Raw genomic sequence first — 57671 nt, forward strand, 5'->3', positions numbered from 1 at the left:
TCGATACTCCGACTTGTAATCTCGATACTCCGACTTGTAATCTCGATACTCCGACCTGTAATCTGGATACTCCGACTTGTAATCTAACCCATGCCGCCGCCCATGCCGCCCATCATACCGCCGCCCATGCCGCCGCCCATGCCGCCGCCCATGCCGCCCATGCCGCCTTGTCCGAGACGGGATAGGCTCATTGGCTCAGGGCTGCCGCCATAGTTTTGACCGCTCTGACCGATCAACATCGCCATCAACATCGGATCCATAGACCGAATGTAGATCTTTCGCGTAATTTTTGGAGCAGGTGGAGTAACACCTGGCCCTTCCACATCGACTGGCTGCCCATTGGTCTCTGGTGGGCGTGGAACGATCACGAAAACACCCGCCTCGTAGCGGAATGTTGCGTTAACCTGGTTCAGCAGATTCTGAAGGACTAGCTCAAAACGAGCATTCTTCATGTTTATCGTAACTGTTCCCTGGACCTCAGGAAGGATGCTGTAGTTGGCGTCCACCTGTCGGAAAAGGGCTTTCAGTGCCTCTCGGATGTCTGCCTGCTGGTACTCAGCAGACGAGATCACCTTGTCAAGGATGTTGTCTTGCGCGTGAGCACTCGACACACCGCCGATCGTCAGTGCTGCCAAGGCAGCGATCATCATCATGTTCCTCATTCGGGTTTTCATGTTTTCCTCAGTTATTGGACGTATCTGTTCTTGTTTCGTAATTCTTTTTTATCTTTCCCTTTTACAGGGCGTCGCCACCAAGAGGCCCGGATGACGATTTACCACCGCCCGGCGCTCCGCCAGCAGGGGCTCCGGACGACATTCCAGGTGGGGCCACTTCGAGCCTGACAGTGACTTCGTTGGGGAGTACATTACCAGATCGCCTAAGGGTTACCCCATCGCGATTAATTGACACGACAAACCAGTTAGTGTCAGGGATTTGCATTCCTGGTCGGATAATCGTAGATCGCCCGTCTTGCTCCAAAATTGCATAGACTGCATCGCCAATAACGATTCCAGAAATTCTCCTATAAGGCTGTGCCTCTTGGGTAACCACCTCTTCAGCTTTATCCTCTGGCAGTTCGAAAGAGTTCGGAAAGTGCCCTGCATCCGAAAGAAATTTTTCACTCGCTTGAAACTCATCAAATCTCAGCTCATCAGCCGAAAGTTCGAACGGATTTGACCGCGAGCCGAACCTTGAGGTTGCCGCGATGAGACCCTTCAGGCGATCAGGATTCATTGACTTACTGACATCTTTGTCGATACCAGCTTGCGCAGTCGGCTTGATCGCATCGATCTTCTTGATACTCGAAGCAGTCGGTTCCGTTAAGTCTTTTGTTGGATCAGCACAACCCACCACTAGGACCATGCACGCCAGAACCAAGAAGTTCCCGCCAAAACCAGATTTCTTCAACATCTCCCTCACTTCCCTCCTCCAGATGGAGGAGTCGGCGCACCCGCGCCACTTGGCCTACCACCTCTTTGCGAGCCGGCAAAGGCTCCTCCACCAGCTCCCGCGGGAGCAGCTCCCCCTGCAGCCGCTGCGCCACCACTGTCCGGAACAGGACCGTGGACGCCATCATATCTAATGTATCCGACCAGCGAAAGATCGTACGTTCCAGTCAACCTCGGCGCGGTTCCTGAAAGTGCAAGGTTGTGAGCCACCGCCAGGTACTGGGGCATTGATGACCAAGCCCGCACATTCTCCAAGATTTGCTCATAAGTTCCCTGCACCGTAACTTGACCAAGATCATAGATAACGACCGGGAAAGGAGCCGACGGATAATTGTAGTAGCTCGCCAAGATAGAGTTTGGAGCATCTTGATCAGTAATACCGCTGATTCGAGGGCCAACCATGACTTTCACTCCACCCTTCTTTAGCTGGGTATTCAGTGCCGTCTGTACGCTATCACGAAAAATCTTGGTATCCAGCAACAGCTGATAAGGGTTGACGTTTACATTGATTCCGCCATCGCGAACATTCTGCGGCGGCGTCTTTGTTGCCACATACGGCAACCATGCCGCCTCTGCTGCCTTGATCGCCTCCACAGCAGCTTTCTTCTTCTTAACTGCAGCGCTAGCCTTATTCACTTCCAAGACATAAGCATTGTAAACTGATACCTTGTTACTTGTGGTTTCCTGCTGAGGCTGCCAAAACTTAAAAAAGCCAGCAGCGAGCACGATTAATGAAAACGAAATAAATATCAGCCAAATTGTTCGCGCGTAGAGTGATTTCAGCATGTCAGTCTTGCCCTCCTGGGGCCACTGGCGCTTGACCAGCAGCGGGCACCTTCGCACCTGCCGCGGTGGCAGAAGTAGCCGCACCACCGAGAGATTGAATCGTCCCCCTAGGATTTGGAACTCTCAAGTCCTTTGGAACCGTGACCACGACACTAATCAAGGACTCACCTGGACGCACTGTCTTTACAGTCCCGGGCTCAGTCACGCCAAAGTTCCCCGAGTTCAAATACCCCGCAGGCACAGATTGAGCAGTGAAGTATTGCAAGCGGTCGAAAGCATCGTCTGGAATCGGCGCCTCTGACTCCTTTCGTCGCTTTCCTACCTGGTCAATCTCAGTCAAAGCCGGAACAACAACATCCTCAGCCTGAAATCCTGCTCGAGTCACCGAAGTTGCACCAGGTATTCGGAGCAGCCCAAGCATCAAGTCTGCGTATTCCTGAGCATTCTTAACGGTTCCAGTCAATCTAAGACTCGACGACTTATCATCGATGGGTGTCGCAGACATTTGCGTTATTCTGAAAAACGCAGGGATATAGCTTTTCACCCCATCATAAAAGTCTGGATAGAGTCGGCTTGAAGCCAACATTGACTTCGCTAGACCCGTGTTAACAACGGCCTGCTTAACCTGCGGAGCCGCCATCATAGTGTCCGCTTCCGTCGCAACCTTTACGACCGCTTCGTACTTTGGTTTGATTTCGTTTAGCTTTTCGGTCGCATAAGCGAGCCGATCACCTGAAATTTTTGCCATCGCAAACGACGCAAGGAGTGAACCGACGAACACGAGCACTCCACCAACCAGAGCGAACTTCGCCCTGCCGGAAGTATCAACTGTCTTTGGTAAAAGATTAAGCTTCACTGATTCCCCTCAATACGCGATATACAGTCCATTGCCGATAGCGACGGCGAAGTCCTGGCGGTACTCGTTGACGTAATCCATCCCAACCTTCTTCGCGGCGAAGCCGAGACCGTTGAATGCGTCGTACAATTCCACCGAAGTGTTGAGCGATCTGCTCAAGTAGCCAGACAATCCTCGCAACTTGGAACCCCCACCGCACAACACGACTCGGGATACATTACCCCCACGGCCGGCGTAATAGTCGATAGATCGCTGAAGTTCTCCCACTAAATCTTCAAGAATTCCTTGAACAGCGCCGAAATCTTCATCCGAGGAGTGAGCCACAGCGGGAATCATCAGGTTATCTGCAGCAAAAGCTGACTCAGGAGCAGGAGAGGATGAGAACGGATCGTTTGCGTAGGTAGGAGCCGCCGCCTCAAACGTCTGCTCAATCGGAAGCCCCGTGATCGGATCAATCGCCAGCTCATCGAGCGGACTCATTGCAGCCGTTGCATTGGAAACCGGATCAACCGGAGCATACGCATCCACCGCAAATCCAGAGTCAAACGCTTGAGTCGCTCCACCGAACGGGTTCGCAAACCCCTGATTCGCCGCCATCTCCTCTGAGATCGAGAATCGATTGACTTTGTAATCTTCGGCTTCTTGAACACCGATCTGCTTTGCATCGGCAAGTGCCCGGGTGACCATTTCGCCGCCACCAGGAACTGGACGCGGCAGAACCAAGTTGCCCTGGTCGTAAATATTGATTGAAGTAGTCGAGTGGCCGATGTCAACGATGCAGACACCATTTTCGCCCGCCCATTGAGGAAAGCTACTCTTCAGAGATCGACCGAGACCAATGGGCTCAACGTCAATTGCGTAAGGCTTCTTACCGGCCTTTTTGATACAGTCGACAATGGTGTCGATTGCTGACTGTGGAGCCATGGCCATTACGACTTCCATCTCCGCCGAGTTAGGGTCGCCGCCTTCAATGACTTTGTAATCAGACTGAATCGTGGTCTCCGCGAACGGAATGTTCTTGCTGATCTCCCACTCCATGTGCGACTGAAGCTCTTTCTCGACATCCATGCGAGGGACCGGGAGCACACGTACCAAAACCGATTGTTGCCCGGCGATAGTTACGACAGCAGAGCTGCTTGATGCACCAGAAGCCTTTAGTGCCTCTGCAAGGGCTTTACCGACCTCGTCGCTGTTGTAGACGCCGCTATAGTCGACGGCTCCTTCTGGGGTCGGTACGACGCCGATTGCGGTCACGGTTGCACTGTTGCCCGAAGTCTTCACTTCGGCGACCTTGATGCTGTGACTTCCGATGTCGATTCCAAGCACGCTACTGAGCTTTTTTGCCATAAACTAGCACCTACCACTACGGGGGCGGTTCATCTTATCACTCTGGTGCCAGAGTTGTCAACGAACAATTCACCGTTCTTCATTTGATTGTACATGGGTGGGGCCTGGTTACTGCAAAACGCCCCCAGAATTCGTGAAATCTGGGGGCGTTTTGTGTTGGGCAAATGCCGGTTAGGGCACGTGGGGCGTAATCTTGCGGGCCATGGTCTGGAAGAAGAGGCTAGGAGCACCCTTTCGCATGCTTGACCAGATCATCCAGATGAGTTCACGTCGGTTCGTTGTGCTTCCCATTGGATCAAGGAACAGAGACATGTTTGCCTCATTGAGTCCGCCTTCCATAGGGACGAACTCCTCCGCTGTTTCACCGACCAAGGAGACTGGTCGCGTGATGTCGATGGCATTGGGTCCAGATCCGATTTGGATTCGAACGATACGGTTGTCATCGAGCCGCGTGAAGTAGATTCGGCCGGCCGCTCCATCAATTTGATAGGAACCACTGTTGCCAGTTACCGTCACCGTTTCCCCGAGGGATCCATTGCTGTTCACGAGAATCGCACGACCGACCCGGACACCGTAGCGGAAGCTCGTCATGATCGGTCGTGAGGTTTGTCCTCCTGACGCCGCACCGCGAATCGCTGTGAGGATGAATCGATCGGCTAGCGTGTTGACGCTTCCCACTGGCTCCACGGCACCGCTCGGCGTGAACCAGAGACCAGGTGTGATCGGGGTGTTTCCAGGGCCGAGACGTCCGTCGAAGAGCATTGACGGGGCACCATAGCCCGATGTGCTCACTCCGCTTAGTCTCATCTGCGTTGGAACGTAGCTAAGAACCATTTGGGTTGACTTGGGCAGCTGGGAGCTGGTGAACCTGATCAGACCAAGTGCGGGGTCAATCGTAACCCGACCACCGAAGATGGTTGGGTAGCTTAACGTGCCAGTTTCTCGGTCAAGGGTCTCCACGGGAGTATCTGTCGGGTTTCCGGTTGCATCAGCGAACACTGACACTCCAGCGGCACTTCGCAAGGTGAAGGTGCCAGACCAGTTCGTTCCGCGAGAGCGGAAGATGTTGAGCTTGTTGTCAAACGTGATCATCTCTACAAGCGCTCCACCTGCCGTGTTCGGCTGACCGAAATAGGTTGGGACGTTTGTCTGCACAGCCAGAGTCACCGGATCCAGTTGGTACTTCGTTGTAAATACCTCTGTCGAAGGGATACCACGCAGTCTGCCCGAGAAGGTGAGAACGAGGTCGGTTTCGCCGGTCGATCGTCGCTGCAGAACGGCCGATGGATCGGAGACGGACTCGAAACCCTTGCCAAATCGCAGCTGAGTAGGAACTGTGAATCCACCACCCAGCGTGTAGGTTGTTTGATAGATACTCGAAGTTCCGTTGCTCGTTCCTGCATAGAAAATAGCGGCGGCGTTGCCGTTTTGAACTACCGAGGGTCGACCCTTAGCCATCATTGGATCTGCATCGAGAACGACTGGTGCCGACGGCGTGCCGTCGAGCGCGACCTCGGAGACCATCAGGCGGCTATCCGTCACAGGCCCAGAGGCGGTTTGTCGCTTGGTTTCGCCGACCATCGCAAGCGCAAGTCGCCGCATTGCCGTTCCGGTGAGAGTCTTGTCTCCACCCGACGGGAACGTTGGGTACGAGATTCGATTCTCGGATGGGACGATTGTTCCACCAATCGAAGCTCCGCCCGTAGGCACACCGTTGGTGAGCGTGGCGGGGAAGGTTGCATTGGTGATGAACGACGCCGGGATATCTCCGGTGAAGTCGGTCCAGCGTCGGTTTGCAGGGTCCGCCGGGGTGAACTTGTTCAGGTCACGTAGCCACGAATCCTCTCCTCTTGCATCAGGGGCTCCCAGATCGGCACCAGAAAGGCGCGATAGGAAGACTCCGAAGTTCTTAGAGTTCGGGTTCGGGTTGCCAGTTGCCGGGTAGTAGGATGGTCGGTTGGAAGCGAACGCCATCATCAAGGTTCCGTTGGTTCGTCGAACACCGCTTGGCTGAATGTCTGACCATTGAGCTGGCGAGATTGCATCAACGTTGTTCGCGCCACTAACCATGCTGTCGCTGAACTTGCTAACTCCTCCGGTGAGCTGAGTTTCCTTGATCGTGAAGCTCAACTGGAAGGTTGGATCGCTGTAAGCCTCGAACATGTTCAAACTTCCTGCAGTGGTGTAACCAAACGAGATGCTCTCGTCATTGAATCCACCGATACCAAGTTGACCGAGGTCTTCAGTCAAACGCATTGTCTGCGAGTACCGACCAACCGGGGTTCCGATTGGAGGCGTGACGGCGATTCTTGCGTCGCGCTTCAGCGTTGGGAATGCCGGCTGGAGGAGTCCGCCAGCAGCCGGAAGATTGGGGTTGAGGCGCGAGCTTGGGTTGACCTCAAGCTGACGTCCGCGCTTGTCTCCAACTCGTGGCTTCTGGACAACAACGTAGTTGAGTCCTGTGCCGCCAAGGTCGGGTGCGAAGCGGGTGTCGAGGTCAGTATGGACGTCGGTCGCCGAGTCGAGCCAGATTTGGTCGTTGTTACTAAGAGAGAGGACCTGCCATGGCCAGTAGCGGGTGATTGATCCTCCTGCCACTTCCGCAGTTCCTTTAGCCAATCGGACGTTCAATAAGTTCACGTTTCCTTCGTTGTAGGCAACGAACGGCTTAAACATGTCGGCGTACTCAGGAGCTGAAGGGTTGAAGACCGATGCGATATCGAGTGTTCGGTACGGCGCGGTTGGCGAGTAACTCAATCGGGTGTCGTAACCAGCGCCAGCCGACAACGATCCTAGTTCAACACTCGGGGTTCCGATGGATATTCTGGTATCTGGAGCCACCGCCGCTGCAAGGTTGAACGAGCGGTTAGCTTCTCGTGACGAACCAGTGAACTGGTTATTGTTGTCACTGTCGATAAAGACAGTGAATCGTCCCGCGTAGCCAGCGAACCAGCTCGTGCTTCCAGTCTGATCCGGGATAGAACTTGCACCGACGTTTGAAGGCTGATACTTCGGAACTTCGACTTGGAATTCAAAGGTGGTTGGTCTGATCACTCGGTTCGGAGCCGTTACTTCGTCGATCAGAGCACCTGCAGATGTACGAGGACCTTGGAGGGATACGCCGTTGAACACTGGGTTTTCGACGTTTCCGTTTGGATCCTTTCGAACGCGGACGTTCTCTCGACGTACGTCTGGGTAATCCAGGCTCACGTTCGGGAACCGATTTGGCAAGTCTTCGAAGTTGGTGAAAAGGCCGGAGATTGAAGCTGGGAGTGAGCCGAACGGCTTGACAATCTGAGACGTTCCGCCCTGCCATCGCAGGTCGCGCCTGTCGACACGAACTCCGTCGATACCGCGACCTTCGCCGCGTTGCAGGGTGACAAGACTTCGATCGAGAATCTCGATGTTGAGCCGCTTGCTCGTTCCATGCGACGCCACGCCCACAGATGAGCCGAAGCGCGAGCCGTTAATGGTCGTCGCCGGAGTTGTGAGGGTTACGTCAGGTGAACCGTTTGCCAGGGCGTCTTCGCGGGTTGTAATCGGTGTATCACCAAGCTGGTTGGTGATGCCAGTAGCCACGCGGATACCGAGCGGGTTTGCTACTTGATAAGCGATGTTTGTCACAGCCGGGTTGAGGCTGATCGCCTGCATCGTTCCGTTTCGATTAGTCGCACTCGTTTTAAGCTGAACTCGGATTGATCCTGGTCCCGGTACTTGCGAGGTGTTTCCTCCCGCCGTCAGAGGAATCTGATAGATTGCATACCCACCGTCTCCGTCCACTTCCGTCTTGTCGGCAAATAGTCTTGCCTCGGCGGCAATTGGACGACCAGGTCGGCCCTCGGAAGTGACGATCGCTTCCACAATCGGTGGTGGAACATCGTTTCCTTGGGTATCAGTGGTTCGGACTGGGAAGTTGTAGACGACCAGGTAGATCGTTTCTCCCCACTCGAATGCCGCACCATGAGTGCTCCGGAACGGAACCCGGACCTTGCCGAACGGCGAAGTGTACGCCGCTGCGTTATCAATAACTGTATTGTAAGCCTCCAGCCCCTTCGCTCCCCCCGGGAGCGATTTCCGGAGTCGGATGTAGCCTTCTCGGCTCAGGAACGCACATTCGGCGTTTCGATAATCTTCGTAAAGCGGATCGCGGTTGTTGTCCGGAATATTGTCGTAGCCCGGAGGAACGATTCCATCCCCAATGACGCCCCCCGCATTCACATAGTCTGACCAAGCAAACAAGAATCCGTTTGCCGAAGCCCCAAAGAGCCAGTTATTGGACACTGTCATCGACGAGTGAACGGCATCGTTCATCGAGTAACCCCAAGCGATTCGGTTGCCGAAACGGGTTTCCTCGCCGAGTCGGCAGAAGAGGGCCGCGAAACGACCACCTGCGGTTGGCACAAAGATGACGGGGAAGTCGGTAAGGGCACCTGTTGAGGCATCTTGAGTTCGGATGTTCGAATAGATAATCGAACCCACTCCGCCGGATTGGAGTTCGTTTGTTCTCCACTCGACTGCACCGTTGGCGGCATTAAACCCATAGACGTTGCCGTTCTCGTTCATTGCGAAGAGCATGCTCGGAGTGGTCAGCGCGGTTGCCGATCCAGGGAGGCTCGTGAGCTCGGTTTGGGAGACGTAAGCCATACCTGAACTCCAGTCGAGAAATTTGGGAGCTGGATTTGCGAACGTTCCTGATGTATCCCCGTTTCGAATCCACAGCGGAAGGCCGGTATCAACATTAATCGACATCAGCTTGCCCGGCTCATCGTCCAGCATTTCCGAACCGAAGAAAAGGCGGTTGTTTGTGGCGTCGTAAACCGGTGCCCCAGAAATGGCACCAAGAGTCTCGGCGTTTTCGGCTGGATACTGCCAGAGAACCGATGTCTTCAGATCGTTGGCGCCAGAGTAGTTGAAGTCGCCAGCGGCATCGAGACAGTACATTCGACCTTGCTCGGTTCCGACAAACAACACCGGACGGGAAACTCCGCCAACTGTCGCGGTTGACTGCACGACCGAAGTAATGGCTCCGAGCCGAGATTGTTGTTCCGGGGTTGTCGGGAAAGTGTCTGGATAGGTCCAGTTTCGGAACGTAGTTCCATGGACGTTTGTGGCATTGTTGAAATCGCCTCGTCCTTCCATCGCAATACTGAAAACTCGACCATTGGTGCTACCAATCACTAGGAAGTCGCGTTGGACGACCGTTGGAGTTGGTGTCGTGGGTTGAGTGATATTCAACCGGTGAACGACCGCCGTGCTGAGGTCAAAGTTCGCAGGCATGGCTGCGCTAAGAGTGTCATTTTCACCGTCGAACTTTTGGAACGTGCCCAGAATATTCGGGTCGTTGGCGTCCTGACCTTGCTGAAGGTTAGGGTCAAGGGTTGCCGAACGCTCGCTCGGGTATGTCCAGTAGCACGTCGTGGTACCATCGCCGTTTCCTGCGGCGTCGAGACAGTGAATTCTTCCCTGCTCGTCCGCTGCGATGACGACGTTTGTTTCCACCGGAGCTGCGCCTGGTGTGAGGCGAATGAATGCTCGGGCGTGAACCGGCGTGGACTTGAATTCTGATGCAGCAGAACCGATGAAGCGGAACTGGTCAACATAGACGAGCTTTCCAGCGTCGGTTCCAAGCAAGGACCTGTTCTCCATCACGACCGTGATTGGGAGCGTGCTTGAGTGCGGGTACCTCTTGTCGCCGATACGAACATATCCGGCGGGCCCGGCAAGGTTGATCGTGAATCGCCCTTGCGACTGACCACCAACAAAGACCTCATACTCAGCTTGCTGGGCGTAAGAGATTGGCGGAGTTGTGAGATTGCCACCAACATACATCTGAATCTCGTACGATCCGTCGGGAATGTCTGTAGCAGGAGAAACTGTAACTGCTTCGGTAGCCCCCGGCAAAGGTGGCGGTCCAGGTGGAGGTACGAATGCGGTTGTCGAAAGATAGCTACCACCTCGGGCATTGGGGTTATCCGTAAGGGTTGAGTAGCCTCCCGTGGCGACGAAGTTAGTGGAAGTGTTTTCAAACGCAATTGTGCGCGAGCTCGTTTCCAGAGGACTGTACTTCCATCGGACGGTTCCGAAGTTGTAGTCGTAGCTCGTCAGAACTCCCTTCGCGACTGTGAACGGTTTCGTTTTATAGTTGCCCACGGCAGGAATCGTCGTAGGATCAACCAGTCTCTCGTTGAGGGCACCGGTTACACGTATATCGGCAGTTCCAAAACCAGCCGAGGTTGGCGTAGCCATGTAGCCATTGGTTTCAGTTGAGAACTGAGCTGCGTCCGCAAGGACCGCAAAGCGATTATCTGGCTTCGCCAGCGTCACTTCTTCCATCAGCTTGTCGGTGTCATCGCGAGGAATGGTGTTGTAAAGCGTGATTCGGAGATCGTTGTAAACCGCCGGGAATAGCGGGTTCCTCCCCAAGTACGGAAAAACCTGGTTCGTTGGGTTGCCGCCATTGCCGAGTCGGACCCAACCTGCACCGGATCGCCAGGTGTCGACCACGTCGACGTACTTCTGCCCGAAGCCGTAAGTGATTTCATACACCTGATAGCGAGCTTGGTAAACGTTGACATTGACACCGTTCTTGACGGGACCTTGCGGAATCCACACGTAGAGCGCGTAATCCTTTGGCACAAAGTCATCTGCCGTAACAAAGTTAGTCCCGACGAGCGTGCTGGTCATCGGACGGAACGTCCAGCTCCAGGTTCTGAGGTTTCCGGGAACTGCCGCAATGCGCGGATCTCCACCGACTCCGGCAGCCGACGACGTGGTGCTCTGCCATACATGCGAAGGAAATCGCTGGGTGTAGTTTCTTGCCTGGAAGGCTGGAGGGTTAGCCAGATTTCGGTTACGTCGGACATATAGGTCCTGTGTAAACTGCGCCTCTTGATCTGAATTCGGAGTGTTCCAAAGTCCAGTTGAGGTGACGAAGCCGTTTGGAAGAGGATCATACGGCCCAATACTCGTCCCGTTTTCATCCAGATTTGCTGCTGCAGGCAGACCGGCACCGACGGCGTCGGTGTTATCCACACGGGTTCTGAACGGGTTGATTTCGTTGAGGCGAAGCGAATCAACTTCTCGTGCGGACTGGAGAGGCGTAAACCAGCGAAGAGCCGATGGCAAGCGGTTCCCGGAGGTATCCACACCTTCTGGGCGAAGATATCCAGGGCTAGAACCGGCCACGTTGCCGTTCGTTCCTGTTCGGGCGTTTCCGCCTTTCAAGTTCGGGTGGTCCGTGGTGGATTGCCCAAAACTGCCCACCGCGAGGGTGAGTCCGATTACGCTTAGTAGTCCTTTCATTGTTTGCATGCTTTGCCTCAAGCTGCTGGTCCTTTATCGTCGATCTGCAAAAACAGGGAGTGAGAGTCCTCGGGTTCCTTCAACTGGTCCGAACAAGAGCTTTATACTCTTGAAGTTGAAGCCAAGGTTGTGTGCGAAGAGGGAGAATCCCGGGCTGTCGATATCACCAGCGGCACCCGTGCCGAAGGATCCATCCACCTGTACGACTTCTCCATCGAACGGTGCGTTCCCTAATGTGATTCCGTTGTAGCCGTTGACGATCATGACGTTGTCGTCATCGATGCGACGGGCATATGTTGGGAAAAACTTGATGGGATTGTTAGCGGCTACGACGCCCGCTGCGGAGGCCGACCGTCGCATGCTGGTGTACGCCCACGAAGGGAGCATCCAACGCGCGTTAAGTGCGGTGGGGTTAGCTGTGTCGGCCAGAACCTCGTAGACTCCAGTCGAGTCCGCGATCATGATCGTGTAAACAGGTGCGCCGACTCCTTGAATGAGCGACGCGGTCACCGACTGGAGATTCGACATCACGCGCTCTCTGGCGACGATGTCTGCTGCCGTGTTGGTTGACCATGTGCCGGTCGTGAAGTCCCATTGCATCGTATGATCCACCGCGGGAGTGTTGAACGTGCTGAACACACGATAACCGCCCGCAAAGGTTGTATCAAAGATCACCACGCCGCCGTTTCCGACCTGTGATGTTCGGCTGTTTGTTGGGGAGAGATCACCGACCCCACCTCCGGCTTCGCCTGAGTCTCGTCGGGTCGGAGCCTTTCCGCCAACTCCGGCGACGACCGCGAATCGATTGCCGACCTGAATTCGGGTGAAGCTGTTGTAGCCCCAACCTTGGCCGCTGACTTCTGCTGGCGAGTGCCAGAGAAGTGTGCCTTCGCTGAGTCGGCTCGTGATACGCCCAGTTGCCGCGTCTTGAGCGTAGCGATCCACCACCTCAACCATACGACCGTTGCCTTGATCGGCGACGAGATAGTGAACCCAATATTCAAGAGCTTGTGGATTGGAGAAGCGGTTGTTTCCTCCGCTTCCGGTCGGGGTCTCTTGGGACACCCATGTCCATGCGTCACGAGGGTTCGAGAAGTCCAACGGCTCGTTTGCCTTGTAGCCGCTGGGTACAAAAGTTGTGTCAAGGGCAATCCCCTCAAGCACTCGTCCGACAACGCCTGAGGGACTCATTCGGAAAATGTGGCCCTTATCACTATCCACCACGAGCACGTCGCTAGAGCCTGCTATCGGGTAGACCCGTGTTGGGCGTCCAAGTTGTCGCAGGCTGACTGCGGCGGTGTTTCCACCGGTAGCTCCGGATACGATTGCTTTGCTCGAATCGAACAGTGGGTTTCCGCTTGGGTCAAGCAGAGCGATTCGTCCTTCGTCTGCAACCCAAGTGTTGGCTCGCTTGAATCCGTAGATCCGTTCGTTGTTCCAGGCAGCGAGTACGCCGTCTCCTGCGACGACCCCGAAGCTGTTAGGAGCAAATGTTCCTGAGACTGCGCCAGAAGTCTTGAGGACGCACTGGTTGACGCGGACGACGAAGTCCTCAAACGAGATTTGCCCGGCGCTGGTCGAGCTCCGTGGTGTCTGTGGCCACACGAAGACTTGGCTTGGCCGAATGCTGGTGAGCGAAGCCTCTGTGGCGTTGAAGGCGTTTGAGGCTCGCACATAGTCCATCGAGATGACTTGTCGCAGGTAGGGTCGAGCCTGATCAGCGATGATCTCTTGGGGCTGGAAGTTAGCTGCGACGGTTGTGAACGTACCGGTGTCGTTTGGCCGCTTAGCGAGACCTGGATCGATGTCCGTCTTCAGAGCAAAAACGACTGCTTCCTCGCGGAACTTCGGATCGCCAGGGAAGATGCCGTTGAGAATCGTCGGCAGGTAAGATTTTCCACTCACGAAAACGGTATTTCCGGTTCCGAGAGCGGTGCTGGTCAGCTGCGTGCCATGCATGATCGTGTACCACTTAAGCGGATTCCATCGATCTCCTTGTTGGGAAGGATCAACAATCAGGTCTTGCTGGCCGTCTTGGCGAATGATGATCGGTTGGCTAACACTGATCGAATCTGTGATCTGACCTCGTTGGGCAGTGAAGAGGTTGTCGAGTCGGATAATGCCACCGACTTGCCCCTCTTCTTTCTCAACCCGAACTCGTTCCGGAGGTAGAGAGGAAAAGGTCGTCGGATTATTTGGATTGGTAGATCGAGCCATATCCGGTTGGACAACGATGGCGTTTTGACCAAGCCTACGTCCAACACGTATTTCGCGGGTGGATGCATCATCGCTAAAGCAAAGCAAGGCACCAGCGGGCACGTTAAATGGGCCCACTGATCTCTTGTAACCGCTCACCGCAACATAAACTTCCCCGTTTCGAATCACCGGAGCTCCTTGGAATGTAGCCAGTCGATAGCCTCCACCGAGAACGAAGTTCAGGTTAATCGTGGTAGGTCCGGCCGGAACCGTCAGATTTTGGACAGGGTCGTTGTCGGCAAGAACCGCCTGAACCGTGGTCGAAGTCCCTGCGTTGCTAAAGCTGTGCTGTGGATATAGATCCCACTTCCAGGCGCAACGGAACTGACCACGGCCTTCTTCGCGGATTGCGAAGAGCGAACCGTTGTAGTCATTCACGGAAAACGATGTTGGTGCCGAGTTCTGCGTGCTAACCGTGGCGTAAATGGTCCCAGTTGGCGAGAGCGAGATGCCTCCAACGACGGACCGTTGAATGCCAGTTGGAGATGGGAAGTTGAGCCGACCGCGCTCGATTCCCGCCGTAAGGCTTGGGAACGCGGCTCCCCAGTCGATGGAGTAATCCACACGCACGCCGTTGTCCGGGTCAACTCCAACCGGTGGCCAGGTGACCATCGGGTTGAGCGTGAGTGAAACTGTACCGTTGCTTTGGGTCACAGCTCCGGTGAACAAAGCCGCCATTTGAGCGGCGGTCAAAACGGTGCCGTCGGTTCGGACGACTGAGAGTCGGAAACCAAGTGGATCGCCGGCAGCTGCGCTAAGGTAGATCGGCAATCCACCTTGAGTTGCGGCTCTGGTTGTGATGGCAACAACGCCACCTGATTCAGAAACCGAGGAAGGGCGCTCGCCTTTGGCTCCAGCCCAGACCGAAATGAACCCAGCGTTAGCCTGAGGTGTCGTCTGCTCCTTGAGTGGAGCGTAGACGACCTTATCGAGACCACCTGAATTGTCCATGATCGGGATGTAACCGACGGTTGGAGAACCAGAAATTCTTTGGATCGCAGCTGCTGTTCCTCCAAAGATGAAGTTGTTGGAAGTGATTGGACTCTGAACTGGAGTCAACGTTCTCAGATCAACCTGCCAGATACGCCCTACGTCTTGTCCAGACGAGTTGACCGTGTCTGCCACATAGGCAACTCCCTCGTGCACGGTTGGCGCGACGGGCCACTCACCCGCGACGAGTGATGGCGAACCGCCAATCCCCGGGGTTAAGAGTGCGTCGGGGGCAATTGCGGTTCCCGCTCGCAGTCGGCGGTTATTGTCGAACAGCGAGAAGACCGCGAGTTGGCCATTCTCAGTTGTGACGAGAACTAGGTCACGACGGGCAAGAGTTGCGGCCGAAGGGACTTCGGCGCACACCGCGCTTGAAATCTTTCCTGGGAAAACGCTGCTGGCCCAAACCAGATCCCTATCTTCGCCGAGACTGAGGTCGGCGAGACCATCATCAGGATTTCCGTCGCCGTCCGCATCGCTCTTTGGATCTGCGTCGAAGACGACAACTCGGTTGTCTGCGACGGCGACGGTGAGACCCTTATAGATGACCGGCGGACGGTTATTGGTCGTATCTGCCGTGTAGGTCGAGCCTGTGCCGTACATGGCGTTCCAGGTTTGAAGTAGTGGTGCACCAACGTCGATAAAGGAACCAAAGTTGCGGCGACTTCCGCCACCGTTCTGGGAAGAGTCCGCGGCGAGGGAAATAACGTTCACTGCGAACTTGATGGCCGCCGAAGCCTCGAGAGTGGCAGCGCCGGTTCGACCAAGCTGGCCGCTTGGATCGGCGGCAAAGAAGCGTCGGTTTGTGGACGTACTGGTCCTGCTCGCCATTTCGGTAGCACCGCGCGAAGTCACCACGACGTAGCCATCACCGATGCGTCCGAGCATCGCAGTTGGAGTTCCAGCCGCCGCGGTAACGGGTTTAAGGTGGCTGTATCCCCCAGTCACACCGACAAGGCTGTTCAGAAGGGGACTGACCGAAGCGGCACCCTCAACGGAGAGGTCAACCGGATCAATGTTCCCTCGAAAGATTGGTTCGGTTCCGTAGGTCGGACCGGTCGCCAATGTCTGAATCTCGTTGTTTGTCAGCGTGTTCGGATACCGTAGCAATGGACTCTGGAGGTCCCACTGCGGGTTAGCGTTAGGCGACCCAGGATAGTTGATCCGGAACGGGAAAACACTACCATTCGCTTGATCGAACGAACCGAAAGCGAGGTCGATCCATAGTACACCACCCTTATCGACGAATCGGCGAAGCCGCTCTCGATCGCCGGGGGTGACTTGGAGGTTCGGAGTCGTGACTTGGAGCAAGCCAACGTCTAGCTGACCCATTTCCTCGTCGGTCAGACCAGCAACGTCGAGCCACCAGTAGCCCGCCATGCGCTTGGTGAGCTCCAATCCGCCACCAACTGGAATTGCCGGTGTATCTGCGTAGATTGCAGAGAAGAAGATCGAGGACTGGTTCGTTAACATTCCAGCCGCAAGTGGGTTGTAGATGTTCCAACCGGCTGGCTTGAGCGCGGTATTTGAATCGACGTTAAACCAAACGTGGGGGGCGGTCGCCGAGTAACCCAGGCCCGTGGGAAGGTGATCCCCGTTCAGGTGGAAGTAGGCGGCACGGATATCCGTTTTCCGCAATGCGTAGCTCTGCTGAGCCACGGAAGCCCCAGCGATTGCTAGGGCACCAAGGGCGAGGATGATTCGCTTGATCACTTTACTTCTCCAAAGAATGCAAGGGTTGGGCTGACGGGGAGGCGCGGCATCGGCGGTAGCTGATGGGTGACTCCGTTCAGAGTAGTTGTTCTTATCGCCGGATTGACCGGATCATTGAGCGGCGTGTTGGTCGAGAATCCGTCGGCACGGCCGGTTGCCAGCATCGGATCGTAGCTGATAATCAGGTTCTCGGTGAACGGTCTCGTGGTTGGGTCTGCCTTAGTCCACTCGCTCACGTGAGAGAAGGGGATGAACCGACTCGCACCTGTCGCACTATTGAAGACGCCAGCTTGCTTGGTAGGAATCCATCCCCACTTCTTCTGCCATTCGGCTTGCTGAGCGATTGGCGGAGCCATGTTCTCGGCAATCGAGCCAACAATATTGATCTTGATGTCAGCCGGTTCAGCATAGAACGGCGCATAAGGAGTGGTTCCGAAGGCTTCGAGTCGCTCTTGAGCAGCTTGATTTCTAGCGGCGGCCGTTCCGCCAAGGGTGGCTACTCGCTGCTCGAAGGCATCTCGTCGATCGTTGGGATTCGTGTTAAACCAGTCGCCAGGGATGACGAAGAAGGAGCCTTCTTCGGCAAAGATCGACGCTTCGATTCGTACATCCATGGGTACCGCGGCCGAGCGAGCGAGCATGTAGTTGCCGCTAGCCTGGGTACCGAACTGGGTCAGCCCAAGTTCTAGGTAGTTGGTGTTCTGCATCAGCAGCTCGTAGGTGTTTCCGTTGAAAGTATTTGAGAACCGATTGTTAACCAGATCAGGTGTCGACGCGCCTGGGTTGATCAATGGAATTTGAACCGTCTCGAACTTGGGCGACTGCTGCCAGGCTTCGTTACCCAGGCCGTAAATCGGGGCGAATGCCGGAGCTGGAGCTGGGTTGTTGATCGAAGCCCAGATGATTTGCGCGGTATTCGATTGCGATCCGAGGGTGACGAACTGGTAGGGCGACGCACCCGCAATCTGGTTCCCCGAGTTAATCGCGAGGTTGAAGAAGGCATTTGACGGTCCAGGACTCGTGTACTCCAGCGCGTGGGTCAGAAGCAAGTTTGTGTTCTCTCGCGCACCTGTTCCGGTTGCGTTGGCCGGCGAAGCCGGGTTCCACTCGAAGTAACCGAGCGGTGCCGCAAGTCGATTTTCGTAGGGAAGCACGGTTGCGCCATCGGCGGGGTCAAGCGGCGAGAGAGGGAGATCAAGCTGAAGTGTGGTCGCGCCATCTGGAGCACCGAGCTTAACCGGGCTATAACCGCCAACTCCGCTCGAGGCCAGAGCGACGCTTGCGTTGCGCTCGCTGGAAGGGCCAGTGAACATCGTTGGGTTCAGGGCAACGTAGTCCTTAGCCATCAGCATCAGAGCCGACTTAGAGGCCCGGTTGAGGCGCCCATTGGTCAGGACGGCCGGAGTCGCCGAAGTCACGTCGTTTGCCTGGACACCCTTGAGGAGGCTTCCTTCGATATAGATTGTTCGACCAGAGACTAAGCTGATTTGAACGTCAGTCGGGATAACGCCTCGAACGCGCACATTGCCTTCGAAGTACATCACGCCGTTAAACACTGATCCGTTCATGTACTGCGCAGGAGTAAGAACACCGTTGATCGCAACCCCAATACCTGGAGTTGCTTGATTGACGATATGAATCTGCCCGTCAGTGCCATAGCCAACGCGGTATCTGATTGCGGTTAGACCGGTGTCGGAACCATCTGGATTGCGCCATGTGCGCTCGTTAACGTTTTGATCAGGGAATGCGTTGCGGCTGACGATGAATCCATCCTTATCGAAGTGGACCATTGCACCAACCGGAATATAGAAAGGACCGTGCCATCCGGATCGGAATGTCACGCCATCCCCGTAAGGATTCAGCCAGTCTTGAACGAGCGATGCCGATCCGCCCGCAGTGCGGCGTCCTTCTTCATCAACCGGAGTTTGGTAGTCGGAGAAGTTGTCGACATAAACGCCTTCGCCATGTCCAAACTGCCCGCTGAAGGTTGCTCCGCCTTGAATGCGACCGGAATCTCGGGTCATCTTCACATAGCGGCTGATTGCCGAAGCATCCCCACCTTCGCCAGAACCAAGAATCGATGGTGACGTTAGGTAGCCGACGTTTCGGGCATCCTGGTTAGCATCCGTTCCGGTTTGGCCGTCTCGAATGATCCCGCCAAGCGTGGTGAAGAGGCTGCTATAGCTGTCCATCACCGGAACTGGCGTGGTATTGAGCCACGAGCTTGTTCCGACATTCCACTCCGACTTGCGAATCGATACCTGCGCTCCATTCTCCGTAAAGACGGCTCCAGAGGCGAAGATTCCTTCGCCGAGTGATTTATTGAGGCTGAACTCGGTGTTTCCAACGAACTTGATATCTGTGTTCGCTCGAAGAGAGCCACCAAAATTCACCGCTGACACCGTTGCCGTTGGACCTCCAAGACCGAAGTCTGGGACGTTGGCGACGCCGCCGTGACCCATGGGCGCGTTGACGGCTTGACCTTCGGGAATGCCCGCAATGTTTTCGCGGTAACGTGCGCCGGAGTCGATCGACATTCCAAGTTCCAGCGGCTGGGCGATGCGGTGCTTATTGGTGATGAATCGAGCGTAGTCGATGATTCCGATCTGGGCAAAGGCGATGAGCTTTCGACCGGTGATCTCCTTAGCGTCGTACTCTCTCATCCGAGCGATTTCGGTGACCATCACAGCTTGCGAGGCAAACCCGGCGTACTGGACCGCGCCACGATTCCCGGCGAGTGAAGGATCGTTTGGATTGACATCGCCTTGGCGACCGACGGATTCGATGACCAGGAAGTTGTGCGCCATGCCCGGAGTCTTAAGATAACCTTCGGCTTGGGCGCTGAAGTTACTTTCATCGCCTGCAGCGTATCGCACCCGGATGAGCGCGCGTCCGCCTCTATAGAGGACTCGGAAGTAAGGACCCAGACCATCTGGGCCACCCTTGTCCGCTCGGTTGGTATTCGGCGTCAAGAATGCTGGTGAAGCCGGGCGGAGGTAGTAGATGTCTGGATCGCGAGTGAAGTTCACTGCGCTTTCCACGATCACTTCCGGTTGGCCACGCCAGTCGGCACCGAGTTCACTGTTCACGAGCTGTGAGTGCGCGTAGCGCACACCCGACTCGGCAAAATCGTTGCTTTGACCACGAGTTTTGCTCAGCTGAGTTCCCTTGATGGTTCGGCTCAAGATTCCCGCGAAAACCGCGCCGAGAATCAGAAGCACACCAAGGATGAGCAACGCGATGATGAGCGTTTGCCCTTGTTGTGATCGTCGATTTCTTTGCATCAGTTTCATGGCGGTCTTTATCGGATAAAGTTCTTGACGTTGGCGGTGGCCTTCATCGTAACGGTTTGTGGGTTTGGCACGTTCGACTGCGGATAGTTACGGATCGTGACCAAAATCTGCATCAGTTGCCTCGTATCGTAGTCGACTCGGACGGTATCGGTTGCATTTGTGAATTGGAATCGATACGCCACACGGATTCGACCCGGTACAACGAAACTTGTTCCCGCAGTTGCGCCGCGAATGCGCATCTGACCCGGAATCGGGACTTCTGGATTAGAGCAGAGTTGGAGGTAACCAGCTTTGAATCGCGGTTGGAAGATCGCGCTGACGAAACTGCTTGCGGTATAGCTTGCGGGCGGCACTGGCAGGCCAAGTGCTGCATAACCAGCCGCAGACGGCTCCGGCACATTTGTGTAGTTGATTCGATACTCGTTCGGCCCGGGGTCCTTGTTCACCCGGCGATACCGGACTTCAAAGCTGGCGTTTGCTCCTGGAGCTTGGTCTGGCCCCCAGACTTCTTCTGAGCTCGGCACGATTGAAGCGTTGGGATAGAGCGCGAGTGGACTTGGTGTCCTGTCGCCTTGCGGCACGAGCCGAAGGTCGATGAAGCGATGCGCTCCGCCCACTTCGCCAAACTGAGCGGGGATGCCATTGCGGCCTTCTTTTGCGTCTTGCCAAACCTTATTGAACACTCGGTTGATGTTAAATCGATTCATCGCCGAATCGAAATAGGGTGCCACATCGAATGTGCCGGCAACGGCCGGGTCCGTGGTTGGCGTCAAAAAGCTTGGATTCGCTGGATTAACTGGAGGGACCCAACCCGGCTCCATCGCTGCGATTTGCGGGAGATTATTGGGGTTCACATCATTGGGATCGAAGATGTTCCCAGCTGCGTTCGGATTTTGGGCAATATCTCCGTGGTCGCTAATCGCGAAGCTCGCGTTAATTCTTCCCTTCTCCTGGTTCACGCTGAAAGGTTTGAAGACCTGAGCAGCGGGATTAGTGCTCGCGGCAGCCGTCGTCGATAGGGTGAAAGGATAACGCGCTAAGGGATCGTTCAGCGTGTACTTTCGCTTAGAGAAATCCGCATACGCAGCAACGCTGAAAAGTTCAGTGCCAGATCCAGTTGTTGTGTCTGGAACTCCCGAAGCCGGGTCGAAGTAAAAAATCTTCAAAAGACCGGCATCCGTTCGTGCGATTTGGTAAGGCTGCGGCGGCGCGTAGGTTCCCGGATAAGAGCGCACGGTGAGGCTGCTCCAAGCTCCGTACTTACCAATATAGGTCTCGGAGCCTAGATTAGCGGCACCTTCGGTTTCGGTTCCCAGTGGCATCGTCATCGCAGCATCTGAGCTGTCGCCTTCCACGTGCGATGGGCGGAACTGAATGAGTGGTGTGATTCGCGGCGAGTAGGTGCCACCGTTGTCGTTCAACTTGACAAGTCGGCTTGTCTTATCAATCACGGGCTGAATCATGTCATAACGACTCAATTCAGTGACGATCTGGGCTCGATTGAGCCAGTTGCGAACTCGAGTAGCCTTTGCGTCGTTGTTGACCGGCGCTCCGGTTGACGCTCCGGTCGCGAGGAAGAAATCAGGATCGTTGTAATTTGGCGTTCGACCTGTTCCGTCCGTCGGGTCCACATCAAAGAATGCTGCATTGACGGTCGGAACTCCGGCCACACTAACCACCGGCTCAACTTCGGCCATGTAAAGAACATACAGATTATCACGACCACCAGATCGGGCGGTGAGAATACCGTCGTAAGGATTGAGGTAGTTCGTGAACGGATCGCGGAGTCCGACCCAGTAGCGTCGGATCGTGGTTCCCGGAGCGAGTGGAAGTTGGACTTGTCCTTTCGGAGCGCGAAGCGTGGGGTCTTCCTTTCCGGTGTTCGGGTCAATGAACCCGCCGCCAACGCCTCGGTTCCCTACTTTCGCGGGCAGAACGATATCCAGCTTGGCATAGTTCATTCCCACCGTCACCCACGAGCTACCGGTCGGGCTTATGACGGTTCCGTTTTCGAGCACGCCTCGGGCGGGAGTTTGGAGAACGATGCTGACTCTTCCCCCAACACCCTCGACATCTTTCACTCCGACGGATTCGCTGATTTCTCTGGTAAGTCGCTCCGTAAGAAGCCTTGCTTTGTCTTGAGCATCCGCAAAAGCCTGTGCCGTTCGAGTCGCCTGGAAACTCTCGAACATCGGCACAACGATGATTCCGAGCAAGATTGTCGAGATCGCCATGACGGTGATCAACTCGATCAGGGTAAAGCCTTGGTTACGTCGGATTGGTCTCATCGTGCGGATTCTCCTTGATGTAGGTAGGTTTCTTTCGTGGTGATGTTCCATTGCTGGGACCATTGGTTAAAGCCGGTCGTCAGGTTGGTTGTAGCGTTCGGAGTCAAGTTGAACTTCGCGTTATTGAAGAACACTCGGACGAGCACTGACACACCTTGGACGTTGCTCACAGAGTAAGGAAGCGAGGTTGGCCCTTGGTCGGCGACGATTCCCGTCGCCCCAGGAATCAAGTCCCGGATGTCAATGGACGGCATCGGAGTTGAAATGGTATCTGCGCCGGGTCGTTGCAAGACAGAGAACTCAGCTCCTTCCAGAATCGCCGATTGCCCACCGATGATGTAGCGGATTCTACCGACTGAAACCTTTCGGTTAGTGTCCATTCGAGGGAAGTAAATCCGGGTTGGAAGACCATTCAACACGGCATCGGATCCACCGACATAGAACTGACCAGCACCTGGGGCACCCAAAGTGGAGGTGTAGTTCGATGGGTTACGAGTGACCTGAACTGCCCACTCATCCTTACCCATGAAGTAGCAGCGGATGACTCGTCCGGTGATGTTAGTAGGAACAACTGTTCCATCCAGCATCACGATGTTCTGGGTGAGACCGTTAGCATCGTTTCCATCGATGTCGAAGAACGTCACTGTGCCGGAAGACTTGTCAACCTTGAGCGCGGGTCCGCTCGGAGCATTTTCCATGATCTGTCCGCCAGTCGCAACATCAATGGCAAGGAAGTTATCGGCGACGGCAGTGTTGGCATTAGCCACACTTCCATTGTCAGCGACGAACACATCCTCCATGCTGTCGTTTGGCACGTCGCTGCCAGCAATTACGGCCGCATGACTTAGCTCAGCTCTACCGTCGGCGCCAGCGACCGAATTAGTCTTGAGCGAAGAAATTGGAAGTCGAACAGTCTTGGCCAGACCGGCTGGGCTGCTCTGAGTGATTCGGAAATCTTCGTGAAGGATTCGCCAGTCTCGAACATCGTAGTCAACTCGAGCGACGTAGGGACGGCGAGCCTGTCCCGCTCTTTCTTCATATCGACCAGCAAGGACGGGATTGAGCAGGAGCATCCCGATCCGATCGTTCAACAGCTTATAGGTGAACGGCGCATTCACTGAAAACGCGGTTGCATTAGGGATCCGCACAAATCGGCGCGCAACCCGAATGGAAGTCAACTCGACGCTAACCAGCGTTTCGCCACCACCAAGGACTCCTGGAATCGACCCGACTGGTACGGTGACGTAGCCCGGCACTGGCGTGGCTGCGATCGGAACAGTGTTGCGGAAAATCTGACGACGAACGATGTTGCCAGCGTTGTTCACCATTGCGGTGAGAGAAACCCGATATTCACCAGCAGTGGCCGCTGGGAAAGATATTTCCGCGGTAGGTGAGGTCGGATTGTTTACCAAGAACTCATACTCACGGAGGCCAGTGAAGTCACTTGCTTCGCGAACAAGCCGGTACGACATATCTCGACCGTAAACGTGAACTGTGTCGGTAGGAACACCGATGTCGCGAGCGATTGGTCCGCGCTCGACAAGGAGCAGCGATCCAAATGGAGCTGTGCCTGAAGTCGGGTCCGTAGTGAGCGATCGAGGGGACGAAATGACGTGAGTCTCCCCAATGATGCGGCGGAAGGAATTGGGACCCGAAACGAGTTGCCAATCTCGTCCTGCTTCAGGGACTTGGCCAGCCGCCGAAATTCCTGTTCCCGAAGGCGCGTACTCACTGATGAGCTTGTTTGCGTCCGTCTGCGGATCGAAGAATCCCGCGTTCACGTAGGTGATCGGCAAAACTGCTTCCGGAACCAAACCAGGGTTCGCCTTCAGCGATTCGATTTCAGCACGAGCAAGTGCCTGCGCCATCGACATGTTTCGCGTGCGAGCGAGAATCTTGATGCCACCCGGAAAAATCTGGGCAATGGCAAGGATTCCGATCAAAAATACCACGATGACGACGAGCACTTCGACGAGCGTTGTGCCACGGCGAAACCGACGAAAAGCAGGAGGGTTATGCATCAAAAGCCTCAAATCGAAATTAGAATGTGAATCGCCAGGATCGCTCAGACATCAGCTTGGAGTCCACTGGACGAGCTGCGCCGCCGAGCTGGAGAACCATGTCTTTACTGCCGCCATTGGTAAGGGCGCCGTTGCTGTAGTCACGGAAGAACGAGTTCCACGTGACAACGGTTGTCTCTGGGGGCTCGGTGTATCCAAGCTGCCGAGGGTCGTCGTTGACGCTGCCCGTAGTGGTCCCAAGAAGGGTCCAGAACGGCGTGTAGTGAACTTCGTAAAAGGTCTGACCACCTATTCGGACTTGCGACACATCGTAGCCGCTAACCGCATAGAACCGCCCGACATCCGTCGTTGCATTCCCCGAGTTTGCTCCGATCGAAGGGGTCATCGTTCGATCTTGATAGTAGTACTGAACAGTAGCTGCACTGTAGCTTGAGCCAAATGCTTGCCGTGCGTTAGGAATGTCGTCAAGGTTGTTGACTACGCCGTCCCCGTTAGTGTCGACGATTGGGGCCGAGCCGGTTGGACGATTGTCGACCTGCGGCCAGATTCCTGGCACCATAAGGTTCCGAGCAACCCGATTGAGGGACGGACGAAGGGTTTCGAGCGAGTCAATTCGCTTGGGATAGAGCGCTCCGCGAACTTGATCAGCAGGAACGACAGTAACACCAGCAGAGTATTCGTAAGGTGAGATGTAACCGAGAAGTGCTGGTGGATATCCGCCTTGGTCATCGCGATAGAGTTGCAGTGCGTTGCGAATCGAGTTCATCGCAGACATATCGCCACTCTTGTAAGCGTTTAGTTTGACTCGAGCAAAGACCGGGAAGATGATTCCCGCCAGGATCGCGATGATTGCGATGACCACCAATAGCTCAATGAGTGTGAATGCGCGTTTTCGATTCATAGCACTACTTCCAATTTCCCCTGCCAATTCGACTGCCCTATCGCCCCACGTGTTCCCCGGTTTCGGGGAACTTGATTCGATGGGGCAATAGTCCCAAACAGATGCCTCCTGATTATGGCTTGTCCGAACACCATTTATGGCAAGAAAGCGGGCCCTTGCATTGTTCGTAGGTATTCCGTCCATTTGTCAAGAAGATCAGTCTTGAATAGGATACAGACTAGCGCACCAATTGCCAAGTAGGGACCAAACGGAATTGTGCTGAAACTCGGCTCCCAGTCGTCGTCCTCAACGCTGAAATCCTCGACGGGGTAGCCGAACTTGGTGTACACCTGGGGGAACCAGATTGCAATGACGTCGACGCAAAACAGGTAGCTGAGGCCCAAGATCAGTAAATCCTTGATCGACTCCGGCTTGTATTCGTCCTCTTCCGTTGTGCCGGTTGCTTCATCAACGTCACTTTGCTCTGCTCTTCCCTTTCTGGCCGCTAGTGCCATGAATAGGAGTCCGAAAACAAGCCCCGCAACAACGGCAATTCCTACGCTGAATACGGTCAGCACACCACCGATCAGGGCACCGACTCCACGCATCATTTTGATGTCGCCGTGTCCCATCGCGTCCTTGCCAAACGCGACTCTGCCAAGGAAAGCGATTCCAAAAATGATTCCCCACCCGACCAGATACCCGATCATGCAATCGCGCATCGTGCCTTGGATCAGATGAAAAACCACGCCGACGAGGAGCAAAAAGGCGTTGATCTCGTCTGGAATGATGTAGTACTCGCCATCGATGAAGATGATGGACACCAAAGCCGCTGCTCCGATGGCGTAAGCGCAGCCGTACTTCCACGCTTCGTTACCACCTTCATAGCAGAAGTAGCGATACCAGATTGCAGCCCAGAGTAAGCCCGTGACAAGCTCAACCCAAAAATACCGGCTCGGAACCGCGATGCCGCAGTGACGACACTTCCCCTTCGACGTTAGCCAGCTAAACAGCGGAATGAGGTCAGGGCCGCCGAGTTGGGTTTTGCAGTTCGGGCAGAAGCTATTGCGCGGATTCCCGAGCGACATTCGCCGCGGGAGGCGATAGATAACCACATTGAGAAACGAACCGATAGTGGCACCCACCATCAGCCCGACAATCCATGTCCATTCAGGAAAAATCCCGGCACCCATAAGAGTTGCCGGGATAGTACCTGGTTCGACGAGTGCTCTACTTGTCGTCGTCACCGCCACCCGAAGATAGCTGAGAAATAACCTTAACAAGTGGAAGGAACATGGAGATAACGATGAATCCAACCATAAATCCGAGACCAACGATCATGATGGGTTCGAGAGCAGCCGTGAGAGAAGCCAAAGCCGCCTCCACCTCGTCCTCATAGAAGTCCGCGATCTTCTGGAGCATGAAGTCGAGCGAGCCGGACTCCTCACCAATTCCGATCATATGAACGACCATTGGAGGGAACAGCTTGGATTCTTCAAGCGGATCTCCGATTCGGTCTCCTTCACGGATTCTTGCCCGAGCTTCAAGAAGCGCATCAGACATGATAGTGTTGCCGACTGTGCCGGCAACAGTTTCCATTGCCTGGAGAATAGGAACACCTGAAGTGAGAAGGGTTCCCATCGTTCGGCTAAATCGGGCCATACAGATCTTGTGGTGCAGCTTCCCGAATACGGGAACTTTGAGCCTCACACGATCCATGACTCGTCGTCCGAACCGGGTGCTTGTAAACAGCTTGTTCGCAAAGAAGAGGATTACCAACGAAATCGCAACGATGTAGCCCTTATTGACTAAGATGTCCGAGACATCGATGAGGAATTTCGTAGGCGCCGGAAGGTCATCCGCCTTTAATCCAAGGTCAACCAGAATCGCAGCCCACTGAGGAACGAACCAATAAACAAGGAAGCCGGTAATACCGAGCGACATGACAAGAACAAGAACTGGGTAAGTCAAAGCAGACTTGACCTTTCTGCGTAGTTCCACGTCCTTCTCAAGGAAGTGGCTCAGTCTCTGTAGGGATTCCTCCAAGACACCACCGACTTCACCAGCTTTGATCAAACCGATAAAGAGTGAGCTGAACGCCTTTGGGTGACGTTGCATAGCACGGCTAAGGGATTCGCCACCTTCAACACGAGTTCCAAGGTCAGCAATGATTTTTTGCAGTCGCTTGTTCTGCGTCTGGCGACCCAAGACGTCCAAGCAACGAACAAGTGAGACACCAGCATCGACCATAGTTGAGAACTGGCGGCACCAGACCGAAAGGTCGGTGAGTTTGACCTTACCAGGCGACTTAGACTTCGGGCTTTTCGCCTTGATCATGGTCAACTCGGTAATCACGAACCCTTGTTCGGAGAACCTCGCCCTTAGTAGCTCCTCGCTTTCAGCATCGGCCGTCCCTTTCTGGATCGAGCCCATGGCGTCTTTGAATGTGTAGCTGAAGATTGGCATTTTCGCTCCCTTGTCTTTTATCTTTCTATTATCGTCGAATCTGTTGAGTTGTTGGACTTGTTCCTGGACCTTGTGCAGTAGCGAGCATCTTCTTGAGCTCCTCCACGTTACTACAACGTGCCATCACGTCTTCCAGCTTGACCCAACCTTTCATGTACAAATCACGTAGGCACTGATCCATCGTGAACATACCCATCTGAGCGCTGGTCTGGATCATCGAAGTGATCTGGTGAGACTTCGCTTCGCGGATAAGGTTGCGAATAGCTGACGAAGCGATCATGACTTCGTTGGCCGGAACTCGCCCCTTGCCGCTTGCGTGGGGAAGAAGCTGCTGCGAAATGATCGCGATCAGGTTGTTCGACAACTGAACACGGATCTGCTCTTGCTGCCCCGGAGGAAAAACGTCAACCATTCGGTCAACGGATTCCGCTGCAGAGTTGGTGTGTAGAGTGGCAAAGACCAAGTGACCCGTTTCCGCAGCGGTAACTGCAAGCGAAATCGTCTCGACGTCTCGCATTTCACCGACGAGCAGGATGTCCGGATCTTCACGAAGACTTGCACGGAGAGCATTGTTAAAGCTCTTCGTATCCATTCCCAACTCGCGCTGGTTGATGACGCAAAGCTTGTGCTCATGCAAATATTCGATCGGGTCTTCAATCGTGATAATGTGGTGAGCATGGTTCATGTTGATGTGGTTGATCATCGCCGCAAGCGACGTTGATTTCCCTGAACCAGTAGGACCCGTAACGAGGATAAGACCGCGAGGCTTCTCGACTAGCGTTTTCAAAATGATCGGGAGGCGAAGTTCCTCAACCGTCGGGATCTTCGAAGCGATCAGTCGGAACGCTGCCGCAACCGAGCCACGATCCTTGTACATGTTGACTCGGAACCGTGCCCGCGCCGTCGGGCCATCCGGAACTCGCTGACTGAACGGAATCGGCAACGAATAGGAGAAGTCGAGTTCATGAATCGTCTCGAACTTCTGAATGTTGTCGTCGGAGATGATTTCATAAAGCATCCTCTGGATGACTTCAGGGCTAAATTTGTCGTAATTCAGCCGCTTTAAACCACCATCATGCCGGACAACGGGGGGACTTGAGGCGCAGATGTGTAGATCCGACGAGTTTAGGTCAACGACGATGTTCAGTAGTTCGTCGATGTGAAGATCTTCGACTCCCTGTCGTGGTCCAAGCGGCTTGTCGTCACCCAATATCCCAGAAATTGTCTGGACGCGTTCGCGCCAGGCTTCTGGGTCCTGTTGATTCATGTTCCCCTGAGCCATCGGATTCATCCGAGGCGGCTGACCGTTTGCCTGCGGCGGCTGGCCCGGCTGATTCTGTCGAGTAGGATCGTTCTGCATTTTCTCTCTTACGTTTAGGGTTAAGTCTTAGTAGCCAGCGGTGAAGACGACGCGCATGACTTCTTCGGGAGTTGTGATGCCTCCGAGAACCTTGACGAGACCATCCTCGCGAAGTTCCTTCATTCCGTTAGCTTTTGCGGCTTCTTTCAGGTCGTTTAGGGGAGCACGTCTGACAACGAGCTCAGCAAGCTCTGCGTTCATCGTCATCAACTCGTGAAATCCGGTTCGTCCCTTGTAACCAGTCATGCGGTTATTCTCAGCTGGGATGCCTCGATACAAGGTCACCAGCGCTTCGGGATCCGTGACGTTGAAACCAAACCGGCGCAGGTCCATCTGAGTCACGTCGTATGGCTCCTTGTTCGCCGAGTCAATTCTTCGACCAAGTCGCTGAGCAAGAACACCAACAATCGTCGCCGCGATCAAGTAAGGCTCTACACCCATGTCGATCATACGAAGGGTGGCAGAAGGCGCGTCGTTCGTGTGAAGCGTGGAAAGCACCATGTGACCCGTTAGCGACGACTCAATGGCGATTTCTGCGGTTTCAAGGTCTCGCATCTCACCAACCATGATGATGTCAGGGTCTTGCCGAAGGTAGGCGCGAAGAGCAGTCGCAAAGGTCAGACCCGCTTTTCGGTTCATCTGAACCTGGGCAATACCGTTTAGCTGGTATTCAATCGGGTCTTCAGCGGTGATGATGTTGACGCCGACGGTGTTGAGGATGTTAAGAACCGAATACTGTGTGGTGGTCTTTCCTGATCCCGTAGGACCAGTGCAGAGAAACATTCCGTTGGGCTGACTTACGAGCTCTTCGATCTTGAGCTGATTCTCTTCAGTAAAGCCGATGCTGTCAAGACCGAGCAAGACGCTGGTCTTATCCAGAATACGCATAACGATCTTTTCGCCGAATGGCGTAGGGATCGAGCTAACACGAAGGTCAATTTCTTTCTGCCCGTGACGAACCTCGATACGACCGTCCTGAGGAATACGTCGCTCAGCGATGTTCATGTCCGCCATGATCTTGTAGCGGCTGATCAGCGGGGCCATGAGGTTCTTAGGAACCGTCATCGCTTCCATGAGAACGCCGTCAATGCGATATCGAACCCGAATGGCTCGTGCACCTGGCTCAACGTGGATGTCCGAGGCCCGGTCAGTAATCGCCTGTTGGATGATGGCACTGGCAAGCTTGATGATTGGAGCAGCGTCGGCAGCAGCTTCATCTTCTCGCGTCCCGATCTCCTCGAAATCCGATCCTTGCTTGACGCCAGCGTCGGCCATGATCTTTGCAAAGTTTGTGTTCGCCGGAGCAGCTGCGGCTGGCGTGTTATCAACCGGAGCCGCATTAGAAGCCGAGTAATACTTCTTGATAGCATCTTCGATCGCACCTGGTACCGCAAGGACTGGCACGACTCGGCAACCAGAGGCAAGTCGCAAATCGTCAATCGCCGCAATGTTGCTCGCATTCTTCATCGCAACGTACAGCGTCTGACCGTCCTTACGAACCGGAATAGCGGTGTGGTTCTTAACGATCCGCTCCGGCACAACGTTAAGCGCGCTTGAGTCAATCGTCATGCGGTCGAGGTCCGCAAAGCCAAGCCCCATCTCCTGGGCCTTACCTTGCAAAACTTCACGCTCACCCGCAAAGCCCAACTGCACGATGACCTTGTCAATCGGCGAGTTGGTTTGCTGCGACATCTTTGTCGCCTCGTTAGCCTGATCCGCGGACATAAAGCCCTTCGAAATCAACCACTGAATCATCGGAACGCGTTGCGCAGCCATATTTGAACTCTCAAGCAGACTCACACTCTCCCAGAGTGAGTCAGGGGATTGTAACCCAGATCAGCCCCTTACCGATAGAGGTTTCATCGTTCCTTTGCATTATTTGACGACAATTTATCCACCGGACGGGAACTTTGAACCAAGTGCGTAGCCGAGAGCGCAAACCGCAACTCCACCCAACACTTGAAAGCTTATGTTAAGGAGTGCGGCGACTGGCTGGTTAGCGCGCAGTTGCTCAAGCAGTTCCAACGAAAATGTCGAGAAGGTCGTGAAGCCTCCCAGGACTCCGATTCCCAACAAGAGGCGCATGGGATGATCCTTCGCCCAGATCGCCGCAACCACCCCCAAAAGGAAGCTACCCGTCAAGTTGATGAGCACAGTTGCCCAAGGAAACTCACTTCGGGAGAACAGCTTCGCAAGACCGTAGCGGCTGATGCCGCCCACAGCCGCTCCCAACCCAACGAGCAGATAGTTCATGAAGACCATTTTACGGAACCCAGCTCTACTCATTCGTGTTTTGGTTGGAGTGCTTGCGACTCTTTTGTTCACTTCACACGCAATGAAACTCGTCGCCTCAGCCCGGGACCAACTCACCTGGGGGACCGTTTACGACGCCCGATACATGCCCCTAAACTATCCCGGCGGAGACGTGGCACGGGATCGCGGAGTGTGTACCGACGTGGTGATTCGAGCCTACCGAACTGTAGGACTCGATCTGCAGAAGCTCATTCACGAGGACAAGCAAAAAGCACCGTCGGGGTACCCATCAGGTCGATTAGATCCGAACATCGACCATCGCCGGGTGCCGAACATGGTCGCCTTCTTCCGGCGCAAGGGCGCTTCGCTTCCCGTTGGAAAGGACTGGCGAACTGGGGACGTGGTTTGGTGGAAGCTCGAAAGCGGCCTGAATCATGTCGGCTTGGTCACCGACCGCAGAGGCTCCTCCGGAAACTTAATGGTCATCCACAACCTCAGCAAGCCCAAAGAAGAGGACTGCCTACTGAGTTGGAAGGTTTGCGGTCACTATCGGTGGTGACCCAGAACTGGTGGCGAGTAGACGGAGCTGCTTTCATCTCCCGAAAGACTTGACGACGCACCTGCCGAGCTCAAAAAAACACTGAACTCCTGTCTAAACTTTGCGTTTCGACGGGTTAGCGGAGTTTTTTGAAATGAAAATTGCTCGACACCTACTCGTTTTTTCTCTCGTTGTTGTCACCTCGTTGGCACTCGCCCAAGGCGGAGGCGGCCAAGGCCGTGGCCAGGGACGCGGCGGCTTCGGCCAGGGCCGAGGCGGACAGATGTCCCAGCTCTCGCTCTTGATGATGCCCGCCGTCCGCAAGGACCTCGACCTCTCAGAAGAGCAAATTACCAAGGTTGAAGCTCTCCAGCCTAAGCGCGGGCAGGGCGGCGCGGGCGGCGGTCAACGCGGCCAAGGCGGAGCGGGGCAGGGACAAGGTGGCGGACAGCGACAGGGTGGAGGCGGTCAGGGCGGACAGCTCACCGATGAGCAACGCGCGGCCATGCAAGAAGCAGCGAAGAAGAGAGCCGAAGAGCAGAAAGCTGCCATAGCGGCAATCCTGAGCCCAGCCCAGGTCACCCGACTCAGCGAGATCGGCTACCAAATCCAAGGCAACATGGCAATCCTCTCAGCCGATACTCAAAAGGCACTTGGACTTGACGAAAAGCAAATCGCGTCGATCAAAGAGTTGCAAACAAAACAACAAGAAGCGATGCAGGCTTTGATGGAGAAAGCCCGCAACCAGGAGCTGACCATGGAAGAGCTTCAGGAAAAGCGGACCAAAAATACCGACATCATGAAGGCTGAACTTGGCAAGATTCTCAAAGCCGACCAAGCCGCTAAGCTGAAGGCCATGGGCGGCACCAAGCCGTTCGTCGCTGATCCAGCCTAAGCGAGGTCAACAAAAGAAAGGAGCTGGAGATTCAAGTTCTCCAGCTCCTTTCTCTTTCCGGGTCGCACCTGCTAAACGTTGAAAAGGAATTCCATCACGTCGCCTTCCTGAACGACGTAAGCCTTCCCTTCCGCCCGTAGCACGCCCTTGTCTCGGGCGACTGACTTCGAACCACACTCGACCATGTCGCCGTAAGCAATCGTCTCGGCCCTGATGAACCCTCGCTCAAAATCAGAGTGGATCACACCCGCCGCTTGAGGAGCAGTCATGCCTTTGGTGATCGTCCAAGCCCGAGTTTCCTTCGGGCCGCAGGTGAAGTAGGTTTGAAGACCAAGCAGATCGTAGGTGGTGCGAATCAAGCTCTGAAGTCCGCCTTCCTTAACTCCAAGGCTCTCCAAGAATTCTTGGCGATCCTCCTCGGGAAGCTCGATGAGCTCCGACTCAACCTGAGCTGAGATCACGATGACTTCGGCACCTTCCTTCTTCGCGATCTCGCGAACGGAGGTGACGTAGGAGTTGCCCGCTGCAAGGTCGTCCTCATTAACGTTTGCCGCGAAGATGATCGGCTTGCGAGAAAGCAGTCCAAGTGGCTTGATAGAGGCGGCTTCGTCTTCCGTCAAAGCAACACTTCGAGCAGGCTGGCCGTCCTGAAGCGCCGGCACAATCTTCTCCAAGGCATCGACCTCGATCTGAGCTTCTTTCTTGGTTCGGACGTCCTTACGAGCGCGCTCCAGCCTGCGCTCGGCTTGAGCCATGTCGGCCAGAATCAGCTCCATATTGATAATCTCGATATCTCTCACCGGGTCGATTGAGCCTGCGACATGGATGATGTCGTCGTTATCAAAACACCTAACAACGTGGATGATCGCATCGACTTCGCGGATGTTGGCCAGGAACTGGTTCCCCAGCCCTTCGCCTTGGGACGCGCCCTTTACGAGCCCCGCAATGTCAACAATTTCCAGCCGCGCCGGAATTACGTTTTCCGATCCCGCAAGTTTAGCGAGAACCTCCAGCCGAGCATCGGGAACGCTCACCAATCCGGTATTGGGTTCTATCGTGCAGAACGGAAAGTTCGCGGCTTGCGCCTTACTGTTGGCAACAACCGCATTAAAAAGCGTCGACTTTCCGACGTTTGGCAACCCTACATTTCCGGCTCTGAGCATATTGGACACACGGCAAGACCTGAAGAGAGATCAAGCGAACCTACAGTTTACCGCCCGATAACCCATGAAAGAAGATCACCGCGTTTTGCCAGAGTTTCGGCACTTGCACCCTACCCAGCGAACGGAAACCCGCCACAATGGAGTACAGGTAATTGCGATGGGAATTCCTTACGTCATCGAACAAACAGCACGCGGCGAGCGAAGTTACGACATCTGGTCGAGGCTTCTCAAAGACCGAATCATCTTCTTGGGAACCGAGGTTGACGACTACATCGCCAATCTCCTGGTCGCCCAGCTCCTATTTCTTGAAAAGGAAGATCCGGACAAGGATATTGATTTCTACATCAACTCACCAGGCGGATCGGTAACTGCCGGTCTTGCAATATACGACTGCATGCAGCACATCAAATGCGATGTAGCAACGATTTGTGTCGGCTCCGCAGCTTCAATGGGAGCAGTTTTGCTCGCAGGTGGCGCGGCTGGCAAGCGTTATGCATTGAAGCATTCACGCATCATGATCCACCAGGTTTCGGCGGGCTTCCGAGGAACTGCAGCAGACATCAATGTCCAAGCAGCGGAAATCAACCGGATGATGGACTCCCTCATGGGAATCCTGAGCCACCATACTGGTAAATCTGAGGAAGAGGTGCGGAAGGATTGTGACCGAGACTACTTTATGTCGAGTCCTGCGGCCGTTGAATACGGTCTCATCGACAAGGTCTTGGAACGCGCTCCATAAACCGATATAGTTAAAGTAGGCACCTGAATGGCGAAGATTCCCGAACGAAGAGATCAATGTTGCCTCTGCGGCAAGCAGAAAGAGCAAGTACGAAAACTAATCGTCGGACTGCATGGCGCAGTCTGCATCGATTGTATTGACCTTTGCAACGACATCCTTCATACGGATACTGAACCTCGCGCTTCTGGTGCCAGAGCCGCCGCCGCGGCTGCAGCTGCTCCGGTGGCTCAGCCAATGGCCCCCGTCCGCTCGCATTCGGGCGTACCCAAGCCCCGCGAAATCGTTAACTACTTGGACTCCTATGTCGTCGGCCAAAGTCACGCCAAAAGAGCACTGTCCGTTGCGGTCTATAACCACTTTAAGCGCGTGAGCGAAAAGGGCAAGGGGAACAGCGATGTCGAGCTCCAGAAGAGCAACATCCTCATGGTCGGTCCTACCGGCTCAGGCAAGACTCTACTGGCTCAGACTTTGGCAAAAATGCTCAACGTCCCGTTTGCAATCGCAGACGCAACGGCTCTAACCGAAGCTGGCTATGTCGGCGAGGACGTTGAGAATATTCTTCTTAAGCTCTGGCAAGCCGCAGATGCAATGGATCCTAACAACACGAAGGAGCTTTGTGAGCGGGGCATCATTTACGTCGATGAAATCGATAAGATCGGGCGCAAGAGCGATAACCCGTCGATCACACGTGACGTCTCCGGCGAAGGCGTTCAGCAAGCACTCCTGAAAATCCTTGAAGGCACGACTGCAAATGTCCCCCCCGGAGGAGGCCGAAAGCACCCTCAGCAGGAGTACATGCAGATCGATACGTCGAACATCCTGTTCATCTGCGCCGGAGCTTTTGAAGGCATTGAAGACCTGATTCGTCGCCGAATGAAGGACAACACGATGGGCTTCCGCTCGAACCCGAGCGGTAAGAAGGAAGAAGTTGTCGACGTTTTGCAGGGACTGCTGCCAGAGGACTTGCTCAAGTTCGGCTTGATTCCAGAGTTCATCGGTCGACTCCCGGTCATCGCAACGCTCGACGTTCTGGACGAAGATGCCCTCATCAAGATTCTCAGCGAACCTCGCAATGCGATTCTCAAGCAGTACACCCGCTTCTTTGAACTCGATGGAGTCGATCTCGTGGTCGAGCCAGCCGCTCTTCGCGAAGTCGCCCGAGAGGCGATGAAGCGAAAGACGGGTGCCCGTGCGCTAAGAGCGATCATTGAAGGCGTCATGATGGACGTGATGTACGAAGTCCCTTCGAACGAGGACATCAAGCGAGTCATCCTCCCCGCTGGAATCATTGATCACAACGCTCACCCAATCCTGCTCAGTGAGTCAGATCTACTAAAGGCAAGCTAGGAGGATACGTCTGAGCTCGGAAGGACTAGCCACCACCGAAAGACCGGGTAGATCAACGAAGTTCTGCCCACAGCTAACGTCAGCTCGGTTCTTTGCCGCAGCTGTCGTTGTGCTTTATCACTACCACAAAGAGCTTTCGCCTCTGATGCCAGATGGTTCAGCGACGGTGTTCCGGAACCTTATTGATCGTGGCTTTGTGGGAGTCACGTTTTTCTTTGTACTGAGTGGCTACATTCTTTCGCTCAACTACCTCGATAAGTTCAAGTCCAAAGCTGTCAGCCTGTCGTCATTTTTCGTTGCGCGTTTTGCTAGGATCTATCCGCTGTACATCGCTTCGGTCATCTTCTGCATCCCATACGTTTTCACAAATCCCGCCCTTTCCCCTCACGGGCAGGATATTATCAACCTCCGTGCACACCCGTTTTCTGCTTCCCTGATGTATTTATTGGGAGCTGAGTCTCACTGGCCCGCCGAGGTCGGACGATTAACAGTTCTTCCATCGTGGTCAATCAGCACCGAGTTTTTTTTCTATCTACTCTTCCCTGCTTTTGCTTGGCTTGTGGCCCGGTTAACGCGTCGTCACGCTCAGGTTGGCCTTGTCCTCGTCGCTCTTTGGTCTCTGGCGATAGCTGTCGTTTTTCAGTTCGCTGCGCTTTCAAAAGTTCTCTTCTTCATCCCTCCCGAACGGGTCGCGGTGATCAACGATTTTGTGTTCCAAAAAATGTCCTCGGGAATCCATTCCAACTGGCCTCTATTTGCGATTGGGATGCTGACTTACAAAGGCTTTGAAGGGGAGCTGTCTCCTGTAATGCGAAAGTGGTTGCCCCGACTTCTACTTTTCTTCTGGATCACGACGCCGGTTTGGTACGCCTTACAGCCAAGGTTTATCTTCAGCGATATGTTCTTTATGACAAAGCTGTTTGATTCACTTCCTCTCTGCGTGCTCACGATCATGTGGTTGCATAAAGGTAGCGGAAGTTTGCACTCTTGGCTCGGGAACAAGACCCTCGTCCTGCTGGGAGAAATCAGTTTTGCCCTGTACTTAGTTCATTCGCCGGTACGGCTTGCGGGGAGGTTTTTCGTAGCCCAACGACTGGGGATTCAGGAGGCCTCTCCATTGTTTTACGTTCCCATGTGGGCCATCTCACTTCTGCTATCTTGGGTCGCCTGGAAGTACATCGAAGTACCTGCCCGCAGCGCGATCCTCGGGGCGTGGAAGCGAAAGCAAGCCGAGAGACAGCCCTCGACGGTATAATCGTAGTCTGCGTTGCCCATTCGTCTAATGGCAGGACGACGGTTTCTGGTACCGTTAATCGTGGTTCGAATCCACGATGGGCAGCCACTCTTTTTAGTTAGCAGATCGCATTTGTGAACAACCTGCTACGAAGTTCAGAACCAGTTATTCTTCCCATCGCCGCCCAACCCCTGAACCACGTTGAGCTGACCGTTGTGATAGTTGGTGTGGATCGCTACAAACTGGGCGACCCAATATGCTGGCTTCGGGCCAAAGAATGATTCTCGTGTCGAGAGCATGTCTTCCTCCGACATTCCTTCGACAACACTGCGAACTTCGGAGACGGATGACTTAAAGGCTTCCAAGGCATCGGCGTGAGTGAGCGACGCTGGTGCGACGATAAACTTGTTCTCGTCGTGATCCTGCGCACCAAAAAGCGCATTTGGGTCCTCGCCGCGAAGCTGACAAGCAATTCCTCGGTTCACAATCGTCACCTCGTGAACATAGTCAATCGGACGTCGAGCAGCTCCGCCCGGAGAGGTCATCACCTGCTGCTCCGAAAGCAATTCCAAATCCCGGGCGAAAAAGCCACCCATGGAGTCGAGAAGGTCTAAAGTGCACTGTTTGATCGATGCGGACATGCTGGGAAGGGTATCACATTCGTAGAGTCAATCAATGAAGATTAAGAAGCTGCTTGTCGCTAACCGGGGAGAAATCGCAGTTCGAGTGTTTCGAACTGCAAAAGCGATGGGAATTCCAACCGTCGCGGTGTACTCCGATGCCGACAAAGACGGCATTCATGTCAGCCTCGCCGACGAAGCCATCCACATCGGTGGCTCAGCACCTTCCGAAAGCTATCTTCGGATCGACGCGATTCTTGACGCATGTGCTCAAACCGGCGCCGACGCAGTTCACCCTGGCTACGGATTCCTCTCTGAGCGTGACGAATTCAGCGAGGCCTGCGAACGAGCCGGGATCAAGTTCTTAGGACCACCCGCCGAGGCAATGCGGCGGTTAGGCGGGAAAATCGAAGCAAAAACTCTTGCCGTCGAAAGTGAAGTGCCAATCACTCCCGGTTTCTTCGAACCAGGTGCAACCGACACCGCCCTACAAGCCGCCGCAGACAAGATTGGCTACCCCGTTATGCTAAAGGCGTCGGCCGGTGGCGGAGGGCGTGGGATGCGAATCGTTCGGACTCCCGCTGAGTTCTCAGACGCGCTCGCTCTTGCCAAAGACGAAGCCGCCAAAGGCTTCGGCGACGATGCGATGATGGTCGAAAAACTCGTCGTCGATCCTCGGCATATCGAAGTTCAGTTCGTGGCCGATTCCCACGGTCAAGTAGCCTGCTTGTTCGAGCGAGAATGCTCGATCCAACGGCGGCACCAAAAGCTTGTCGAAGAGGCCCCCTCGGCACTTCCGCTCAATCCGCCGAAGAGTTTCGACTGGGATGCGATGCAGCAATCTGTACGGCGGCTGGCTCTCGCGGCTGGGTACGTTGGAGCGGGAACCGCGGAATTCATGGTGGACCGAGAGACCGGCGAGTTCTACTTCCTTGAAGTCAATGCCCGCCTCCAAGTCGAGCACCCAGTTACCGAAGCCATCACCGGTCTGGATCTCGTTGAACTTCAAATCAGAGTCGCACAAGGCGAGAAGCTGGATATCGATCCGCGACTTATCAACGGTGACCGAGCCGCATTGAATGGACACTCGATCGAAGTCCGCATCGTCGCCGAGGACCCCGCGGCTGGATTCATGCCGTCCATCGGCAAAATTATCGGCTGGGCTGAGCCGCGCCACCCAGGGATTCGGTTCGACACTGGCTTTGCCGCTGGAAAGGAAGTCTCTCGATTCTATGACTCGATGATCGCAAAGGTGATCGCCCACGGTCCAACCCGCGAAGCCGCTCGAAAGCGACTCATTGCCGCATTGCACGATTTCCATGTCCTCGGAGTCAAAACCAACGTCGGCTACCTCATCGACGTGCTGGAGCATCCGGGATTTTTAGCCGGCACAATCGACACCGGTTTCCTTGCCCGCGAGTTCGCTGACTGGACTCCCCCTGCCCCACCCTCCGAACTCGCCCTCATCGCCGAGAAAGCCACTGGGCAGGCTCAAACGAAAATTGAAGGAAATAGCGCCAAAGGCGCATGGGCTCAGGCGGACGGTTGGCGAGTTTTCGCGCTAAAGTAGAAGGATGCGGGTCATTGGTTGGGGACTTGGATGTGCTGTTCTGAGTGCCGGGCTGTGTCTTCCTCTGAGTGCTCAGACCACTAATCAAAAGCCATCTTCAAATTACACGGTTGACGTAGCTCCCATTATGAAGGCGAACTGCCTAAGCTGCCACACCGGAAAAGACTCGAGCGCGAACCTCGATCTCTCAAAGCCAGAGGTGGTGAAGGCCAAAGTCAATGTTATTCTTCAGCGCATGCGCGGTGAAGGCGGCAAGCCGCTAATGCCCTTGGGTTTCAAGGCAGTACCGAAGGAGAAAATCGCCAAAATAGAAGAGTGGGCCAATTTCGGCGCACCAATCGGAGGACCGAAGAAGCTGCATTGGGCATACGTACAACCGGTTCGCCCCACCTCCAAACTCAAGTCAAATTGGATCGCAAACCCGATTGACGCATTCGTTCTCGAACAGCTTAACGTTGCGAAGTTAACGCCTTCCAAGCCAGCTCCCAAGGAAACCCTTCTCCGGCGGGTCTACCTCGACCTAATTGGGATTCCGCCAACCGTAAAGCAGCTCGACGCTTTCCTCGGCGATACCCGCCCCGACGCTTACGAGCGAGTGGTAGATCAACTGCTGAAAAGCCCTCACTACGGCGAACGACAAGCCCGATTCTGGCTCGATTACGCCCGGTACGCCGACTCAAATGGTTATGAGAAGGACCTAACACGTCAAGCATTCCCGTTCCGAGATTGGGTGATCAATGCGTACAACCAAAATATGCCGTTCGATCAGTTCACCATCGAACAACTGGCGGGAGACATGCTCCCCAATCCCACCTTGCAGGAACGCATCGCAACAGGCTTTCATCGAAATTCGATGTTTAACGAAGAAGGTGGCGTCGACCCTGCCGAGTCACAATTCAACACAATCATTGACCGGGTTTCAACTACTGGCACCGTATGGCTGGGAACCACAATTGGGTGCGCGCGATGCCACGACCACAAGTACGATCCATTTAGCCAACGTGACTTCTACAAGTCGTATGCCATATTCGGAAACACGGATTACCGTGTAGAAGGCGATTATAAGAAGACCTTCTCCGAGCTTTGGCGAGAGCCAAACATCAAAGTCGTCACCCCGGAGGTGGAGAGTCAAAGGGCGAAACTTGAGGCGAACGTTCGATCTGCGGAGGCTGACCTGAAAGCTGCGATCAACGCCAATTCCACTCAGTTTGATCGGTGGAAAAAGGAGCTGGCAACTCCAAGCCTTGCCGAATTCCCACTTCAACGCTCGGTCACCGCTGCAAACGGCACCACTCTAAATGGACTCCCAAATGGCTTTGTCGTCGCTTCCGGCACAAACCCAAATCAGGAGAAATATGTTCTAGACTTTGGTGAGGTCCCAGCTGGCACGACCGCAATCCAGCTCGAGGTTGCTCCGATAAATGGGAAGGGAGTCGGTCGCTCCGGTAGCGACAACTTTGTTCTCACGGGAATTGAAGCTGAAGTGAGCGGATTAAAACAGAATTTTGACACTGCTCGCGCCGACTTCGTACAAGAGGGGCACAGCGCAGAAAGCACTGTCAACGGCAAAGGCTCGCCCGGATGGGCTGTCTATCCTCAGGGGAAAAAGGCCCATACCCTCGTCGCAAAATTTTCCAAACCACTGCCTCCGGGGGACCTAACTATCAGGCTAAAAATGGAGAGCGTTTATGCTGGCCACAACCTCAGCTCTTTCCGAATCGGGCTGATCAAATCGGCGTTTCCATTTGTTGGCCTAGCAAGCGAGGATTCGCTCACAAATCCCGAAGTCGCCCTGCGAGAGTTCGCAGCTGGATCGGCTGAAATGCAGGCACCGTACCAAAAACTGCAAACTGCAAAGCGAGCCATCTCAGACTTTGAATCGACGATCCCAAATGCGATGGTCATTGCGGAGAAGCCGGGGGTCAAGGAGCTTAAAGCACCTGTTCATCATCGCGGGGAGTATCTAAGCCCCGGCGAGATGGTCACAGCTGGTACGCCAACGATTCTTCCTCAACCCGCTCCCGGGACAAAACTGAACCGTTTGAACTATGCCAAGTGGCTCGTTTCATCTTCCAACCCCTTAACCGCAAGGGTTCAGATGAACCGAATCTGGGCGCAGTACTTCGGCAGGGGCATCGTTGCTACGGACGAAGACTTCGGGCTTCAAGGCTCGCTCCCGACTCACCCTCGACTGTTGGACTGGTTGGCGACGGAATTCATGGCAAAGAAGTGGGATATGAAGGCAATGCACCGCCTCATCGTCACGAGTTCCACCTATCGCCAATCCTCGGCCTCAAGTAAGCGGTTGCAGGAAAGGGATCCCGAGAACGTCTTGTTCGCTCGTGGCCCGAGGGTGCGAATGGACGCCGAAATGATCCGTGACAACGCTCTTGCCGCTAGCGGGATTCTCAACCCCAAAGTCGGTGGACCCAGTGTCATGCCATACCAACCCGAAGGAATCTGGGGGATGGTTTACACGAACGAAAACTGGCGAGTGGCTCAAAACGATGACCGAAATCGGCGAGGTTTGTACGTCTTCATTAAGCGTACTTCGCCCTATCCAAGTTTTATGGCGTTCGATGCCACTCCTCGGGAAGTGTGCGCAACCCGGCGTTCGAGGACAAATACCCCATTACAAGCGCTAACGTTGTTGAACGATCGCGCCTATCTCGAACCGGCTAGCGCACTCGGCGTGCGCATGGCGACAAACGGTGTGGCCTACGGATTCCGTTCTGCCACTGGTCGCAAGCCCTCCGCGGGTGAGTTGAATGTCCTCAACCGAGCCCTCAGCCGTTTCAAAACCAAGTATGGTTCGAAACCGGAGCTTGCCAAGGCGCTGGGTGGAAACCCGACCACGGCGGCGTACACGATGCTGGGAAACGTCATCCTGAACCTCGACGAGACGATCACAAAGGAGTAAACATGGACCAACGCGAATTCCTCGAAACCATCACCCGGCGCACCTTTTTCAAAAAGGTTGGCTATGGGCTGGGAAATGTCGCCTTGGCGACCATGCTTGCCGATCCTGCCTTCGCCGCCTTTGCCGATCAGCAAAAGGGGCGAAAAGATCCAATGTCGCCCAAACGACCCCATTTCAAGCCAAAAGCGAAGTCGATCATCTACCTGTTTATGGCCGGCGCACCATCTCAGCTTGATCTCTTTGACTACAAACCGGTCCTAAACAAATTCGACGGCGACTTCTGTCCTGACGAGTACATCAAGGGCGAGCGGTTCCCGTTCATCCGCGAGAAGCCACGGCTTCTTGGCTCACCTCACTCGTTTGCCCAGCACGGAAAGTCGGGACAGATGATGTCCACGATGCTCCCCCATCTTGCCGAAATAGCGGATGACATCAGCGTTATACGCACGATGCACACAGATCAGTTCAACCACGCTCCTGCGCAGTTGCTGATGAACACAGGTTTCCAAGTACCGGGAAGGCCCTCAATTGGATCCTGGCTGACGTATGGCCTCGGCTCGGAAAATGCGGACTTGCCTGGATTTGTCGTCCTTCTGAGCGGAATCAACAATCCCGACGGAGGAAAGTCGTGCTACGGCAGCGGATTCTTGCCTTCCGTCTATCAAGGTGTTGAGTTCCGTTCCTCAGGCGAACCAGTCCTCTTCGTGGACAATCCCGAAGGGGTCTCGTCGGAGATTCGCCGTGACTCGCTCGATGCAATTCGTGACCTCAATAGCTTGCGCTCCAAGGAGGTTCTGGATCCCGAGATTGAGACTCGAATTGCCCAGTACGAGCTTGCCTACCGAATGCAGACCAGCGTTCCTGATCTCATGGACATCAGCAAAGAGCCGAAGGCGATTCAGGAAGAGTATGGCGTCGAACCAGGCAAGCGATCCTTTGCCAACAACTGTCTGCTCGCCCGCAGAATGGTTGAGCGTGGTGTTCGTTGTATTCAGCTCTACCACCGAGGCTGGGATCACCACGGAGACAGCGAAGGTAACGACCTGAAGCACGGTCTTCCGGACATGTGCCGCCAGATCGATAAGGCTGCGGCGACCCTGATAAAAGATCTTAAGCGGCGCGGATTACTTGATGAAACCATCGTCGTCTGGGGTGGCGAATTTGGGCGAACACCGATGATCGAAGCTCGCGGCGGAGTCAAGTTCCCTGGGCGAGACCACCATCCGAAGGCGTACAGTATGTTTGTTGCCGGTGGCGGCTTCAAGTCTGGAGTGTCTTACGGCAAAACCGACGAACTTGGCTATAACCCCGTCGAGGACCCCGTTCACGTCCACGATCTAAACGCAACCCTTCTCCACCTCATGGGCCTAGAGCACACGCAGTTGACCTACAAGTACCAGGGCAGAAACTTCAGGCTCACGGATGTCAGTGGGGATGTTTTGACGAAACTAATCCGGTAGGGTCGCTCACGACCTTCGGACTTGATCTAAAGATGGAAGTTAAGTTTCGTTGGTGGCGGTGGAGCACCTTGCGGAGTCCATACATTTGGATATCATTTGCTCTCTATCTGGCATTTTCAACCTGGATTCTCCGTAGCCCTGAGATCAAGCAGTATTGGCTGTTTTCGGTGATCTTCCTCACTCCACTGATCGTCTTCGGTTTGCTGATCGTTCCGTTAGCCCTTCTCTTCATCAGTTTTGGGTTGCACTTCCTTGCTCAGGCAATCGTCGGCAGGTCGTGCAGTTTTGAATTAGTTCGGGTTGAAGTTCTCAGAGTGCCTGTCGCCGGAAGCCACCGAAGCTGGAGCAAGCTTGTGCCGAGTGGAGTCGGCGGTTTCCTTGGATACATTTCAATGTTGCCTAGGAGTTCGACTTCATACCAAATCAAGTATTGTTTGATTCAGGGGGCTGGCGTTTTAGCCACCTTGGGCCTGTTCGCGGTCGTTTACTGGGCCTCAGCTAGCGTCGAAGATAAAAACATCGTTAGCTGGCTAGCTATCTTTGCCCTTGCTCCCTTCTTGCGAGCATTGTTGCCTTACTCTGCGACTCATAGCAGTTCGAATTCTGCCTCCTATCGAATTGCGAGGCAAATGGTCGACGCTTGGTGTTCTGGCTATGACATTTCCAAGTGTCCCGACTGGATGTACGAGATTGCGCTTGAGCCGCAGGCAGGCGAGGCTAACCGAGTGTGGCTCGCACCTTGTTTTGCGAGCATTCTCTGTCGTCGGGAGCAATACGCAGAGGCAAGTAAGATCGCAAAAAATTTCGCGGACTCCGAATTGCAGTTTGATAAAGAACTACTGGCATTTCTTGACTTCATCCAAGGCGGATCGGAAACCGGCCTTCGACTCGCGACGGAGGACCACAACTCCGAATCAAGCCTCTATGGTCTGGTCAACAGAGCATTTCTTTCATTTCTTTCAGGCGATCGCACCGAAGCGCACTACCGACTTCGTGAACTGCAGAACGGCTACATCCGCTATCAGCTCGACTCGCTTGGGACTTTCGAGTGGGAGCTCGCGGTACTACAACGAGCACGGACGATCATGGATCTTCCAGCCCACAACGTCCATGCTCGGAACGGCGTGCTAGCTAGCAGAGAGGATGCTGGCCCCAAGGCGGATGCCTAGCTTCTCGCCGGCCTCCGTCCCGTTGAAGTTCTCATCTTCCAACTCAATACTCACCGCGCCTTGGTAACCCGACTTCTCCAAAGTGCTAAAGATCAGCGGCCAGTTGGACTCTCCGTAGCCAGGAATCGTGTAGCGCCACACCGCCGAGCCGAAGTCGTGGCTCTTTGCGCTGGTCGCCGGCTGCTCCCAGCCGTATTCCTGAAGAGCCTCGCGGTCAATGAAGCAGTCCTTCCCATGAACGTGATACACCCGATCGGCAAACTCAGCGAGGAATCGGTGGGGGTCAATTCCCATCCGAATCATGTGGCTCGGGTCGAAGTTGACTCCAATGCACTGCGGCGTTGCCGAGAGCACCTGGCGGTAACTCTCCGGAGTACAGCAAAGCGCCCCTGGCCCCGGCCATCCCTCAATCACGAGCTTTCCACCGTGCTCATCGAGAATCTTTCCGAGCGAGTTTAGTGCCGGGATCAGAAGCTCCAGATTCTCTTGCCGGGGCTTACCCGGGTCAGCGGGCAACATGACGGCAAAAAAATTCTTAGCCCCATGCCTGCAGCACTCGGCGATGTACTCGGCATTGGTGTCCAAAGTCTTTTGCAGATCGGCTGGCGTAGTTGCCATCAATCCTTGCCAAGCCTGAAGATCGATGGACCCGATTCGGAATCCCTCCCCAATTACCTGCGATAGGTGCGGCCGTGCATCACCACCAAGATCCACAACTGCTAGATTCTCACTCTTCGCAAAGGCAAGCATCCCCGAGAGATCTTTGAACCACTCAGTCCAGCCTTGTCGAAAGCCGATAGGAAATCCGCCGGTGCGCGTAGTGAGCATAAGCGGATAATTTACCTACTTTGGCTCCACAAAACGAGCGTTCTTAATGATTGGCGGCTTCACCGGGCGATCATCTTTCGGCCCGATTTCAACCGCTGCGATCTTCTTCAAAACGTCTTGCCCTCGGACCGTCTCCGCAAATGTCGTGTAGCGACCGTCTAGGTGCGCCGTGTTCTCACGCGTGAGCGCGAAGTAGAACTGAGCACTGCCAGTGTTCGGGTCGGTCGAGCGAGCCATTCCCACAACTCCAAAATCGTGCTTCAGGGAAGATTTCTCCAACGGAATGCTGTAACCAGGAGAACCCATTCCCGTTCCCGTCGGGTCGCCACCTTGGGCAACGAACATTCCGCCATTACGACCCTTCTGGACGATTCGATGGAAGATCACATCTCGATAGAAGCCGCCGCCAACCAATCCGACGAAGTTGAAAACCGTGTTTGGCGCCACGTCTGGGCGCATCTTCATCTCGATCTCACCTTCGGTGGTGTCCAGCACAACGTTTTGGTTCGACCAAGCGCGAACTCCCGCGTAAATATCGTCCTCATCCGGATCCCACTTCGGGTTCTTCGTCGCAGGATCGAGTGTTGCCACTGGCGGATTTGTCATCGGTTGCAGCACCAGCGGACTTCCCTTCGGCTTGCCGTCCGCCGTCAGCTGAGCGAAGAGCACCTTACGTCGCTTATCCTTAAACAAGCTCGGCAACACCTTACCGAGATCATTTTTTCCTCGCTTAGCTGCCCCTTCTTCAAGCACCTTGTTATCGGCGGGATCAAGAAGCTGAATCGTCAACTTTCCTTTTGCATCCGCGTTCACCGGGAACGGACGGTCGATTCCGTTATAGACAAACTCCGCGACCAGAGCTGGACGAGCGGCGAGAGCTACTGCGGTAGCAAGAATGGCAAGGCTCATAGAAAAATACGTTACCCGGCAACCGCCGGGCAACGTATTCGCACCCCGCTACAAGATCAGTCCAGCTCTTGCCAGCTATCCTTCACGGTGTCCTTCGCACGGCGGCGCACCTGCCCGTACGAACGACCACCCTCGGAGACGTTTGCTTGAGCACGCGGCACCGACTGAGGTGCGTGATTGAACTGCGCCGAGCGAGCCATCTCTGCCCGGGCAAGGCCAACCAAGCCAGCTTTATCGCCCTTCTTTTCGACAATCGACTTATCCCACAGATACAGAATCGGCGAGGCGTTGTAGATGGAAGAGTAGGTTCCCGAGACTATTCCGATGAGCATCGTCACAACGAAGAATTTGAGGTCCGGCGTTGGAGTTCCGAAGAGCACCAAGATCAAGAGCGTCACGATAACCGTTCCCGAAGTGTTGATCGAACGCGAGAACGTCTGGGTGATCGAACGGTTCATCAGGTGAGCGATGTCCTCGCCCGCCTCTTGGTGCCGCAGATTCTCACGGATTCGGTCGAACACGATGATCGTGTCGTGAACCGAGAATCCGATGATCGTCAGCATCGCCGTAAGGAACAGCGACGAGATATCCCACTTGAAGAAGTAGCCGAACAGAGCCGCCATGAAGACCACAACCAGAATGTCGTGGAACAGCGCGCCGATGGCCGAAAGACCAAACTTGAGACCTTCCTTAAATCCGCCAACCGAGAAGCCGAAGCGCAGCGCAAGGTAAGCAATGATGAGCAGAATCGAAATTCCTACACCGGTTGCCGCGCCGACTTGAACTTCCTTCTGAAGTGTTGGTCCAACCGTCGTGCTTCCTGCATCTGTCGCGTTCTGGAGGCCAGAAGCGGCAAGAACCGCCTGGGTTCGCTTGCCTGGATCCTTTTCGCCCTTAAAGGCGTCGTCAGGCACCGAGATGATCGCGAGCTTGTTGCCGTCTTTGGCTTCGCCAAACTTGACGGTTGATCCCTTAAAGCCAGCTTTCTCGAGTCCTTCGCTGATCGAAGCCGTCGTGTTGTCACCCTTGAAGAGGAACTGCGCCTCGGTTCCACCTTGGAGCTCAACATTAAATTTGAACCCGCCAAGCGGTACGAACACAAGGCCAATCACGACCGTCGCCGCAGAGATTGCAAACCACTTCTTCCACTTCTGGAGAATCGGCAGAATCTCGTGACCAAGCGTGTACTTCTTGAACCAGTCCCGCTCGATTGCGTACCACTTCAGATCCTTTCCGATTCCCGAACCAACCAGGAAGATGAGCAAGGAGCGCGTAACGGTAACCGCGGTGAACAGCGAGATCGCGACACCAATGATCAGCGTCGTTGCGAAGCCTTTGACGGGTCCGGTTCCAATGTTGGCGAGAACCAACGAAGTCAGGATCGTACAAGCGTTCGAATCAATGATCGCCGGCAGAGCGCGCTTGAAGCCAATCTCCATCGCCGACATCAACGGTCGGCCGTTTCGCATTTCTTCTTTGAAACGCTCAAAGACAAGAATGTTGGCGTCGACCGCCATACCGACTGAGAGGATAAATCCTGCAATCGCGGCAAGCGAGAAGGTAGCCCCGATGAACTTCAGCGCCGTGAGTGTGAAGAGCGTGTAGAGACACAACGCACACAGGGCTACCACGCCAGGAAAGGCGTAGTAGCCGATTAAGTAAATACTGATGACCGCAAAGGCGATGGCACCTGCGGTGACCATCTTGCCGTAGGCGGCGTCGCCAATTGTCGGGCTAACTGCCGAGGAACTGAGCTCTTCAAGCTCCGCCGGAAGCGATCCGCCGTTCAGCAAGGCAACGAGCGAGGTGACGTACTTCGTCGAAAACTCGCCGCTGATGAAGGCGTTGTTGCTAATCCGAGCATCCTTCATAACCGGCGAAACGCTGAGGACTCGGCCGTCCATAACGAAGGCGATCGGCTCTTCTTTGCCGAAGTAGCGGTCCATCCATTGCGACATCTTTCGGGTGCCGTCGTTATTGAACTCCATTGCTGGTTGGTAGGAGTTTTGCCCGGCAGGCTGGGCCGTAGCTGCAGCGAGGTCTGTTCCAGCGAGGATGAGGAACCAGCCATCAATGACCTGTTTGTACTCAGGAGTTCCTGGCTCAATCCGCTTTCCGTCAGACCGCCGAAGAAACTTAACGACCGGGGTGTTAGGGTCCTCCGATCGGACCTCATCATAGATTCGACTTTGGTTCTGAGCCGAGTTGAGGTTCCTTGCATGATACAGCTCAATCCGCGCACTGGAGCCGATAACTCGACGAGCCTCGTTAATGTCGCTAATTCCTGGGAGTTCGACGACGACTTGGTCGTCGCCTTTCGCAGCAACCACCGGTTCAGCCGCCATTCCGCTTGCGCGGTTCAGCAGAACCGAGATGATCTGCGAGCGGGCCTTCGGCATGGCAATCTTGCCTTGTTGATCTTTCCGGAGCTTGACTTGGTAGGTAAGGCGCGTTCCTCCCTTGATGTCGAGGCCGTAAATGGTCTTAAACTTGGTGAATCCCACGGCGGCCAATGCGCCCATGGCAATCACGAAAAGAAGGAAATAATAGCTACGTCGCTGCAAAACTAGGGTCGCCTCCAGGCGGTTTTGAACTTGAGAGTCTACCCCGGATGCCTGGCAGGGTGTCGGAGAAGCCGCCACCCTGCGGTTGCGAAACTACCGGACTTCTAGCACCGGAGCCCCGAGGACGTCCATCTTCGGCTCGATTCCAAGCCCCGGAGCCGTCGAAGCCCGCATCTTTCCGTTATCCCGTTGTGGAGCACCATTGGCTGTACTCACGGTGACGTAGCTGTTGAAATCTGTCGAAGTGAACCGGCTCTCATGCGGGCAACTATGCGCCAGATGCGCGATCGCTGCGGTGACAATATCGCCGCCCCAGCTATCTTCGATTGTGAGCGCGATGCCAAGGGTGACGCACATATCTCGCACTTGGCGCGCCTTCGTGATTCCGCCGAGCTTACTGATCTTGATGTTCACAACGTCCATCGCCAGGTCGCGCTGGGCATGAAGCAGCATTTCAAGCGAGTTGATGTTCTCGTCCAGAACGAACGGATGGTTCGTATGCCGCCGTACTGATAGACACTCTTCATACGAGCGGCAAGGCTGCTCGATGTAGACATCAACATCCTTAACCGCAAGAACCACGCGCATGGCCTCATGCTGAGTCCAGCCGGTATTAGCATCAGCCACCAAACGGTCGCCCGGTAGAAGTTCCGCCGCGACGGCTTTGATCCGGGCAATGTCGACGTCGGGATCACCGCCGACTTTAAGCTGGAACCGGCGATAGCCTTCGGCCCGATACTTGGCCACTTTAGATGCCATTTCCTCTGGAGACTCCTGCGAAATCGCTCGGTAGAGGGTGATGTCATCACCCGATCGGCCACCGAGCAGGGTGCAAACCGGAAGACCTGCCGTCTTACCAAGGATGTCCCAGCAAGCCATGTCGATTCCAGACTTCACGTAAGGGTGACCCTGGAGTGCCGCGTCCATTCGGTCATTCAGAACCCCAATCTCGCAAGCGTCGTATCCGATAAGGTGTGGTCCAAGCTCCTTGATGCCCGCCCGAACTCCAGCCGCGTAGGCCGGAAGATAAAATGGCCCTAGCGGACAAACCTCGCCCCACCCGGTGACGCCTTCATCCGTCTCGACTTCGACGATTGTGCTGTCGAAGACGGAGACCGACTTTCCGCCTGACCATTTATAAGTCCCTTCAAACAGCGGAAGATCTACTTGATAACCCCGAATCGCCTTGATTCCCATAGTTGGCGTAGTTTAGCCGATGGTTGGGAACAGCGACCCCGATTGACTCCCCTTTTCCAGATGAGTCGCTACGGAACGATCTGGGAAACTTCATAGCGTTGGATGCTTCGGGAGCAAAAGGGAGCTTTGGCCATTTTGAATTACAATGGTTGGAGATGAATGTACCGCCGAGTTATCAGATGCCTCCGCCGAGCGATGCTCCGGCTCCGCCGCAGAAGAGCGGGGTGCCGGGGTGGGCTAAGTGGGCGATTGGATGCGGAGCGATGGTGATGTGCTGTTGCCCGGTTGGGGGCGGGATTCTGTTTCCGGTGTTTGCCCAGGCGAAAGTTGCCGCGCAGACGACAACATCGCTGGCTCATCTCCGCGATCTGAGTTCGGCGATGCACGAGTATGCGACGGATAACGATGATCGAACCTGCCCGATTGAGGGTTGGAACGCGAATGTTTCGGGATACGGTGATGCTTTCTCGTTGGCTGATCCTCTTGTGAAAGACCAGCTCGGCTACGGCCTGAATCCGGGGGTTTGTTCGATCAGTGAATCGGCGATTGAGGATATGTCGAAGGTGATCCAGTTTGGAACTAGCACCCAGGAAGGTCCCGATACAGTTCTCACACCAGAGACTCTTCGTAAGGTCAGCCGACCGCCCTTCCGGACGCTATGGGTGACGGTTGATGGACAGGCGAAGAAAGCGTTGATCGACGAGGCCCAGAGGTTGCAGTGGAAGCCGGTTCAAAAGAAAAAGTAAAGCCCACGAATCCCGTTTGGGAGTTCGTCAAAGGTGGCGTGAAAGGGTTCGTGATTATGTTTGTCGTAGTTTTTCCATTCTCCTGTGCGTATGGTTTTTGGCAAGCATCCGGAAGGCAAAAATACATCAATCAGACCGCAGCTCACGCAAATTTGCTTGCTCAGTCGTGGTTGCTTTATGCAGCTGATTCCGATCAGCGGACGTGCTTAAGCGAAAACTGGAATGCCGCACTCGCTGGCTATTACAAAGACGCCAGGGTTCTAGAGGACGCGAACATCGAAACCGGAGAGCGGCGCGGAATCGGTCTTAACCCCGGTTTTGCAGGGAAAAGCATGAGTACCCTCCCAGAAACGCGACGGAGTTTGGTCTTTGCGCTTACTACGAATCTTGGCAAAGATGCCCTGGTTAGTAAGAGTACGTTGCGAAGCTATTCTGACGTGATTGACGTCATCGTCGTTGCAACTGGGGACGGAAAGTCTTACAAGATCCGATTTTCGAAGTTGCAGAGTCTGTTCTGGGAAGTTCCGGCAAGTAGCCCGGGTCACTGACGCGCCCGGTGCCGGACGGGGTCCGGCTTTCAGGAGGGTGCTGGACGGTAGTCTTTGGAACGATGGAGTTCGAGTTCTCACCTTGCCAACGGGAGGAATTTCCTCGGCTGACGGAAATGTTTGATGAAGTGGCGGCTTTTCAGGAGCGGATTTCGGAGCTGCAATCGATAAGCAGTGAGCCGGTTTTAGCGAGGACGTGATGGAGCCAGAGATTGAGATGATGCCGAAGAGACGGGTACCTTGGGTGGCGCTACTAGTCGTTGGTGTCCTGTTTTTTATGGCGGTCTCGATTCTCGGACCGCTCTTTGCTTCGGCTCGGGTTGCGGCGACGCGCGTGCACGCGATCTCGAATTTGAAGACTCTTGCCACCGGGTGGCACGTGTACGCCTCGGATTATGATGATCGAGGTTGTCCCACTACCGGTTGGAATACTCTCCTCATCACCCATCGCAAATCAGGAGTCCAGGAGGAGCATCTGATCGATCCAATGTTCGAGTGCCTTCCGACATATGACTGCACCGACAACCGAGCATTGGGCTTGAACAAGTCAGTAGGTGGGGTGGACGTGACTACCGTAGCAGATGCTGATAGATTAGTTATGTTCGCACAATCTAAAGTCGGCGGGCCAAACTTACTGGTTTCCGCAGAAACCGCGAGAGAAGGATTTATGGGTTTTGCGTTCGTCGACGGTCACGCTAAGATGAGAGGCAACTGGGGCGAGGTTCAAATAAGTTGGGAGCCTCGGGCAGAACCTAGTCGTTGACGGCGCGGGGGCGTCCGGATTCCAGGGGAGTTGCGGCATCTGCCACAATCTACGGGTGAGCAGCAACTACGGGATTACCCCTCAGGGAGAGAATTTTAGCGAGTGGTACAACGAGCTTGTCGTCAAGGCAGAGCTCGCGGATCACTCCGCCGTGCGCGGTTGTATGGTCATCAAGCCTCATGGATATGCCATTTGGGAGCTGATGCAGCGCGCGCTCGACGACATGTTCAAGGAGACTGGACACGTCAACGCCTACTTCCCGCTGCTCATCCCGAAGTCGTTTTTTGAGAAGGAGGCCGACCATGTGGACGGCTTTGCGAAAGAGTGCGCGGTTGTGACTCACCACCGGCTGAAGGCGAATCCGGACGGGAAGGGATTGATTCCGGACCCGGACGCGAAGTTGACGGAGGAGTACATTATTCGTCCGACTAGCGAGACGATTATTTGGAACACCTATAAGAACTGGATTCAGTCGTACCGCGATTTGCCGTTGCTGATTAACCAGTGGGCGAACGTGATGCGCTGGGAGATGCGGACGCGGATGTTCTTGCGCACGGCTGAGTTCCTTTGGCAGGAAGGTCACACGGCTCATGCGACATACGACGAGGCCGAACAGGAGGCTTTGACGATTTTGCACGAGTGCTACGCGAAGTTTGCTGAAGAGTGGATGGCGGTTCCGGTGGTGAAGGGGATTAAGAGCGAGGGCGAGAAGTTCGCGGGGGCGGATCACACCTATACGATTGAGGCGATGACGCAGGATCTCCGGGCGATTCAGGCGGGGACTTCGCACCACCTTGGCCAGTCATTTGCTAAGGCATTTGATGTGACTTTTCAGTCGGCGGAGGGCAAGTTGGAGCACGTTTACGCGACGTCGTGGGGGGTTTCGACGCGGTTGATCGGGACGCTGATCATGGCTCACTCGGACGATAAGGGGCTGGTTTGCCCGCCAAAGCTCGCACCGGTTCAGGTCGTTTTTATTCCGATGGGCCGAGGCGAGGTTTGGGATGTGACGGTTGCGAAGGCTAAAGCGCTGGCGGCTGAGCTGAAGGCACGGGGAGTTCGGGTTAAGGTTGACGACCGGACGAAGGAAGGTCCAGGCTTTAAGGCGAAGGATTGGGACCTGAAGGGGGCTTGCGTTCGAGTTGAAGTTGGTGGACGCGAGCTTGAGGCTGGGGAGTTGGGCGTTGCTCGGCGGGACTCGGAGGAGAAGCTGCTGGTTCCGGTTGACCAGATTGTTGATCGGTGCGTGAGCTTGCTGGACGAGATTCAGGCGAATCTGTACGCCAAGGCGCTGGCGTTCCGCGAGGCGAATACGGTTCGGGTGGATACCTGGGACGATTTCTTGGCGCGGTTTGAAGGCGAAGGGGGCGGTGGGTTTGTGCTGGCTCACTGGGACGGAACTCAGGAGACTGAGGACAAGATTAGTGAGGCGACAAAGGCGACGATTCGGTGTATTCCGCTCGTGCCGCTTGCGCCGGGTGACGATCAGCCGGGGGTTTGCGTGATGACGGGCAAGCCGAGTAAGCAGCGGGTTGTGTTTGCTAAAGCTTATTGAGCTGTCTGCTGTCTGCCTTTAGCCTTCAGCGGAAGTGTGGAATCGCCATAATCTTGCTGAGGGCTAACGGCTGACGGCCGAAAGCTTCCGGCCCATGGATGAATCCCAAAAGACCCGAGATGACGCGAATATCTGGCTAGCGCGGTTGTCTCCGTTGCTTTCGCCTAAGCCGGGGTTGAGTCAGGATGAGGTGGAGAAGAATATCAACACCTTGCGGTCGTTGCAAGGTGAGGCTTCGGATTTGCAGTATCGGCTCGGGTCTCTTTGGGAGCCGGGGGATGTGGAGTTGGCGAACACGTTTGGTAACGCTGTGACTCAGTTGCCTTCGATTGAATCGGATTTTCGGAGTCGGTTGGCTTCGCAGCGGTTTCCGGGGCCGAGGGTGGATTTGGAATCCATTCAGGAGCGGCTGGCGGAGCGCGAGGCTCAGCAGGAGCTGGGGATTCCGACTTCGGTCCACAATGCGCTCTCGTTGAGTATTCAAACTTCGCCACGGAACATCGCCGCGGCACTTGGACTGGGGGTCTTTGCCCTTGGATGGAATGCATTTACTTTGATGCACTGCATTCTGATGGTAGGAGGAATGTGGAGGGCCATGGGGCCAGTTGCACTTTTCATGCTGCTGTTCTACTCCATCTTCTTTGGGGTCGGATTTGCGATGATATGGGGAGTGATCGAGGCGCTTTCTGTTGAGGAGATTGAGCTGACGGGGCGGTCTTTGCTGATCAAGAAGTCGATCGGTAAGTGGGTTCGGACGAAGATGATCGATCTTGATCCGGAGTCTCGAGCCGTTGTAGGGATCGCGCAGGCGGGGGTTCGGATGAACAATGGTAACAACCGAGTTCCTCAGCGGGCCGTTTTGATGACAGACTCGAAGGGGAAGGAAGTTGTTTTTGCCGCTGGAGCAACCGAAGAACTCAGGACGCGGATTGCTCGTCAGGTGAACGAGTATTTAGGGGCGCGGGTTTAGGCGGAAAGTTGGAAGCAAGAAGTCGGAAGACTGGATTGGATGCAACCCGCTTGCGCTCTGCCCTTTTCCGCTTGACAACCCCATGACCAACGTCCTAGACTTGGGTCATGTTCAGGAAGTTGACTGCGGAGCAGTCGGAGGCTGTTGCGATCTTCCTGAGCTGGATCATTGCGGGGATGGCGTTTGCGATCCTGAGTGAAGGGATTAAGGCGCGATTATTCGACTTGCCGTTCGGCCTGAGTTGGGTTCCACCTGGTGTGGCTTTCGTCTGGACGTGGGTTCAATCGATGAGATCGAAACTCCGAGAAGACATGCTTTTCATGGTTGTCGTTGGAGCCATTTCTGGAACTTTCGGCAGTAAAGGGATTCTAGGTCTCGTCGCTTCGGTGATTGTGTTTCGGCAGCAAGTTTTCTTTATGTCCTTGACCATGGTGACGATGCTCATCGTAGGCTGTCTCATCGTCAAAAACTATGTGAAGGCCACTCCAGAATTTCTTCTAAGAAAGAAAGAGGCGGATGCACTAGCAAACAAATCCATCGAAGATTACGAGGCTGAGTACGCTGGTCTCTCAGAGCTAGAAACTCTTGATCTCAGAGAAAGGCGCATACTTCAGCCCCCCATAGCAGTTCGCTCGCCAGCCGAGTTAATGCTCCCCATTTTCAAGCAGTTCGCCTACGCATTTCTTTCCTTAGGGGCAGTTTTAGGGTGCATAACTACTTCGGCAGTTACCGAGAAGTTCAAACTTTGCGTGGTAGCCGCATTCGGCATCGCCATGATCGAGTGGCTACACAGATTTGGGATGCCAATGCTATCGAAGCGAATCCTCGACAGCACGATCGATTGGCAAAGGTTTGAGACAGAAACGCTGGAGGCGATACGCGAGCGGCGCGCTGAGCTTCTTCGGAAAGATACCTAAGCAGAAGCGGCTGGAAGTCAGCGTTTAGATTCGCGCAATGACTACGTCCTCGACTAGCCCGGCTGGTTGGGTTTGCCAGTCTTCGGTGGGGGTTAGGAACCTGGCAATCTCCACTCCTTGGGTGCTGGCGTTGCGGAGGGTTTTTAGTTGGAGTTGGGCGAGGGCGGGGCCGCCTCCGGAGAGCATGGCGAGGCGATCTTGGGTTTGGAGGAAGGCTTGGGCGGCGACGACTTGGGCGTCTTGCTCTAGCCAGGCTACAAACGCATCACCTTCTTCGGCGAGCATTTCGAGTTGAGTGGCGAAAGCGGGTGAGAGGTCGGGGACGAAGCGTCGGAGCATTGCGACGGCGTCGCCGAGTTCATCGTACGCCGAGTGCTTGAGGGACGCATTCGCAAAGGTTTGAGCCCAAGCGGCGGCTTTCGGAGAGAGGAATTGCTCGATCGGTTCGGAAAGCACGAGCGCGGATCCGGTTGGACGGACTTTGCGGAGCATTTTGGTTGCCGCATAGTCGGTCACGTAGGCTCCAGCTGAGAGGTGAGTTGCCGGACGGCGAAGAATCATCGCCTCGAAGCGGCTCTCGGCGAGGTAGTCGCGAAGCTCGAGTTCAACAGCGGCCCAGGTTGTCTGTGGCTCGGACGCGATGACCGAGATCCCAAACTCGGTGGTGTCGAATCCTAGCATCTTGATGCTTTTCTTGCCCTTAAATAGCTTTCGCTTAGGTTCCATTAGCGGGACGACGGCGCAGAGTTCGCCGCCTGAGAATCCGGTGACGATTACAGGCACAAAATCGCGACGATGCCGCTCGAATTCGAGCTGGACCAGCGGCCAAACTGACTGAGGGTCACTGCCTCGAGTCTTCTCGAACAGTCTTCGCCAATGGGGTTCTGTCGCAGCGTAGCCATCCCAACCTCGAACGATTCGGGTAGTGATCTTCTGAACCTGGGTTTCAGAACCTGGCTGGCGCGGAGTGATTACAGACATTGACTTGCGGAGCCTAGGTTGCAAAAGCCGTGCCAGGAAGGGCGGTTGACGCCGGAATTTTCGTGAGGTATTATCTATGGGTTCCGGGCTAATAGCTCAGTTGGTTAGAGCACACCCCTGATAAGGGTGAGGTCGCAGGTTCGAGTCCCGCTTGGCCCACCATTCCACCTCCCGGAACTTCTTTCCTTGGAAGTCAAACGATTGAGGATCTTTGCGCCCGTAGACTCACGGTAACATTCTGCGCAAGATGCACGAGATGCCTAGACGAGATTTTCTTGCCGCCGCTGGAGCCGCCGGAATTGCCGCAACCGGTCTTGCCACCCAGTCAACCCCGCGCCGTAAACCAGGTTCGAAGTCGGTTGCCAACCTCGCCGTAAAGCTTGATCGAGTTCGCGCTGCATTTATCGGAGTCGGAGCTCGGGGCTCTGGCCATCTCAGTCAGATGTGTCTGATCGACGGCGTCGATATCATTGCCGTCTGCGATAACCACTTGCCGACTTTGGAGCGGGCGATTAACAATGTGGTGAACCGCCACAAGCGACCAGCACCCGCGGCTTATGGTCGAGGTGATGATGATTACAAGCGAATGCTTGAGCGCAAGGATATTGATATTGTCATCATCGCTACTCCCTGGGATCTCCACGCGCCGATGGCACTGGCCGCGATGGAAGCAGGGAAACACGCCTTTGTCGAGGTTCCGGTGGCCGTGACGCTGGAGGACATGTGGAAGCTTGTGGACACCTCCGAGCGGACTCAAAAGATCTGTATGATGATGGAGA

General features: G+C 54.9%; 39 protein-coding genes and 2 tRNA genes (1 of these 41 running past the window's edge). 18 read left to right on the plus strand and 23 right to left on the minus strand.

Features of this window, described 5'->3' with window-relative positions; genetic code table 11:
- Positions 1–83: 83 nt before the first annotated feature.
- From WCK51_00005 to WCK51_00080, 16 genes are all read right to left on the minus strand, one after another.
- Complete coding sequence (locus tag WCK51_00005) at positions 84–674, minus strand: hypothetical protein (protein MEI7575248.1); 591 nt, start codon at positions 672–674, stop codon at positions 84–86.
- A gap of 61 nt (positions 675–735) precedes the next feature.
- Complete coding sequence (locus WCK51_00010) at positions 736–1410, minus strand: hypothetical protein (GenBank protein ID MEI7575249.1); 675 nt, start codon at positions 1408–1410, stop codon at positions 736–738.
- Between the two features lie 5 nt (positions 1411–1415).
- Positions 1416–2090, minus strand: a complete 675-nt coding sequence (locus tag WCK51_00015) for a hypothetical protein (GenBank protein MEI7575250.1) — start codon at positions 2088–2090, stop codon at positions 1416–1418.
- A 145-nt stretch (positions 2091–2235) separates the two neighbouring features.
- Entirely contained in the window at positions 2236–3090 is an 855-nt protein-coding gene (locus WCK51_00020; GenBank protein MEI7575251.1) for a hypothetical protein, read from the minus strand.
- Positions 3091–3099: 9 nt separating this feature from the next.
- A complete protein-coding gene (gene pilM / locus WCK51_00025; protein ID MEI7575252.1) occupies positions 3100–4437 on the minus strand; it encodes a type IV pilus assembly protein PilM in 1338 nt (445 codons plus the stop codon).
- Between the two features lie 171 nt (positions 4438–4608).
- Complete coding sequence (locus WCK51_00030; protein ID MEI7575253.1) at positions 4609–11739, minus strand: PQQ-binding-like beta-propeller repeat protein; 7131 nt, start codon at positions 11737–11739, stop codon at positions 4609–4611.
- A 33-nt stretch (positions 11740–11772) separates the two neighbouring features.
- Positions 11773–16698, minus strand: a complete 4926-nt coding sequence (locus tag WCK51_00035; GenBank protein MEI7575254.1) for a hypothetical protein — start codon at positions 16696–16698, stop codon at positions 11773–11775.
- Complete coding sequence (locus WCK51_00040; GenBank protein ID MEI7575255.1) at positions 16695–19991, minus strand: hypothetical protein; 3297 nt, start codon at positions 19989–19991, stop codon at positions 16695–16697. The genes WCK51_00035 and WCK51_00040 overlap by 4 nt, the downstream gene beginning before the upstream one ends.
- 8 nt (positions 19992–19999) lie before the next feature.
- The gene (locus tag WCK51_00045; GenBank protein ID MEI7575256.1) at positions 20000–22279 is read right to left on the minus strand and encodes a type II secretion system protein; all 2280 of its coding nucleotides are present in this window, start codon (positions 22277–22279) and stop codon (positions 20000–20002) included.
- Complete coding sequence (locus WCK51_00050) at positions 22276–24300, minus strand: hypothetical protein (protein MEI7575257.1); 2025 nt, start codon at positions 24298–24300, stop codon at positions 22276–22278. Before WCK51_00050 ends, WCK51_00045 begins: the two co-directional genes overlap by 4 nt.
- Before the next feature lie 19 nt (positions 24301–24319).
- Positions 24320–25201, minus strand: coding sequence for a prepilin-type N-terminal cleavage/methylation domain-containing protein (locus WCK51_00055; protein MEI7575258.1), 882 nt, complete (start codon positions 25199–25201; stop codon positions 24320–24322).
- A 134-nt stretch (positions 25202–25335) separates the two neighbouring features.
- Entirely contained in the window at positions 25336–26373 is a 1038-nt protein-coding gene (locus WCK51_00060; protein ID MEI7575259.1) for a prepilin peptidase, read from the minus strand.
- 37 nt (positions 26374–26410) lie between these two features.
- On the minus strand, positions 26411–27646 hold the full coding sequence (locus tag WCK51_00065) for a type II secretion system F family protein (protein ID MEI7575260.1): 1236 nt from the start codon (positions 27644–27646) through the stop codon (positions 26411–26413).
- A gap of 28 nt (positions 27647–27674) precedes the next feature.
- Positions 27675–29006, minus strand: coding sequence for a type IV pilus twitching motility protein PilT (locus tag WCK51_00070; GenBank protein MEI7575261.1), 1332 nt, complete (start codon positions 29004–29006; stop codon positions 27675–27677).
- Positions 29007–29033: 27 nt separating this feature from the next.
- Positions 29034–30782, minus strand: a complete 1749-nt coding sequence (locus WCK51_00075; GenBank protein ID MEI7575262.1) for an ATPase, T2SS/T4P/T4SS family — start codon at positions 30780–30782, stop codon at positions 29034–29036.
- Positions 30783–30896: 114 nt separating this feature from the next.
- Complete coding sequence (locus WCK51_00080) at positions 30897–31259, minus strand: CrcB family protein (GenBank protein ID MEI7575263.1); 363 nt, start codon at positions 31257–31259, stop codon at positions 30897–30899.
- An 82-nt stretch (positions 31260–31341) separates the two neighbouring features.
- Here WCK51_00080 and WCK51_00085 point away from each other — a divergent pair, with 82 nt between their 5' ends.
- The gene (locus WCK51_00085; GenBank protein ID MEI7575264.1) at positions 31342–31818 is read left to right on the plus strand and encodes a DUF1287 domain-containing protein; all 477 of its coding nucleotides are present in this window, start codon (positions 31342–31344) and stop codon (positions 31816–31818) included.
- Positions 31819–31951: 133 nt separating this feature from the next.
- Positions 31952–32692, plus strand: coding sequence for a hypothetical protein (locus tag WCK51_00090; GenBank protein ID MEI7575265.1), 741 nt, complete (start codon positions 31952–31954; stop codon positions 32690–32692).
- 71 nt (positions 32693–32763) lie between these two features.
- Here the strand turns inward: WCK51_00090 and ychF are convergent, their stop codons facing one another.
- Positions 32764–33855, minus strand: coding sequence for a redox-regulated ATPase YchF (gene ychF, locus WCK51_00095; protein ID MEI7575266.1), 1092 nt, complete (start codon positions 33853–33855; stop codon positions 32764–32766).
- Positions 33856–34012: 157 nt separating this feature from the next.
- Between ychF and WCK51_00100 the strand changes: the two genes are divergently transcribed.
- The 4 genes from WCK51_00100 to WCK51_00115 all read left to right on the plus strand — a co-directional run bounded on the left by WCK51_00100 (position 34013) and on the right by WCK51_00115 (position 37283).
- The gene (locus tag WCK51_00100; protein ID MEI7575267.1) at positions 34013–34594 is read left to right on the plus strand and encodes an ATP-dependent Clp protease proteolytic subunit; all 582 of its coding nucleotides are present in this window, start codon (positions 34013–34015) and stop codon (positions 34592–34594) included.
- A gap of 27 nt (positions 34595–34621) precedes the next feature.
- On the plus strand, positions 34622–35941 hold the full coding sequence (gene clpX / locus WCK51_00105) for an ATP-dependent Clp protease ATP-binding subunit ClpX (GenBank protein ID MEI7575268.1): 1320 nt from the start codon (positions 34622–34624) through the stop codon (positions 35939–35941).
- Between the two features lie 10 nt (positions 35942–35951).
- A complete protein-coding gene (locus WCK51_00110) occupies positions 35952–37196 on the plus strand; it encodes an acyltransferase (protein ID MEI7575269.1) in 1245 nt (414 codons plus the stop codon).
- Between the two features lie 13 nt (positions 37197–37209).
- Positions 37210–37283, plus strand: a tRNA-Gln gene (locus WCK51_00115).
- Positions 37284–37330: 47 nt separating this feature from the next.
- On the opposite strand, the gene WCK51_00120 is transcribed toward WCK51_00115, so the two are convergent.
- Positions 37331–37816, minus strand: coding sequence for a DinB family protein (locus WCK51_00120; GenBank protein ID MEI7575270.1), 486 nt, complete (start codon positions 37814–37816; stop codon positions 37331–37333).
- A gap of 34 nt (positions 37817–37850) precedes the next feature.
- On the opposite strand from WCK51_00120, the gene WCK51_00125 reads away from it, so the two are divergent.
- The 4 genes from WCK51_00125 to WCK51_00140 are packed head-to-tail and all read left to right on the plus strand — an operon-like array spanning position 37851 to position 44914.
- Entirely contained in the window at positions 37851–39365 is a 1515-nt protein-coding gene (locus WCK51_00125) for a biotin carboxylase N-terminal domain-containing protein (GenBank protein ID MEI7575271.1), read from the plus strand.
- 4 nt (positions 39366–39369) lie between these two features.
- Positions 39370–42285, plus strand: a complete 2916-nt coding sequence (locus WCK51_00130; protein ID MEI7575272.1) for a DUF1549 and DUF1553 domain-containing protein — start codon at positions 39370–39372, stop codon at positions 42283–42285.
- A gap of 2 nt (positions 42286–42287) precedes the next feature.
- Complete coding sequence (locus tag WCK51_00135; GenBank protein ID MEI7575273.1) at positions 42288–43745, plus strand: DUF1501 domain-containing protein; 1458 nt, start codon at positions 42288–42290, stop codon at positions 43743–43745.
- Positions 43746–43777: 32 nt separating this feature from the next.
- Positions 43778–44914, plus strand: coding sequence for a hypothetical protein (locus WCK51_00140; GenBank protein MEI7575274.1), 1137 nt, complete (start codon positions 43778–43780; stop codon positions 44912–44914).
- Here the strand turns inward: WCK51_00140 and WCK51_00145 are convergent.
- The 4 genes from WCK51_00145 to WCK51_00160 all read right to left on the minus strand — a co-directional run bounded on the left by WCK51_00145 (position 44873) and on the right by WCK51_00160 (position 50412).
- A complete protein-coding gene (locus tag WCK51_00145; protein ID MEI7575275.1) occupies positions 44873–45742 on the minus strand; it encodes a sugar phosphate isomerase/epimerase in 870 nt (289 codons plus the stop codon). The genes WCK51_00140 and WCK51_00145 overlap by 42 nt on opposite strands.
- A 15-nt stretch (positions 45743–45757) precedes the next feature.
- Positions 45758–46651, minus strand: a complete 894-nt coding sequence (locus tag WCK51_00150; GenBank protein MEI7575276.1) for a peptidylprolyl isomerase — start codon at positions 46649–46651, stop codon at positions 45758–45760.
- 56 nt (positions 46652–46707) lie between these two features.
- On the minus strand, positions 46708–49173 hold the full coding sequence (secD, locus tag WCK51_00155; protein ID MEI7575277.1) for a protein translocase subunit SecD: 2466 nt from the start codon (positions 49171–49173) through the stop codon (positions 46708–46710).
- Between the two features lie 135 nt (positions 49174–49308).
- Positions 49309–50412, minus strand: coding sequence for a cis-3-hydroxy-L-proline dehydratase (locus WCK51_00160; GenBank protein ID MEI7575278.1), 1104 nt, complete (start codon positions 50410–50412; stop codon positions 49309–49311).
- A gap of 155 nt (positions 50413–50567) precedes the next feature.
- On the opposite strand from WCK51_00160, the gene WCK51_00165 reads away from it, so the two are divergent.
- From WCK51_00165 to WCK51_00190, 6 genes are all read left to right on the plus strand, one after another.
- Positions 50568–51158, plus strand: coding sequence for a hypothetical protein (locus tag WCK51_00165; protein MEI7575279.1), 591 nt, complete (start codon positions 50568–50570; stop codon positions 51156–51158).
- Positions 51131–51706 (plus strand): hypothetical protein, encoded by a 576-nt coding sequence (locus WCK51_00170; GenBank protein MEI7575280.1) that lies wholly within the window; start codon positions 51131–51133, stop codon positions 51704–51706. Before WCK51_00165 ends, WCK51_00170 begins: the two co-directional genes overlap by 28 nt.
- 199 nt (positions 51707–51905) lie before the next feature.
- A complete protein-coding gene (locus WCK51_00175) occupies positions 51906–52469 on the plus strand; it encodes a hypothetical protein (protein MEI7575281.1) in 564 nt (187 codons plus the stop codon).
- 55 nt (positions 52470–52524) lie between these two features.
- Entirely contained in the window at positions 52525–54024 is a 1500-nt protein-coding gene (gene proS / locus WCK51_00180) for a proline--tRNA ligase (protein ID MEI7575282.1), read from the plus strand.
- 94 nt (positions 54025–54118) lie between these two features.
- Positions 54119–54994 carry a hypothetical protein gene (locus WCK51_00185; protein ID MEI7575283.1) on the plus strand — a complete coding sequence of 292 codons (876 nt, stop codon included), beginning with the start codon at positions 54119–54121 and terminating at the stop codon, positions 54992–54994.
- Between the two features lie 107 nt (positions 54995–55101).
- Positions 55102–55911, plus strand: a complete 810-nt coding sequence (locus WCK51_00190; GenBank protein ID MEI7575284.1) for a hypothetical protein — start codon at positions 55102–55104, stop codon at positions 55909–55911.
- A 24-nt stretch (positions 55912–55935) separates the two neighbouring features.
- Here the strand turns inward: WCK51_00190 and WCK51_00195 are convergent, their stop codons facing one another.
- Positions 55936–56892, minus strand: coding sequence for a hypothetical protein (locus tag WCK51_00195; GenBank protein ID MEI7575285.1), 957 nt, complete (start codon positions 56890–56892; stop codon positions 55936–55938).
- Between the two features lie 85 nt (positions 56893–56977).
- Here WCK51_00195 and WCK51_00200 point away from each other — a divergent pair.
- Positions 56978–57054: transfer RNA gene (locus WCK51_00200), tRNA-Ile, on the plus strand.
- 85 nt (positions 57055–57139) lie between these two features.
- Positions 57140–57671 carry the 5' portion of a Gfo/Idh/MocA family oxidoreductase gene (locus tag WCK51_00205; GenBank protein ID MEI7575286.1) on the plus strand. 833 nt of this gene lie beyond the right edge of the window, so only the first 532 of its 1365 coding nucleotides appear in the window; its start codon is at positions 57140–57142; its stop codon lies beyond the right edge, outside the window.

Source organism: Armatimonadota bacterium, assembly GCA_037138755.1.
In the GTDB taxonomy this organism is placed as follows: Bacteria; Armatimonadota; Fimbriimonadia; order Fimbriimonadales; family Fimbriimonadaceae; genus Fimbriimonas.

Bases quoted from the DNA above. Each gene is read 5' to 3' on its own strand.
- WCK51_00050 (MEI7575257.1), bottom strand. From the start codon at position 24,300: ATGCATAACCCTCCTGCTTTTCGTCGGTTTCGCCGTGGCACAACGCTC.
- WCK51_00185 (MEI7575283.1), top strand. From the start codon at position 54,119: ATGGATGAATCCCAAAAGACCCGAGATGACGCGAATATCTGGCTAGCG.
- WCK51_00165 (MEI7575279.1), top strand. From the start codon at position 50,568: ATGAATGTACCGCCGAGTTATCAGATGCCTCCGCCGAGCGATGCTCCG.
- WCK51_00090 (MEI7575265.1), top strand. From the start codon at position 31,952: ATGAAAATTGCTCGACACCTACTCGTTTTTTCTCTCGTTGTTGTCACC.
- WCK51_00040 (MEI7575255.1), bottom strand. From the start codon at position 19,991: ATGAAACTGATGCAAAGAAATCGACGATCACAACAAGGGCAAACGCTC.
- WCK51_00045 (MEI7575256.1), bottom strand. From the start codon at position 22,279: ATGAGACCAATCCGACGTAACCAAGGCTTTACCCTGATCGAGTTGATC.
- WCK51_00010 (MEI7575249.1), bottom strand. From the start codon at position 1,410: ATGTTGAAGAAATCTGGTTTTGGCGGGAACTTCTTGGTTCTGGCGTGC.
- WCK51_00175 (MEI7575281.1), top strand. From the start codon at position 51,906: ATGGAGCCAGAGATTGAGATGATGCCGAAGAGACGGGTACCTTGGGTG.
- WCK51_00075 (MEI7575262.1), bottom strand. From the start codon at position 30,782: ATGGCTGCGCAACGCGTTCCGATGATTCAGTGGTTGATTTCGAAGGGC.
- WCK51_00190 (MEI7575284.1), top strand. From the start codon at position 55,102: ATGTTCAGGAAGTTGACTGCGGAGCAGTCGGAGGCTGTTGCGATCTTC.
- WCK51_00005 (MEI7575248.1), bottom strand. From the start codon at position 674: ATGAAAACCCGAATGAGGAACATGATGATGATCGCTGCCTTGGCAGCA.
- WCK51_00150 (MEI7575276.1), bottom strand. From the start codon at position 46,651: ATGAGCCTTGCCATTCTTGCTACCGCAGTAGCTCTCGCCGCTCGTCCA.
- WCK51_00160 (MEI7575278.1), bottom strand. From the start codon at position 50,412: ATGGGAATCAAGGCGATTCGGGGTTATCAAGTAGATCTTCCGCTGTTT.
- WCK51_00125 (MEI7575271.1), top strand. From the start codon at position 37,851: ATGAAGATTAAGAAGCTGCTTGTCGCTAACCGGGGAGAAATCGCAGTT.
- WCK51_00130 (MEI7575272.1), top strand. From the start codon at position 39,370: ATGCGGGTCATTGGTTGGGGACTTGGATGTGCTGTTCTGAGTGCCGGG.
- WCK51_00195 (MEI7575285.1), bottom strand. From the start codon at position 56,892: ATGTCTGTAATCACTCCGCGCCAGCCAGGTTCTGAAACCCAGGTTCAG.
- WCK51_00100 (MEI7575267.1), top strand. From the start codon at position 34,013: ATGGGAATTCCTTACGTCATCGAACAAACAGCACGCGGCGAGCGAAGT.
- ychF (MEI7575266.1), bottom strand. From the start codon at position 33,855: ATGCTCAGAGCCGGAAATGTAGGGTTGCCAAACGTCGGAAAGTCGACG.
- WCK51_00055 (MEI7575258.1), bottom strand. From the start codon at position 25,201: ATGAATCGAAAACGCGCATTCACACTCATTGAGCTATTGGTGGTCATC.
- clpX (MEI7575268.1), top strand. From the start codon at position 34,622: ATGGCGAAGATTCCCGAACGAAGAGATCAATGTTGCCTCTGCGGCAAG.
- WCK51_00065 (MEI7575260.1), bottom strand. From the start codon at position 27,646: ATGCCAATCTTCAGCTACACATTCAAAGACGCCATGGGCTCGATCCAG.
- WCK51_00030 (MEI7575253.1), bottom strand. From the start codon at position 11,739: ATGAAAGGACTACTAAGCGTAATCGGACTCACCCTCGCGGTGGGCAGT.
- secD (MEI7575277.1), bottom strand. From the start codon at position 49,173: ATGGGCGCATTGGCCGCCGTGGGATTCACCAAGTTTAAGACCATTTAC.
- WCK51_00080 (MEI7575263.1), bottom strand. From the start codon at position 31,259: ATGAACTATCTGCTCGTTGGGTTGGGAGCGGCTGTGGGCGGCATCAGC.
- WCK51_00145 (MEI7575275.1), bottom strand. From the start codon at position 45,742: ATGCTCACTACGCGCACCGGCGGATTTCCTATCGGCTTTCGACAAGGC.
- WCK51_00085 (MEI7575264.1), top strand. From the start codon at position 31,342: ATGAAACTCGTCGCCTCAGCCCGGGACCAACTCACCTGGGGGACCGTT.
- pilM (MEI7575252.1), bottom strand. From the start codon at position 4,437: ATGGCAAAAAAGCTCAGTAGCGTGCTTGGAATCGACATCGGAAGTCAC.
- WCK51_00060 (MEI7575259.1), bottom strand. From the start codon at position 26,373: ATGGGTGCCGGGATTTTTCCTGAATGGACATGGATTGTCGGGCTGATG.
- WCK51_00070 (MEI7575261.1), bottom strand. From the start codon at position 29,006: ATGCAGAACGATCCTACTCGACAGAATCAGCCGGGCCAGCCGCCGCAG.
- WCK51_00120 (MEI7575270.1), bottom strand. From the start codon at position 37,816: ATGTCCGCATCGATCAAACAGTGCACTTTAGACCTTCTCGACTCCATG.
- WCK51_00135 (MEI7575273.1), top strand. From the start codon at position 42,288: ATGGACCAACGCGAATTCCTCGAAACCATCACCCGGCGCACCTTTTTC.
- WCK51_00140 (MEI7575274.1), top strand. From the start codon at position 43,778: ATGGAAGTTAAGTTTCGTTGGTGGCGGTGGAGCACCTTGCGGAGTCCA.